The 57,671-nt window shown below is 61.4% G+C and carries 46 protein-coding genes (2 of these 46 only partly in view); 20 read left to right on the forward strand and 26 right to left on the reverse strand.

The genetic code is table 11. The features are described 5' to 3' along the window. Positions 1 to 431, reverse strand: partial view of a TAXI family TRAP transporter solute-binding subunit gene (locus R2R70_RS06725; protein WP_215824541.1) — the beginning only. The gene continues 553 nt to the left of window position 1, outside the view; 431 of the gene's 984 nt are visible here — the first part of the coding sequence; its start codon is at positions 429 to 431; its stop codon lies beyond the left edge, outside the window. 535 nt (positions 432 to 966) lie between these two features. After that, complete coding sequence (gene gorA / locus R2R70_RS06730) at positions 967 to 2,355, reverse strand: glutathione-disulfide reductase (RefSeq protein ID WP_043334248.1); 1,389 nt, start codon at positions 2,353 to 2,355, stop codon at positions 967 to 969. Positions 2,356 to 2,753: 398 nt separating this feature from the next. Between gorA and can the strand changes: the two genes are divergently transcribed. The 10 genes from can to R2R70_RS06780 all read left to right on the forward strand — a co-directional run bounded on the left by can (position 2,754) and on the right by R2R70_RS06780 (position 16,202). After that, a complete protein-coding gene (can, locus tag R2R70_RS06735) occupies positions 2,754 to 3,407 on the forward strand; it encodes a carbonate dehydratase (protein ID WP_043334249.1) in 654 nt (217 codons plus the stop codon). 1,017 nt (positions 3,408 to 4,424) lie between these two features. After that, positions 4,425 to 6,020 (forward strand): ABC transporter substrate-binding protein, encoded by a 1,596-nt coding sequence (locus R2R70_RS06740; RefSeq protein ID WP_410977653.1) that lies wholly within the window; start codon positions 4,425 to 4,427, stop codon positions 6,018 to 6,020. Between the two features lie 325 nt (positions 6,021 to 6,345). Beyond that, on the forward strand, positions 6,346 to 7,392 hold the full coding sequence (locus R2R70_RS06745) for an ABC transporter permease (protein WP_054556671.1): 1,047 nt from the start codon (positions 6,346 to 6,348) through the stop codon (positions 7,390 to 7,392). Continuing rightward, positions 7,389 to 8,372, forward strand: coding sequence for an ABC transporter permease (locus R2R70_RS06750; protein ID WP_052384673.1), 984 nt, complete (start codon positions 7,389 to 7,391; stop codon positions 8,370 to 8,372). The genes R2R70_RS06745 and R2R70_RS06750 overlap by 4 nt, the downstream gene beginning before the upstream one ends. 20 nt (positions 8,373 to 8,392) lie before the next feature. Continuing rightward, positions 8,393 to 9,445, forward strand: coding sequence for an ABC transporter ATP-binding protein (locus tag R2R70_RS06755; protein ID WP_082388765.1), 1,053 nt, complete (start codon positions 8,393 to 8,395; stop codon positions 9,443 to 9,445). 50 nt (positions 9,446 to 9,495) lie between these two features. Beyond that, entirely contained in the window at positions 9,496 to 10,521 is a 1,026-nt protein-coding gene (locus R2R70_RS06760) for an ABC transporter ATP-binding protein (RefSeq protein WP_213113848.1), read from the forward strand. A 355-nt stretch (positions 10,522 to 10,876) separates the two neighbouring features. Continuing rightward, positions 10,877 to 11,788 carry a LysR family transcriptional regulator gene (locus R2R70_RS06765; protein WP_410977654.1) on the forward strand — a complete coding sequence of 304 codons (912 nt, stop codon included), beginning with the start codon at positions 10,877 to 10,879 and terminating at the stop codon, positions 11,786 to 11,788. A gap of 133 nt (positions 11,789 to 11,921) precedes the next feature. Continuing rightward, the gene (pepQ, locus tag R2R70_RS06770) at positions 11,922 to 13,286 is read left to right on the forward strand and encodes a Xaa-Pro dipeptidase (protein WP_410977655.1); all 1,365 of its coding nucleotides are present in this window, start codon (positions 11,922 to 11,924) and stop codon (positions 13,284 to 13,286) included. Between the two features lie 348 nt (positions 13,287 to 13,634). Next, entirely contained in the window at positions 13,635 to 14,693 is a 1,059-nt protein-coding gene (locus R2R70_RS06775; RefSeq protein WP_043334253.1) for a hydrolase, read from the forward strand. A 339-nt stretch (positions 14,694 to 15,032) separates the two neighbouring features. Then, the gene (locus R2R70_RS06780) at positions 15,033 to 16,202 is read left to right on the forward strand and encodes a dicarboxylate/amino acid:cation symporter (RefSeq protein ID WP_131432039.1); all 1,170 of its coding nucleotides are present in this window, start codon (positions 15,033 to 15,035) and stop codon (positions 16,200 to 16,202) included. 179 nt (positions 16,203 to 16,381) lie between these two features. Here the strand turns inward: R2R70_RS06780 and msrA are convergent, their stop codons facing one another. After that, positions 16,382 to 17,020 (reverse strand): peptide-methionine (S)-S-oxide reductase MsrA, encoded by a 639-nt coding sequence (gene msrA, locus R2R70_RS06785; protein WP_410977656.1) that lies wholly within the window; start codon positions 17,018 to 17,020, stop codon positions 16,382 to 16,384. 58 nt (positions 17,021 to 17,078) lie between these two features. Between msrA and R2R70_RS06790 the strand changes: the two genes are divergently transcribed. After that, the gene (locus R2R70_RS06790; protein ID WP_410977657.1) at positions 17,079 to 17,546 is read left to right on the forward strand and encodes a YchJ family protein; all 468 of its coding nucleotides are present in this window, start codon (positions 17,079 to 17,081) and stop codon (positions 17,544 to 17,546) included. A gap of 176 nt (positions 17,547 to 17,722) precedes the next feature. Here the strand turns inward: R2R70_RS06790 and R2R70_RS06795 are convergent, their stop codons facing one another. The 3 genes from R2R70_RS06795 to R2R70_RS06805 form a co-directional block, all read right to left on the reverse strand. Continuing rightward, on the reverse strand, positions 17,723 to 21,910 hold the full coding sequence (locus tag R2R70_RS06795; protein WP_410977658.1) for a translocation/assembly module TamB domain-containing protein: 4,188 nt from the start codon (positions 21,908 to 21,910) through the stop codon (positions 17,723 to 17,725). Between the two features lie 92 nt (positions 21,911 to 22,002). Further along, positions 22,003 to 24,066, reverse strand: coding sequence for an autotransporter assembly complex protein TamA (locus R2R70_RS06800; RefSeq protein ID WP_410977659.1), 2,064 nt, complete (start codon positions 24,064 to 24,066; stop codon positions 22,003 to 22,005). Positions 24,067 to 24,219: 153 nt separating this feature from the next. Next, the gene (locus R2R70_RS06805; protein WP_410977660.1) at positions 24,220 to 25,428 is read right to left on the reverse strand and encodes a hypothetical protein; all 1,209 of its coding nucleotides are present in this window, start codon (positions 25,426 to 25,428) and stop codon (positions 24,220 to 24,222) included. Positions 25,429 to 26,081: 653 nt separating this feature from the next. On the opposite strand from R2R70_RS06805, the gene R2R70_RS06810 reads away from it, so the two are divergent. Both R2R70_RS06810 and R2R70_RS06815 read left to right on the forward strand, forming a co-directional pair. Then, the gene (locus tag R2R70_RS06810; RefSeq protein WP_043334256.1) at positions 26,082 to 26,666 is read left to right on the forward strand and encodes a superoxide dismutase; all 585 of its coding nucleotides are present in this window, start codon (positions 26,082 to 26,084) and stop codon (positions 26,664 to 26,666) included. 375 nt (positions 26,667 to 27,041) lie between these two features. After that, entirely contained in the window at positions 27,042 to 28,169 is a 1,128-nt protein-coding gene (locus R2R70_RS06815) for an alcohol dehydrogenase family protein (RefSeq protein ID WP_410977661.1), read from the forward strand. A 170-nt stretch (positions 28,170 to 28,339) separates the two neighbouring features. On the opposite strand, the gene R2R70_RS06820 is transcribed toward R2R70_RS06815, so the two are convergent. The 3 genes from R2R70_RS06820 to mtnA form a co-directional block, all read right to left on the reverse strand. After that, positions 28,340 to 29,626 carry a nucleotide sugar dehydrogenase gene (locus R2R70_RS06820; protein WP_107334805.1) on the reverse strand — a complete coding sequence of 429 codons (1,287 nt, stop codon included), beginning with the start codon at positions 29,624 to 29,626 and terminating at the stop codon, positions 28,340 to 28,342. A gap of 3 nt (positions 29,627 to 29,629) precedes the next feature. Next, positions 29,630 to 30,514 (reverse strand): UTP--glucose-1-phosphate uridylyltransferase GalU, encoded by an 885-nt coding sequence (galU, locus tag R2R70_RS06825; RefSeq protein WP_054556681.1) that lies wholly within the window; start codon positions 30,512 to 30,514, stop codon positions 29,630 to 29,632. Between the two features lie 185 nt (positions 30,515 to 30,699). Continuing rightward, positions 30,700 to 31,884, reverse strand: a complete 1,185-nt coding sequence (gene mtnA / locus R2R70_RS06830; protein ID WP_410977662.1) for an S-methyl-5-thioribose-1-phosphate isomerase — start codon at positions 31,882 to 31,884, stop codon at positions 30,700 to 30,702. A 270-nt stretch (positions 31,885 to 32,154) separates the two neighbouring features. Between mtnA and ubiG the strand changes: the two genes are divergently transcribed. Both ubiG and R2R70_RS06840 read left to right on the forward strand, forming a co-directional pair. Further along, positions 32,155 to 32,871 (forward strand): bifunctional 2-polyprenyl-6-hydroxyphenol methylase/3-demethylubiquinol 3-O-methyltransferase UbiG, encoded by a 717-nt coding sequence (ubiG, locus tag R2R70_RS06835; protein ID WP_054556732.1) that lies wholly within the window; start codon positions 32,155 to 32,157, stop codon positions 32,869 to 32,871. A 2-nt stretch (positions 32,872 to 32,873) separates the two neighbouring features. Further along, a complete protein-coding gene (locus R2R70_RS06840; RefSeq protein WP_410977736.1) occupies positions 32,874 to 33,554 on the forward strand; it encodes an HAD-IA family hydrolase in 681 nt (226 codons plus the stop codon). Between the two features lie 227 nt (positions 33,555 to 33,781). Here the strand turns inward: R2R70_RS06840 and R2R70_RS06845 are convergent, their stop codons facing one another. From R2R70_RS06845 to R2R70_RS06905, 13 genes are all read right to left on the reverse strand, one after another. Next, positions 33,782 to 34,546, reverse strand: coding sequence for a YciK family oxidoreductase (locus tag R2R70_RS06845; protein WP_410977663.1), 765 nt, complete (start codon positions 34,544 to 34,546; stop codon positions 33,782 to 33,784). Positions 34,547 to 34,755: 209 nt separating this feature from the next. Next, positions 34,756 to 35,541 (reverse strand): tol-pal system protein YbgF, encoded by a 786-nt coding sequence (gene ybgF, locus R2R70_RS06850; RefSeq protein WP_410977664.1) that lies wholly within the window; start codon positions 35,539 to 35,541, stop codon positions 34,756 to 34,758. A gap of 138 nt (positions 35,542 to 35,679) precedes the next feature. Further along, entirely contained in the window at positions 35,680 to 36,189 is a 510-nt protein-coding gene (gene pal / locus R2R70_RS06855) for a peptidoglycan-associated lipoprotein Pal (protein WP_054556684.1), read from the reverse strand. Between the two features lie 70 nt (positions 36,190 to 36,259). Then, a complete protein-coding gene (tolB, locus tag R2R70_RS06860; RefSeq protein ID WP_107334808.1) occupies positions 36,260 to 37,552 on the reverse strand; it encodes a Tol-Pal system beta propeller repeat protein TolB in 1,293 nt (430 codons plus the stop codon). After that, positions 37,549 to 38,748 (reverse strand): cell envelope integrity protein TolA, encoded by a 1,200-nt coding sequence (gene tolA / locus R2R70_RS06865; protein WP_410977665.1) that lies wholly within the window; start codon positions 38,746 to 38,748, stop codon positions 37,549 to 37,551. Before tolA ends, tolB begins: the two co-directional genes overlap by 4 nt. Before the next feature lie 3 nt (positions 38,749 to 38,751). Beyond that, complete coding sequence (gene tolR, locus R2R70_RS06870; RefSeq protein ID WP_054556687.1) at positions 38,752 to 39,198, reverse strand: protein TolR; 447 nt, start codon at positions 39,196 to 39,198, stop codon at positions 38,752 to 38,754. A gap of 14 nt (positions 39,199 to 39,212) precedes the next feature. Further along, on the reverse strand, positions 39,213 to 39,890 hold the full coding sequence (gene tolQ / locus R2R70_RS06875) for a protein TolQ (RefSeq protein WP_107336548.1): 678 nt from the start codon (positions 39,888 to 39,890) through the stop codon (positions 39,213 to 39,215). Between the two features lie 135 nt (positions 39,891 to 40,025). Next, on the reverse strand, positions 40,026 to 40,460 hold the full coding sequence (gene ybgC, locus R2R70_RS06880; RefSeq protein ID WP_107334810.1) for a tol-pal system-associated acyl-CoA thioesterase: 435 nt from the start codon (positions 40,458 to 40,460) through the stop codon (positions 40,026 to 40,028). Continuing rightward, on the reverse strand, positions 40,457 to 41,500 hold the full coding sequence (ruvB, locus tag R2R70_RS06885) for a Holliday junction branch migration DNA helicase RuvB (RefSeq protein WP_043333609.1): 1,044 nt from the start codon (positions 41,498 to 41,500) through the stop codon (positions 40,457 to 40,459). Before ruvB ends, ybgC begins: the two co-directional genes overlap by 4 nt. Before the next feature lie 240 nt (positions 41,501 to 41,740). After that, on the reverse strand, positions 41,741 to 42,355 hold the full coding sequence (gene ruvA, locus R2R70_RS06890) for a Holliday junction branch migration protein RuvA (RefSeq protein ID WP_410977666.1): 615 nt from the start codon (positions 42,353 to 42,355) through the stop codon (positions 41,741 to 41,743). Positions 42,356 to 42,667: 312 nt separating this feature from the next. Then, positions 42,668 to 43,246: a crossover junction endodeoxyribonuclease RuvC gene (gene ruvC / locus R2R70_RS06895; RefSeq protein WP_107334811.1), complete on the reverse strand. Its 579-nt coding sequence runs from the start codon at positions 43,244 to 43,246 to the stop codon at positions 42,668 to 42,670. A 280-nt stretch (positions 43,247 to 43,526) separates the two neighbouring features. Then, the gene (gene aspS / locus R2R70_RS06900; RefSeq protein ID WP_225348074.1) at positions 43,527 to 45,314 is read right to left on the reverse strand and encodes an aspartate--tRNA ligase; all 1,788 of its coding nucleotides are present in this window, start codon (positions 45,312 to 45,314) and stop codon (positions 43,527 to 43,529) included. Between the two features lie 147 nt (positions 45,315 to 45,461). Further along, positions 45,462 to 45,686 carry an FmdB family zinc ribbon protein gene (locus tag R2R70_RS06905; protein ID WP_043333602.1) on the reverse strand — a complete coding sequence of 75 codons (225 nt, stop codon included), beginning with the start codon at positions 45,684 to 45,686 and terminating at the stop codon, positions 45,462 to 45,464. A gap of 319 nt (positions 45,687 to 46,005) precedes the next feature. On the opposite strand from R2R70_RS06905, the gene R2R70_RS06910 reads away from it, so the two are divergent. Next, on the forward strand, positions 46,006 to 47,058 hold the full coding sequence (locus tag R2R70_RS06910) for a D-2-hydroxyacid dehydrogenase (RefSeq protein WP_107334813.1): 1,053 nt from the start codon (positions 46,006 to 46,008) through the stop codon (positions 47,056 to 47,058). 122 nt (positions 47,059 to 47,180) lie between these two features. Here the strand turns inward: R2R70_RS06910 and R2R70_RS06915 are convergent, their stop codons facing one another. After that, positions 47,181 to 49,112 (reverse strand): hypothetical protein, encoded by a 1,932-nt coding sequence (locus R2R70_RS06915; protein ID WP_410977667.1) that lies wholly within the window; start codon positions 49,110 to 49,112, stop codon positions 47,181 to 47,183. A 170-nt stretch (positions 49,113 to 49,282) separates the two neighbouring features. Here R2R70_RS06915 and R2R70_RS06920 point away from each other — a divergent pair, with 170 nt between their 5' ends. The 3 genes from R2R70_RS06920 to R2R70_RS06930 all read left to right on the forward strand — a co-directional run bounded on the left by R2R70_RS06920 (position 49,283) and on the right by R2R70_RS06930 (position 52,851). Then, complete coding sequence (locus R2R70_RS06920; protein WP_054556692.1) at positions 49,283 to 50,203, forward strand: ribokinase; 921 nt, start codon at positions 49,283 to 49,285, stop codon at positions 50,201 to 50,203. A 151-nt stretch (positions 50,204 to 50,354) separates the two neighbouring features. Next, positions 50,355 to 51,308, forward strand: a complete 954-nt coding sequence (locus R2R70_RS06925) for a nucleoside hydrolase (protein WP_131432025.1) — start codon at positions 50,355 to 50,357, stop codon at positions 51,306 to 51,308. Positions 51,309 to 51,696: 388 nt separating this feature from the next. Continuing rightward, on the forward strand, positions 51,697 to 52,851 hold the full coding sequence (locus tag R2R70_RS06930) for a bifunctional nicotinamide-nucleotide adenylyltransferase/Nudix hydroxylase (RefSeq protein ID WP_410977668.1): 1,155 nt from the start codon (positions 51,697 to 51,699) through the stop codon (positions 52,849 to 52,851). A 150-nt stretch (positions 52,852 to 53,001) separates the two neighbouring features. On the opposite strand, the gene R2R70_RS06935 is transcribed toward R2R70_RS06930, so the two are convergent. Next, positions 53,002 to 53,934, reverse strand: coding sequence for a LysR substrate-binding domain-containing protein (locus R2R70_RS06935; RefSeq protein ID WP_054556694.1), 933 nt, complete (start codon positions 53,932 to 53,934; stop codon positions 53,002 to 53,004). 321 nt (positions 53,935 to 54,255) lie between these two features. Here R2R70_RS06935 and R2R70_RS06940 point away from each other — a divergent pair, with 321 nt between their 5' ends. Continuing rightward, on the forward strand, positions 54,256 to 55,665 hold the full coding sequence (locus tag R2R70_RS06940) for an aspartate ammonia-lyase (RefSeq protein ID WP_410977737.1): 1,410 nt from the start codon (positions 54,256 to 54,258) through the stop codon (positions 55,663 to 55,665). A gap of 137 nt (positions 55,666 to 55,802) precedes the next feature. Here the strand turns inward: R2R70_RS06940 and R2R70_RS06945 are convergent, their stop codons facing one another. Continuing rightward, complete coding sequence (locus tag R2R70_RS06945; RefSeq protein ID WP_216060607.1) at positions 55,803 to 56,291, reverse strand: hypothetical protein; 489 nt, start codon at positions 56,289 to 56,291, stop codon at positions 55,803 to 55,805. Positions 56,292 to 56,449: 158 nt separating this feature from the next. Next, a protein-coding gene (locus R2R70_RS06950) for a protein kinase domain-containing protein (protein WP_410977669.1) crosses the window boundary here: on the reverse strand, positions 56,450 to 57,671 show its 3' portion. Its footprint extends 677 nt past the window's final position; the window shows 1,222 of its 1,899 coding nt (coding positions 678–1,899); its start codon lies beyond the right edge, outside the window; it ends in the stop codon at positions 56,450 to 56,452.

Below are 57,671 nucleotides of genomic sequence, written 5' to 3' on the forward strand. Positions count from 1 at the left end.
TTGCCTTCCAGCTGGTCGAACTCGGTCACGCCGCTGTCCTTGCGAGCGACGACGGTGAACGGTTCCGGGTGCAGGGAGAACAGTGAACGCAGGTCCTTGTTCGGGCCGAAGTCTTCGAAATCGCCCTTGCCTTCATAGGCATTGTAATGCGCGTCAGACTGGGCAACGCCCATGTCCAGCTCGCCGGTACGGATGCTGTTCAGGTTGTAGCCGGAACCGCCCGTGGACTCGACGCTGCAGCGAATGCCGTGTTCGGCCTTGCCACGGTTGACCAAGCGGCAGATTGCACCACCAGCCGGATAGTAAACGCCTGTTACACCGCCGGTGCCGATGGTTACGAAGGTCTGCTCGGCGGCGCTGGCGCCTCCGGAGATCCCCATCAGGCCAAGACCTGCGGTCGCGACCGCCGCTGTCAGCGACTTCTTGATCATGGTCATGTTGAAACTCCCTTTGCTGGCTTGTTATTGGTCTTGCCGTCGTGCACCTCGATACCGGCCAGACCCTTGCTTGTATCGCGTGTGAAACAGGCCGATTTTCAGGCTTATCCACTGCCACATGGCTGATATTTCAGTAATTTGAGGTGCATAACGCTGCACTGAGACTAGCATAGCTGAAGTGCGCGAGTACCAGCTTGTCATGCTTTATGCTACGAAAGGTGTAGGTGTTGGCAGTGAACTGCGCAGACAGCGACTTGTCCCTCGCCTATCGAGGAATGCCACTTCCTCATTGCGTGCAACTTTCAGCGCGGATTCAGATAGTCGCAGCTGTTGACTGTGTAACCTGCACCGTTACTCAGTAACCATGACTCCCCTTTCGCAGTTGATTTGCGCCTGGGAGCACGCAGAAGACGCATGCAAAAACGCCCCACGGCAAGGCCGTGGGGCGTTCTGTTTTCGACGCTCTGTTTCGACGTTCAGTCTTTTCGAAGCTCAGTCATTTCGACGAGCCTTCTTTGCGACTGGCTTGTCAGGTGCGCGTGACACTGCGCATGGTGACGAACTCTTCCGCTGCCGTCGGGTGAATGCCCACGGTCAGGTCGAAGTCGGCCTTGGTCAGGCCGGCACGCACGGCGATGCCGATGCCCTGCATGATCTCACCGGCTTCATCACCGACCATGTGCACGCCGACGACCTTGTCGCTGGCGTCATCGACGATCAGCTTCATCAGGCTGCGCTCATCGCTGCCGGACAGGGTGTGCTTGAGCGGACGGAAGTCAGCGGTGTAGACGCGGATGCTGTCGAACTTCTCGCGCGCCGCTTCCTCGCTGAGGCCGACGGTACCGATGTTCGGATGACAGAATACCGCTGTCGCGATGCTGTCGTAGTCCAGACCACCCACGACGCCGTCGCCGAAGTGCGCACGTACCAGGTGCATGGCTTCTTCAAGTGCCACCGGCGTCAGTTCCGGGCCACCGATGATGTCACCCAGCGCGAGGATGGACGGGGTGGTGGTCTCGAAGCGCTCGTTGACGCGCACGGTGCCATCGACATTCAGCGCCACATCGACATTCTCGAGCCCCAGGCCTTCGATGTTCGGCTTGCGACCGGTGGCGGCGAGGATGCAATCCACTTCCAGCACCTGGCCATCGCTCAGGCGCACGCTGTAGACATCGCCCTGCTTGTCGATGGACTCGACCGTGGTGTTGAAGTGCAGGTTGACGCCCTTCTTGGCCATCTCGTCACGCGTGAACTCACGCACTTCGTTGTCGAAGCCGCGCAGGAACAGGTCACCGCGATAGCTCAGGTGCGTCTCGGCACCCAGACCATTGAAGATGCTGGCGAACTCGACGGCGATATAGCCACCACCGATGACGAAGAAGCGCTTCGGGAAGCTTTCCAGATCGAAGATGCGGTTGGAATCCAGCGCATGTTCACGACCCGGGAAGTCCGGCAGGAACGGCCAGCCACCGGTGGCAACCAGGATCTTGGCCGCGGTGTGACGCTCGCCATTGACGACGACGGTGTTGGCATCGGCGATGCTGGCACGGCCTTCGATCAGCGTGGCACCGGAATTGTTGAGCAGATTGCGATAGATGCCGTTCAGACGAGAGATCTCGGCGGTCTTGCGATCGCGCAGGGTCGCCCAGTCAAAGCGCGGGGCGTCGCCCAGATCCCAACCGAAGCCAGCGCTGTCCTTGAAGGAGTCATGATAGTGGGCAGCGTAGGAGTAGAGCTTCTTGGGCACGCAACCGACATTGACACAGGTACCGCCGAGGTAGCGGTCTTCTGCCACGGCAACGCGGGCGCCGGTCGCGGCGGCGGTCCGGGCAGCGCGAACGCCGCCGGAGCCGGCACCAATGACGAACAGGTCGAAGTCAAACTGGCCTGTCGCAGGCTGATGGGTCTGATCGGTCACGGGAATCTCCTTGATGAATTGGCCACATGGTATCAGGACTCGCGCGGCCTCGGGAGTCCCGTGTCGCTGGGCACGGTTACCCACGTATCGGCCTTCAGGTTGACCCTGTGGCCTCTGACACGGTAAATATGTCCAACAAGCATGTTAGACAAAAGTTACAACGTGCTGGCACAGGGGCTAGCACCGTCATTGGCGAAGCGCTCTGCGGGCGCGTAACATTGTTGCTCGTAACACTGTTGCTCGTAGCATTAGCGCTCTGACGTCTTGCCTGACGCTGCCGTGAATGCCTGCCTGTTGGCCTGAGCCAAGAGGCTCTGCGCCCGAGAGGCATCACGGCCAACGCCCCTGTGCGACAACCGTCCCCTGCCCCCGTCATTTGAAAAAGTGGTCTCCCTGCCATGAGCAATATCGAAAAGCTGCTTGAGCAAAACAAGGTCTGGGCTGAATCCATGACCGAGCGCGACCCTGAGTTCTTCAAGCGCCTCTCGGACCAGCAGAATCCTGATTTTCTGTGGATCGGCTGCTCGGATTCCCGCGTACCGGCCAACCAGATCATCGACCTGCCGCCCGGCGAAGTCTTCGTACATCGCAATGTCGCCAACCTGATCCACTACAACGACATGAACGCGTTGTCGGTGATCCAGTACGCTGTCGATGTCCTGAAGGTCGAGCACATCATGATTGTCGGCCATTACGGATGTGGTGGCGTGCGTGCCTCGATCACCGGCGGTGACAATGGCATGGTCGACTACTGGCTGCACACCCTGCGTGAGCTCTACAACCTGCACTATGACGAGCTCAAGGACCTGCCGCTGGATGAGCAGGTCGACCGCATGTGTGAACTCAATGTCCGCTCTCAGGTGCAGAACCTGGCCAGAACCAAGATCCTGCAGCGTGCCTGGGAGCGCGGTCAGAAGCTGGAAGTGCACGGCTGGGTCTACGGCCTGTCCGATGGTCGAGTGAACAACCTCGATTGCACCATCAGCAACCTGTCACAGGTGCCGCAGCTGTATCGTGTGGACCGCATCGAGCCTTTGCCGCAGCAGGACTGATCAGGCCGACCTGATCCAGCTGCCGGTGCTGCAGGATGCCGGTAGCAACATCAGTGCCCTCCAACGCGCCTCCCTCTCGGGAGGCGCGTCGCGTTTCAGGTCTCCCGTGCGCGATCGCGCCGAACTGGGTCTGCTTTCTGCTCTTTGTCTCCCTCCCTTTTACTGTCCCTTTTTGCAATATCCTTGCTTGCCTCCTCGGCAACCCTTCGTCGCGTCTGATCACCTAGGGTTTGGCGTCTATTGAATGGAATCAGGCCTGGCTGTCACCGGCGCTGGAAAGTCTTTCACGTGTTTTCAGCGCAGCGTTCGGGAATTTTACTGCGCAGTATCGCCCTTGCAGGCCTTCGTGGAGGACCTCTGAGGCGCAACTTTGGTCGCAGAACGCCATGCGCACCAATCAGGTGCAGAGACTGCACGCAGTGGAGAATCACCGCCTATCCTGTCGGCTTTTCTACCGCTGATGGTGTCTGTTTATCGCCAGGTGGCCTGAAGCCGGATTGGCGGTATTCAGCGTACGCAATGTCTCTCAAACAGGCCCCGTCGACTGACGGAACTGATACACACCACGGCCATGCAGCGCCCGAGAACTCCCCCAGACCTCGATCATCAATATTGCTTCAAATAGTTGATTCTATTGGAATTGACTTGTCGTGAAGGCTTGCAGCGTGAACGAGGAAGACCAGTGTCACGGCGGCTTGCCCAGCATATGGCAGGGCTGAATCGCTCCGTATTGCCCTGAGAGGAAGCGCGCGCAGCTCACGGCGTTATTGAGGTGAGAGATGGCATTGTCGTGTGACATCCGGTGTGTCGCTTCGTCGATCTCGCGCCCTGCACCAGCCTGGATGACGTTGCGTGGCCAGGAAAAGGCTATTCACCACCTGCATCCGGCTACTCAACATTTCGATTGTCCCGCGACCAAGTGACTCTCTACTGTTAGAACGCATCCCGCGTGTCTGCCTCGACAGCCGCGCAGGATCGCCACAACAACAATCAAACTACACAAGCAAAGGGATGCTCATGACCCGTCAGAATGCCCTCCAGTCTTTCTTGCCCAAGAAGACCCTGTGTGCGCTGATCGGCAGCGCGACATTGGCCATGGCGGCTCCGGCAATGGCCGAAGACGTCACCCTGCGCATGGCCTACGACGCTGACCCCGTGACCCTCGATATCCACGAACAGCTCTCCGGCGGCACCCTGCAGCTGTCGCATATGGTCTACGACCCGCTGATTCGCTGGAACAAGGACCTCGGCTTCGATGGCCGCCTGGCCAAGAGCTGGGAGCGTATCGATGACAACACCATGCGCTTCCACCTGCGCGAAGGCGTCAAGTTCCACTCCGGCAATGACTTCTCCGCCAAGGATGTGGTCTGGACCATCGAGCGCCTCAAGAAGAGTGCCGACTTCAAGGCCATCTTCGCGCCGTTCACCGACGTCAAGGCCGTCGATGACTACACTGTGGATCTGGTGACTGACAAGCCCTTCCCGCTGGTGCTGAATGCCGCCACCTACATCTTCCCGATGGACAGCGCGTTCTATTCCGGCGAGACCGAAGACGGCAAGGCCAAGGATGAGATCGCCAAGGCGGCCAACACCTTCGCCTCACGCAACGAGTCCGGCACGGGCCCCTACAAGGTCGCGGACCGTCAGCAGGGCGTGAAGATCAGTTTCGAGCGCTTCGAGGATTACTGGGATACCGAATCCCCGGGTAACGTCGATGACATCGTGCTGACGCCGATCAAGGAAAACGCCACGCGTGTCGCGGCGCTGCTTTCCGGCGACATGGACTTCATCGCGCCGGTACCGCCGACCGATCTGGAGCGCATTCGCAAGCAGGACGGCGTGCACCTGGTCGAGATGGGCGGCACCCGCATCATCACTTTCCAGATGAACCAGGAGCGTGTCGAAGCCTTCAAGGACAAGCGTGTCCGTCAGGCCGTCAACTACGCCATCAATCAGGAAGGCATCGCCCAGAAGCTGATGAAAGGCTTCGCGACCCCCGCCGCCCAGATGTCACCGGATGGCTATCAGGGCCACAATCCCGAGCTGACGCCGCGCTATGACGTGGCCAAGGCCAAGGAGCTGATGAAGGAAGCCGGATACGAGGATGGCTTCGAGATCAGCATGATGGCGCCCAACAACCGCTATGTGAACGACGCCAAGATCGCCCAGGCCGTGGCCTCGATGCTGGCCAGGATCAACATCACGGTGGATCTGAAGACCCTGCCCAAGGCCCAGTACTGGCCGGAATATGATGCGCGTGCCGCCGACATGATGATGATCGGCTGGCACTCGGACACCGAAGACAGTGCCAACTTCTTCGAATTCCTGACCTTCTGCCCGGATGCCGACAGCGGTGTCGGTCAGTACAACTCCGGCAACTACTGCAATCCGGACGTCGACAAGATGGTCACCGAGGCCAACCTGGAGACCGACACCGAGAAGCGCGCCAAGATGCTGCAGGCCGCCGAGAAAGCCGTCTACGACGATGCCGGTTTCGTGCCGCTGCACTGGCAGAACCTGGCCTGGGGCGCGCGTGATGGCGTCAACATCGAGCCGGTGCTGAACGTGATGAACTTCCCGTACCTGGGGGATCTGGTCATCGACCAGGAGTGATCCCGCCGCGTGACTGAGGGACAGGCACTGAACCGCCTTGCATCGTTCAGCGCCATGTTCCTGGCCACGCACCCCTCGCGACAGGCAAGTCAGGCAACCGGAGATAGCCTAAGCGAACTCTCTGGTTGCCCTGCTGACCTGAACGCGACGACTTACCCCCGCCTGTTCTTCCCCCTTGGTCATCGCCTCTCGGTGATGGGTTGGGGAGCCTGTGCCCGATGGCAGGCCAGCGACAGGCGGGATACCTGACACCCAGCGTGATCGGCCAGCATGGATAGGGCCGACGCGCGCGAGACCGTGATGTTCACGAGGAAGGTGGCGATCCATGATTGCCTTTCTGATCAAACGCCTGATGCACGCCGTACTGGTCATGTTCGTGATCAGCATCATCAGCTTCGCCATCCAGGACAACCTGGGCGACCCGCTGCGCGAGATGACCGGCCAGGCCGTGTCGGAAGCCCAGCGTGAAGTCATGCGCGATGAAATGGGCCTCAACGACCCCTTCATCACCCAATATCTGCGTTTTGCCGGCAATGCCCTGCAGGGCGATCTCGGCAACTCGTACTTCTACAAGCAGCCAGCGACCGAGGTGATTCTCAAGCACCTGCCCGCCACGCTGGAGCTGGTGATGGCCTCGAGCCTGATCATCATCCTGCTCTCGGCGCCCATCGGGGTGTTCGCGGCGATTCGCCCGCGCAACTGGCTGTCACGCCTGTTCATGGGCACCTCGATCATCGGCATCTCGGTGCCGGTCTTCCTGACCGCCATCGTGTTGATCCAGCTGTTCGCGATCGGCGTGACGGTGGACTGGTTCCCCAGCGACACCACCTGGGGCAGTGTCCTGAACGGCATGCTGTCCACCGATGGCGGCATGCCCTCCTACGGACGTGGTGAGCTGGTGCACGTCGCGGGCACCTGGTCGAGCGGCTTCTTCACCGCCGACGGCCTCTGGCACCTGGTGCTGCCGGCCATCTCGCTGGCCTCGATCATGCTGCCACTGTTCATTCGCCTGATTCGTGCCGAGATGATGGAAGTGCTGCAGTCGGACTACATCAAGTTCGCGCGCGCCAAGGGTATCGGCCTCAAGCGTATCTACTTCCTGCACGCACTGAAGAACACCATGCTGCCGGTGATCACCGTCGGCGGCGTGCAGATCGGCACCATGGTCGCCTACACCATCCTGACCGAGACCGTCTTCCAGTGGCCGGGCATGGGCCTGATGTTCCTCGAGGCCATCACCCGCTCCGACATCCCGCTGATCGTGGCCTACCTGATGATGGTCGGCGTGATCTTCGTGATCACCAACACTCTCGTCGATCTGATCTACGGACTGGTCAACCCCACCGTCAAGCTTGCGGGGAAACCGGCATGAGCCAATCCAACACCCAATCGAGCAACGCGCCCGTCACCCCGAAGACCAGCTCCATCGTGGTCCCCGGCCGTTGGCAGCGTTTCCGCGAGTCCTACCTGGTCTACAGCTTCAAGCGCGACTGGATGGCTCAGGCCTGTCTGCTGGTGTTCATCGCCATGGTGCTCGGGGCCTTCCTCGCGCCGTGGATCGCCCCGGCTGATCCCTATGACCTGGCCAGTATCGACATCATGAACTCGGAGCTGCCGCCGGCGTGGATGGCGGGCGGTGATCCGGCCTTCCTGCTGGGCACCGATGCCCAGGGGCGTGATCTGCTCTCCACCATTCTCTACGGCACGCGCGTGTCGCTGTTGATCGGCTTCGGCGCGGTCATCCTGCAGGCACTGCTCGGCGTGACCTTCGGGCTGCTGGCGGGCTACCTGGGTGGGCGTATCGATGCCTTCCTGATGCGCATGGCCGATATCCAGCTGTCGTTCTCGACCCTGATGGTGGCCATCGTGGTGGGCGCCATCATCAAGGCGACCTTCGGTGGCGCCGCCTTCTCGGACTACGCGCTGATCCTGTTGATCCTGATCATCGGGCTGGCGGAATGGCCGCAGTATGCGCGTACCGTCCGCGCCTCGGTGCTGGCGGAGAAGAACAAGGAATACGTCGATGCCGCGCGGGTGATGGGCTTCCGCTCCCGTCGCATCATGTTCCGTCACATCCTGCCCAACACCCTGTCGCCGATCTTCGTCATCTCCACGGTGCAGATCGCCAACGCGATCATCTCGGAGGCGGCGCTGTCCTTCCTCGGTCTCGGCATGCCGGAGACCCAGCCGTCGCTGGGGTCACTGATCAAGTCCGGCTTCGACTACCTGCAGTCAGGCAGCTGGTGGATCACGCTGATCCCCGGTGGCGTGCTGATCGTGCTGGTCCTGGTCATCAACCTGCTGGGCGACTGGCTGCGTGATGTCATGAACCCGCGTCTCTACAAGGGCTGAAGCCGAGAGGAGTCAAGACAATGGCACTACTTGAAGTCAACAACCTCGACGTCCGCTTCGCCATGCGAGGCGGTGAGGTCCGCGCCCTGCGCGACGTCAGTTTCACCCTGGAACGCGGTGAGCGCCTGGGGATCGTCGGTGAATCAGGGGCCGGCAAGTCGGTCGCGGCCTTCACCATCCTGAATCTGATCGCCAAGCCCGGCTACATCGCCGGCGGCGAGATCAAGTTCGATGGCGAGGTGCTCAACACCCTCAAGCCCAAGGCGATGCAGTCGATTCGCGGCAACCGCATCTCGATGATCTTCCAGGACCCGATGATGACGCTCAATCCGGTGCTGACCATCGGCGAGCAGATGATCGAGTGCCTGAAGGCGCACCGCCGCATCTCCCGCAAGGATGCGCGCGCCATCGCCCTGCACAAGCTCAATCAGGTCTTCATTCCCTCACCGGAAAAACGCCTGGATCAGTACCCCCATGAGCTGTCCGGCGGCATGCGTCAGCGCATCATCATCGCCATCGCGCTGCTGCTGGACCCGGACATCATCGTCGCCGATGAGCCGACCACCGCGCTGGATGTGACCATCCAGGCCGAGATCATGGAACTGTTGCTGCTGCTGTGCGAGAAGCACAACGTCGGGCTGATCCTGATCACCCACGACCTGGGGGTGGTCAGCCAGGTCACTCAGCGCACCCTGGTGATGTATGCCGGGCGCGTCATCGAACAGGGACCGACCCGCGAGATCATCAATGATGCTCAGCACCCCTACACCCAGGGGCTGATCAACGCCCTGCCCCAGATGGCCACTCCGGGCAGCCGTCTGAACCAGATTCGTGGTTCGATGCCGACCCTGACCAAGATTCCGGCCGGCTGCGCCTTCAATCCACGCTGTGATTTCGCGGCGAACATCTGCCTCGAGAAGGTGCCGGCCTTTGCCCACTCCGGCAACTGCAAGGTGGCCTGTCATATGGTCGATGCCATGGTGGCCGGCGAGCGCTGGACCCCGATCATCACCGATGCCAACGGCAATGGCGCCACTCCCACTGACAGCCACCGCACGGAGGTGAACGCATGAGCGCGGCAATTCTGAAGGACGCTCAGTCCTCCTCCCAGGCCTCCCCCCCTATGGATAGCGCCGAGCTTGGCGAAACCCTGGTGGAAATCCGTGATCTCGAGAAGCGCTTTTCGTTGTCCGGCGACTTTCTCGAGCAGCTGACCTTCGAGAAGGGACGCCTGCGTCGCAAACAGGAATATGTGCACGCCATCAATGGCGTCACGCTGGACGTCAAACGCGGTGAGGCGCTGTGCGTGGTCGGGGAATCCGGCTGTGGCAAGTCGACGGTCGCGCGCACGGTGATGGGGCTTCTCAAGCCCAGTGGTGGCGAGGTCCGTTTTGACGGCACCCGCATCGACAATATGGCCCCGCGGGACCTGCTGCCCTACCGCCGTCGCATGCAGATGATCTTCCAGAATCCCTATGCGTCGCTGAATCCGCGCATGACCATCCAGCAGACGCTGGAGGAGCCGCTGCGCTTCCATCAGCCGACGCTCAAGGATGGCGAGGTGCGCGACAAGATTGAGGAGGTGATGCGCTCGGTGGGCATCGACCCGGACTGGGGCAAGCGTTTCGCCCACGAATTCTCCGGCGGCCAGCGTCAACGTATCTCGATCGCCCGTGCGCTGGCGGTGGACCCGGAATTCATCGTCGCCGATGAGCCAATCTCGGCGCTGGACGTGTCGATCCAGGCGCAGGTGCTCAACCTGATGATGGAGGCGCAGGAGCAACGCAACCTGACGTATCTGTTCATCACCCATGACCTGGCCGTGGTCGAGCACTTCGGCACCCGCGTCGCGGTGATGTATCTGGGCACGCTGTGCGAGCTGGCGGACACCCGCTCACTGTTCGCCCGCCCGCGTCACCCCTACACCCAGGCGTTGATGTCGGCGATCCCGCGCCTGCATGATGACAAACCCAATCACATTCGCCTCGAGGGCGAGGTGCCGACGCCGGTCAATCTGCCTTCGGGCTGTGTCTTCCATGGCCGTTGTCCGCATGCCAATCAGCGTTGCCGCACGGAGATTCCGCGCCTGATCGCCACGGACACCGGTCAGGTCGCCTGCCACGCCGTGGAAGAAGGCCGCATCGACTGATGTGATGGCAGTGACGAAAGTGATGACGGCGATGTGATGGGCGCTATCGATCATTGGGTTTCCGGCCCCAAGCAAGGAAAGACCGCGCAAGGTTGCCATTGTCATCGGCAACCTTGCGTCTTGCCCTCATTGACGATTGCATCTCGCGTTTTGTGTGGGCAAGATTTCGCACAACCGTCACTGACCAACAGGTCAATTGGCGCCATTGCCCACGATGCTTGAAGAAGATTCAGCGTGGCACCGGGCCCCGATGACGCATCCATCCCCAAGATACTCTGGTGTGACACGTCCGAAGAGATGTGCGCCCGACCTCCTGACATGGCCTGTTCCCAGGCCGACGAGGCACTCCGATTACATGGAAATTCGCTGGCTCGAAGATTTCATCGTTCTGGCTCAGACCCGACATTTCTCGCGGGCAGCCGATGCACAGAATGTCTCTCAGCCCACCTTTTCCCGCCGCATCAAGTTGCTGGAAGAGGAGATGGGCACCACCTTGATCAATCGTCAGACCCTGCCGCTGTCGCTGACTCCCGCCGGAGACGAGTTTCTCCAGCTGTGCGAGCAGATTACCGAGCGCGTGCGCATCACACGCGAACGCCTGCAGGACATGGCCCAGCAGCAAGCCAGCAAGATATCGCTGGGGGCTCCGCAGTCTCTGGTGTCCCACTTCCTGCCTGATTGGCTCGATCAGCTTCAGCTGCGTGAACAGGTGCTGCCCTATCTGCGTGCCACCGGCTGGCTGGCGGCCGACTATTTCCACGGGCTGGATCGCGGCGAATGTGATCTGGCGCTGTGCTATTGGCCTCAGGCACGTGTGGACCTGGGCTTTGAGCTGGACAGTTACCAATACCTGGTGGTCGGCGAAGAAACCTTCATTCCGCTGTGCGCGCCCGGCGCGGATGGCAATCCCCGCCATCAGTTGCCGGGCACGCGGCGCAATCCACTGCCGTTCATCAGCCCGCACCCGCGCGCCGTCATCGCCACCTCGCTGATGGCGCATCTCGCTCAGGTCCCGATTCAGGCGCATCTGGTCACCATGAACGAGAATATCCAGGCGGCCAATATCAAGGCGCTGGTGTTGCAGGGCTATGGCATCGGCTGGTTGCCGCAGCGGCTGGCCGCAGAGGAAATCGCCAACGGCAAGCTGGTACGTGCCGGTGACCCGCGTTGGGACCTGAGCCTGCATATCCGCCTGTATCGCCCGCGTGTGCCGCGCCACGACAGTGTCAGTGAACTCTGGCACCAGCTGGAAGCCCATTTCTCGTGAGCCATCCGGGCAGGAGGATCGACGGCGCCGGCTCAGCGACGCTCTCCCCTTCATTCCTACATTCTCCATCACCTCACGCCATTGACGTTCACTCCTCCAGGTCAGGCGTGCCGACCGTTTGCAAGGAAACATGATGTCTGACAGCCAGCTCAACGACCCGACACTCACCCACGCCGCGGCGCACCGCGCGCATCTGGCGGCGCTGCAATCCGGCTACGAGGTTGCCATGCAGCAGCATGATCTGGACGCCATCGTGCTGCACAGTGGCAAGCCGAAGCGGCATTTCGCCGATGATCAGGATGCCAGCTTCAAGTCGCATGCCCACTTCCTGCACTGGGTGCCGATGGCGGGCCTCAGCGATAGCTGGCTGGTGATTCGTCCGGGTGAGCGCCCGATGCTTTACCTCTATGCCCCCGATGACTTCTGGCATCTGTCACCCAGTCTGCCGACACCGGACACTGCGCCTTGGGCCGAGCAGTTCGAGATCGTCCACCTGCGCAAGCCGACACTGCCACAGCGTCCCGAGGGTCGCGTGGCGCTGTTGGGCGAAATCGCAGAGCTTCAGCCGCAGGTGGTCAGTGAGCTTGAGACACTGCCCAACCCGGTCGGCCTGGTGCGCCAGCTCGACGAGGGACGCGTCTGCAAGAGCGAATTCGAGATCGCCTGTCTGCAAGAAGCCAGTCTGCGCGCCGCGCGTGGCCATCTGGCTGCCCGGCGCACCTTCATGGAAGGCGGCGCGGAGCTCGATATCCAGCTGGCCTATCTTGGCGCGTCGCGCCAACGGGAATCGGATGTGCCCTACGGCAACATCGTCGGTCTCAACGCGCATGCCGCGGTTTTGCATTACCAGCATTATGCTTTGCAGGCTCCCGCCGCCCGTCACAGCCTGCTGGTGGATGCCGGCGCCAGCGTGCACGGCTGTGCCTCTGACATCACGCGCAGCTGGGCGGGCGATGATGCGCTGCCGCTCTATCGCGCGCTGATCGAGGGCGTGGAGGCGCTGCAGAAGCGTCTGATCGCAAGGCTCGCGCCCGGGGTGGACTACGTCGACCTGCACCTCGAGATGCATCGCGAGCTGGGTGAGCTGCTGCGAGAACTGGGCGTGGTGTCCCTGCCCGCCGAGGAACAGGTCGCACAAGGCATCACGGCAGCCTTCTGCCCGCATGGCCTCGGGCACCTGCTGGGACTGCAAGTCCATGATGTGGCGGGTCGCATTCCTGATCACACCACCGGCGACATCCGTCAGCCGCCGCAAGGTCACCCGATGCTGCGCCTGACGCGTGTGCTCGAGACCGGCATGGCCATCACCATCGAACCGGGCTGCTACATCATTCCCATGCTGCTGGAGCCGCTGCGCAACGATGCACGCGGTGAGCATATCGACTGGAAGCTGGTCGAGGCGCTGGCACCGCATGGTGGTGTGCGTATCGAGGACAATCTGGTCATCACTGCAGACGGCGCCCTCAATCTGACGCGCAGCCCGGCGACTGGCCTGTAATCAGGCCTGTCACAACACTGTCTGGGTCTTTTCGCTGTGACGCTTGCCGTCACACGCCTGATTCAAGCCGCCATGGGCCCTGTGCCGATGGCGGCTTTTTGTCGCGTATCCCGGGGCGGCGTATTCGAGCACCAGGCCAATAATGTGATCCAGGGCCGAGCTATCACCGTTGGCGTCGATGCGTATGCTGCACTGCGACTAGCGATTGGCGTCGCCAAGTGAAATGATGCCAACGATATCCGTGCAGAAATTCCTGTCAGATCTTGCTGTAGGCCACCGCCATCAAGGGCATGTCCCTCACCCGACCACCAACGTCATCGCCCTGGCCTGCCACTGGAGCTACCTCACATGCCGCACTCCATCTTCACGTCAGAGTTTCGCCCTGCCCTTGGCCTGCGCAATCGCCATGTCCAGACCTTGTTGCCGCGATTTCTGCCCCGCGCGCCCCTGAGTCGTCGCACCGAGATTCTCAATCTCCCCGATGGTGACTTCGTCGAGCTCGCCTGGGTCATCAGTGACGGTCATGAAAAGCGGGAGCGTACGACGGCCCTGAGCGACGATGCGCCCCTGTTCGTGCTGTTTCATGGCCTTGAGGGTGACTTGAGCTCGCCCTACGCCCGTGAGCTGCTCAATGCAGCCGCCCGGATGGGCTGGCGACCGGTGATGATGCATTTCCGTGGCTGCGGGCAATCTCCCAACCGCCTGCCACGCGCCTATCACAGCGGAGATACCGCAGACGCCTATTGGGTGCTCGGCGAGCTGGGGCGACGCTATCCGCACGCCATCAAGGTCGCCTGTGGCGTATCGCTGGGCGCCAACATGCTGCTCAAGCTGGTGGCTGAGCAAGGCGGTGATGGTCTGGACCTGGCCGGCGCGATCGCCATCAGCGCCCCGCTGGACCTAGCGGCCAGCGCGGACGTGCTCAATCAGGGCTTCTCGCGCCTCTACCAGCGCCATCTGCTCAAGGGCTTGAAGGCCAAGGTGGCGGCGAAGCTTGCCAATGGCCCGCTACCCATCTCGATCGGAGCGCATCAGCTTACGCAGCTCAACAGTTTCTGGGCCTATGACAATGAAGTTACCGCACCCCTGCATGGCTTCACCTCGGCGAGTGATTACTACACGCGCTCCTCGGCGGGCCGTCTGCTGAGCGAGATCGAACTGCCGACGCTGATACTGCAATCACTGGATGACCCCTTCATGCCACGCGATCTGTTCGCACGCTTCCACCAACCTTCCGAGGCCGTGCGTATCGAGCTCAGTGAGCGCGGTGGGCATGTCGGCTTCGTCGAATGGCGCCGTGGGCGACTGAGCTCCTGGCTGGCTCGCCGTGTCAGTCAGCAGCTGGATGCCTGGAGCGGGCTGCCCAAGCCGCAAGCGCAGGCCGAGGTGCAGAGCGAAGCGCACTGAGCTGCCTGCATCGAACTGGCTGCATTGTTCGCCACTCAGGCGCCAACACGCTTCCCCTCTTTGGCTTTCTTGTCCTTGGCTTTCTTGTCCTTGGCTTTCCTCGCCTCTTTTCGCTTTTCCCACCCTCAGGGCTCAGGGCTTCCCACCCTCAGGTCCGGTGGGAAGCCCTGAGCCCTGACTACTACCGTATGCCCTACTGGGACAGCTAAACTTAGAGCATTAAAAATGATAACGGTATACAGGATGATGGTGTGTAGGGTGACACGGATCACTGTCACGATTCAGGGAGAATGGTAGACTGCGCGCCCATCCTACGCTCAAGACTCTACTGGCCTGATAATGAACCTGATTTTTCGCCTGGTGCTCGGCATCGTGGCTGGCATACTGCTGGGACAATGGGCTCCCGAATCCCTGATACGCGCCCTGCTGACCTTCAAGGTACTGTTCGGTGAGCTGCTGGAATACGCCATTCCGCTGATCATCCTGTTCTTCATCATGAGCGGGATCGCACGTCTCGAGCGCTCCTCGGGCCGTCTGCTGACTCTGACCATCGTGCTGGCCTATGCCTCGACGACGCTGGCAGGACTGTTGGCGGGCATCGTCGGGCTGGAAGTCGTGCCGCATATCGTGCAACAGGACCAGCTGCCGGTCAGTCATGCCATCAAGCACTTGAGCCCCTACTTCACGCTGGATATTCCGCCGCTGACCGATATCAGCACCGCCCTGGTGACGGCCTTCCTGTTCGGCATCGGCATTTCCGCCACTGAGCATGACGGCATGCGTCAGCTGGCCGACGGCGGCCGCGACATCGTCGAGCGCTTCATCGCCAAGGCGTTGATTCCTGCCCTGCCGTTCTATATCGCCGGGCTGTTCTGCGAGATGACGATCGCCGGTACGGTGGCCAATACCCTCAAGAGCTTCGGCATGATCCTGCTGCTGGCGCTGACCCTGCACTGGCTGTGGCTGAGCTTGCTCTACGTCACCAGCGGCACCAGCACCGGTCGCTCGCCCATGAAGGCGCTGGCCCACATGCTGCCCGCCTACTTCACCGCTGCCGGCACCATGTCTTCCGCGGCCACGATTCCGGTCACCGTACGCCAGATGCACCTCAATCACATCTCGCCGTCCGTGGCGAGCTTTGCGGTGCCGTTGCTGGCCACCATCCACATGTGCGGCAGTGCCATCACGCTGACCGTGTGCGCCATTGGCGTGATGCTGGTCACTCCCTCACTGGCAACGCCCGAGCTCACCACCCTGTTGCCGTTCATCGCCGCGCTGGGCGTGACCATCATTGCCGCGCCCGGCTCGCCCGGCGGGGCCGCGATGACCTCGGTGGGCGTATTGCAGAGCCTGCTGGGCTTCGATGCCGCCGCCGTCGGCCTGATGATGGCGCTCTATCTGGCGCAGGACAGCTTCGGCACCGCGTGCAACGTCACCGGCGATGGTGCTCTGGTGCAGTGGATCGATCGCTTTGCAGAAGCCGAGCAGGATCGACAGCGCTACCGCTGACACTGTGCCTCGCCGCGCCTGACCGACAGCGGTTTCTGACAAAAGCTGTTTCTGAAAGAAAAAAGCCTCATGGCGGCCGTGAACTTCGCGGCGACCATGAGGCTTTCGTGTCTCTCAGCAGCAACCTGTCACCAACAGTCTCATGACGGCATGCCCTGCCTGTCATGACTGCCGAGATGTCAACCGATGGGGCAACTGATTCCCGTGCCTTTCAGGCCGCAGTAGCCGCCCGGATTCTTGGCCAGATACTGCTGGTGATATTCCTCGGCGTAGTAGAACTCGCGCAGCGGTGCGATCTCGGTGGTGATGCGGCCGAGACCGGACTGGTCCAGTGCCTGCTGGTAGTCGGCCATGCTCTTCTCGACGATGGCGCGCTGGTCTTCGCGGGTGTAATAGATCGCGCTGCGGTACTGGTTGCCGATGTCATTGCCCTGACGCATGCCCTGGGTCGGGTCATGGGCCTCGAAGTTGGCCCGCAGGATCTCCGGCAGACCGATCACCGTCGGGTCAAAGATCACACGCACGACCTCGGTGTGGCCTGTCTTGCCGGTGCAGGTCTCTTCATAGCTCGGATTCGGCGTATGGCCGCCGGCATAACCGACCGCCGTCACCTTGACGCCTGGCAGCTGCCAGAAGAGGCGCTCGGCTCCCCAGAAGCAGCCCAGTCCCAGCACGATCTCCTCACACTCACTGTCGAACGGCGGTACAATCGAGCGGCCATTGACGTGATGAACGCCGCTGATGCGAACCGCTTCACTGCGCCCTGGCAAGCTGTCCTGCGCTGAAGGAATGGTCTGCTTATCTTCCGTTATCCACATGGCGGACTCTCTCCTGTGTCGCGTCGTGCAATCGTGTATAGGTTCAATGATGTCATCTATGCCCCCCAAGATCTGCCCCTGCCAGCCCAACAACGCTGAGGCGCGACGCTACGTCGATTGCTGTCAGCCGATTCATGCTGACATCACCCGCGCCGAACGCCCCGAGCAATTGATGCGCGCCCGCTACAGTGCCTTCTGCCTGTCGCTGAGTGACTTCCTGATCGACAGCTGGGATCCGGCCCATTGCCCGGCACGCGCCGATCTCGAAGGTGCTGGCCCGCAGTGGCTGGCATTGGAGATTCTAGACAGCGGACAAGACGCCGATACCGGCATGGTACGCTTTCATGCCACCTTCTTCGAGCAGGGAAAGTTCCAACAATTGCAGGAACTTAGCCGCTTTCATCACGATGGCCATCACTGGCGTTATGTCGACGGTGATACCGAGTGGCAGACATTGACGCCGGGGCGCAACAGCCTGTGTCCCTGTGGCAGCGGCAAGAAGATCAAGCGTTGCTGCACTGCGTGACCGTCAGCGTCGGGTGCTGACGCGCGTGCGCTTGATCTCTCGAGCATAAGCGTTGCGAGCCCTTCGAAACGAGCGCTTTGAGACAAGTTCATTGAAACGCCCCCTCCAAAACGAGACAGCCCCCACCAAACCTGTCGATGGGGGCTGAACCTGTGGCACTCAATTGGCCTGACGTGTCATCTGTCCTTGCCGACTCTGGGCGCCAGCTCGCTGCGGCCCAGCGAGAAGCTGTAGAGCAGATCCACGGCCTGCGCCGTGCCGGACACCGCTTCGGCATACAGGTTGCGGAACAGCTTGTAGCGCAGCGTCAGCTCCGCGATCGGCGAGAACAGCCCGACGCCGTAACTGAGCTTCAGGTCTGGGGCGATATAGCCGCTGACCACCACCTGGCTGTCATCCCCGCTGCCGGAGCTGTCCAGACTCAGGTCACGCACACCGAAGGTTTCCCCGATCTGGCCGACCACCTGGCCACTTTGCGCCAGTGACATGCCGATCAAGGCGGACGTGACCGCACTGTCACTGCTGGTGTCGCTGTCCAGGCCCTCACCGCGCAGCAGATAACTCAGTGCCGAGGACTCATCCATCGACGGGTCCGAGAAGATCTCGACGCTGGGTGACGAGGCAAGTCCCGTCACACGCACCCCTGCGGTCACGTCGTCCTCGGTGTTGTCAGGATCACGGATCGCCTCGATATTCAGACGCGGGCTCGAGGGCGGTCCGGCCAGCAAGACCTGTCCCTTGCTGATCTGCAGGTCCTGTCCGAAGCTCTTGTAGGTTCCGTCGACCAGATTGACCTCACCGAAGACCTGCACGCCGCCCTTGGACTGGCGCACATCGAGATCGCCTCTGAGCTTAGTCTTGAGCCCCATCGCCTCCAGGCGCGCATCCGGCCCGATATGGATGCCGATACGCACATCCAGGGCCATGCCGGCCTCATTGAGCGCCTTGGCGGTATCGCTGCCATCGGCAAGCTCGGCCGGGTTGGAGGTGTCCTCATCACTGGGACGCTCGATGATGATGGTGTCACTGGAGGGTGACACGGCAGACGGCGGCACCTGGTCCACTTCGATGCGTGTCCACGGCACCTTGACGTCCCCCCGCAGCTTGAGCAGCGTGGGACTGGCATTGATCTCGAGATCCGGCGCGACGCGCATGCGGCCGATCCCGGCGATATGCAGTTCGAGCGGATTCTTCGCGCCGTCGAGGTTCAATGACGCCGTCCAGTCCTCAAGCGTCGGCCACGCCGCCTCGCCATCGATGCCCCAGCGCGCATCATTGCCCACCAGATAGCCATCGATATCAGCACTGTTGCCATCGAAGTCGACGGTGAACTGGGCATCCGACAGCGACACCGGCAGGCCTTCGCCCTGGACCTTGACGCCGGTCAGCGCGATCGGGCCGGTCAACGATGGCAGGCTGAGATTGCCGCCGACCTCGACATCACCCGCCAGCTTGCCTTCCAGCTGAGTCATGCCCGCCACCAGCGGACGATACGGCGAGAGGTCGATGTCGCGGATGGCAAGCGAGCCGTCCAGCTGACCTGCGCCCGCCGGGTCGAGGACCGACACGGTGAGACCGATGCCGCCAGCGCTGTCGAGGCGAATCTGGGTATCGAGATCGGCCTTGTCGGGTGTGGCCTCCAGCGCCAGTTGCAGGGTGGTCTCGGGCAGTGACCAGGCATTGCCGTCGGCGTCTTCGCCGGCCAGCGTCAACTTGCCCGCCAGCTCCGCGTCAGCATTCCAGCGTTGGCCACCCTGCTTCCAGCTTGCCGTGATCTTGCCGCCCGTGGCACCGCCGATGGTCCAGCTCTCCGGCATGGCGCTCTGGGCCATGTCCAGCGGAATCCCCTCAAGAGTCACCACGGCCTGACCGTCATTGCCCGCGCTCAAGGGCTCGGCGACACAGATCTGGCCGCCCTGTTCGCGACTCAGGCAGAACGGCTGCACCAGCACGCTGCCCTTGGCGAGATTGGCATCGAAGCTCGCCGGCGTGTCGAAGTTGAAGTCCCCGAAGTCGGTATTCGCCGTCAGCGGAGACAGTGCACCACGATAATGCTCACGCGCCTTGTCGAGCCCCCCCTTGAGGGTCAGTCCCAGACGAGAAAGCGGCATCTCACCGGCCATCTCGGTATCGAACTGCAGGGTGTGATCGCTCAGGAAGCCTCCCAGCGTCAGCGCGACCGTCGCGATCTGCTGTCCGCCAGCTCTGACATCATCGGCATTCAGGGCGATATCCAGTGCCGGGTCATCAATGCCCCGCTTGCGAGCATCGACCCCGGCCGAAAGCGCCATGTCGGAGATACGGTTCTCACCGATCTGCAGGCGTCGTGCGCTGAAGTTGCTGGCCAGCTGGGGCTTGTCGAGCGTGCCCGAGGCATCGATCTTGCCCTTGAGCTCACCCGCGATATCCGGCATCAGGGTCGAGAGCGCCGGGAAATCGATGTTGGCCGCCAGAGTGATGGTCTTGGCAATCTTGCCATTGGCGCTCAGACGGTTCTGGCCCTGGCGCAGCTCCAGCGCATTGACGTCCCACTGCATGTCGGCATTGCCTGAAAGCTTGCCGGTCAGCGTGAGCGGACGCTCGAGCAAGGTGCCGTGGATATCCAGCTTGCTGACATCGACGGCCCACGGTCCTTGCTGCGGCTGTTGGAAGCTGGCCACGAGATTGCCGCTCAGCTCACCACGCACGGCTTTCTGACCGCCCCCGGTCGGGGCCGGCAGCAAGTCTTCGGGATGCAGCTTGTCGAGGGCCAGCTCGGCGGCGACCTGGATACCTTCCTGCCAGTGAATCTCGCCACGGGTGGTCGCGGAGCCACGCTTGAGCGCGATCTTGAGCGGCTGCCAGCGGTAATGCGCGAGATCGCCGTCGCCTGCCAATGACAAGGTGGCGCGCGGAATGTCACGCCCCTCGATGATGGCGTCCAGCGTGGTCGTATACCCCGACAGTGAGCCCTTGGCAACCAGCGCCAGATTCTCGACGCTATAGTCAGGCGTGAAGGAGGCAGCGGCAGCGGTGCCAGACGTGTTCTTGCCATCCTTGGCTTGAGCCGCTGTCTGAGCGTCCTTCTGCGCATCAGCGGAGGTATCAACAGAGGCGTCAGTGACGGCAGCAAAGGGCCAGGTGATCCGCTCGGAGCTCAGGCGTGCCTCAAAGGGCAGATCGCTGTCCAGTACATCCGCGCTGGCCACAAGCTCAGCGGCCAGCGGACCTTCGGCCTTGAGAGAGGCCTCAAGATCCGCCAGCGAGCCTTCCAGAGATAGGCGCAGCTTTTCATGACGCACGGGATCAATCCGGGTCTCGGCATTGAGCGTGGCGCTCAGGGGATACTCATCCTTCAAGGTGACCTGCGCCACGAGATCGGCGTTCACATCACGGGAATCGACCTCGAGATGCGAGAGCGTGATGTCATGCCCTTCCGCCTTGAGCGCCAGCGACAGGCGGCTGACCTCATACGGGCTTGGCCCCTCAAGCGCAAAGTCTTCAATGGCGAGATCGGGAACCTCGATGGTCAGCGGAATATAGACTTCCGGCAAGGCGATGCGCCCGGCCTGTGCTGTCTGATCCGTGGTTTCAGCGGCAGTCTTGCCAGACACTTCTGCGGCGTCATCCGTGATGGACTTGTTCGAGATGGTCTTATTCGAGATAGCCTTGGCGGCGCTCTCGGCTTGAGACGCCACGACTTGAGCATTGACCACTGCACTTGCCGCTTGCTGAGCCTCAGGCGTGATGCTCACTCCCTCGAGACTGACGGCATCTGACGCCGTTTGAGCCGCGGCGGCATCGGCCGGAATGAAACGACTGGTGATCAGGCGTGTCTCGCCCAGCGTCAGCGTACTCACTGACAGCGCAGCCGAGGTATGGAAATGATCAAAGGTGACGCGACTGCCATCCGCCAGCGCCAGGGCGAAGTCATCAATGGCGACCTTGCGCACCTCGATGGGAATCGGCACCACGATGGGCACGTTGAGGCTCTCACCGCTCTCCGCTTCCGGCTCAGTGCTGGCACCGCTTTCGCTCAGGGTGATCGCGAGACCACTGGACTCCAGCGACTCGAGACACAGCTTGCCCTTGAGCAGACAGTCCTCGCCCCAGGCCAGCGACAGGGAATCGGCATTGACGGCCAGCCCCGGCAGATCCAGCGAGACGTCCTTGAGCGACAGTGCTTCCAGCGGTGAGCCGGAGGCCTGGGAATAATCGATGAAGCCACGCGAGCGCGCCTGATCGAGCACCAGCCCGGTGCCCCACGGGGACAGCACGCCCCCGACCAGCAGCATCGTCAGCCCGATCAGGAACACGAGCAGCCATATCAGCAACCGGATGACCAGGCCGCCCCGACGTACATAGGGATTAGACAATTCCAACATCTCCATATCTTTTTTATCAGCTCACCCGCTCAGCTGATGGTCCTTTGCTGGCGCTTGATCCGCACGACACTCGTTTTAGAGACGCGGCCCGCTCAGAATTCCGGCCCGATCGAGAAGTGAATACGGTAATCGTTGTCATCGTCATCGAAGGGATGGGCGATATCGAGACGAATCGGCCCCACCGGCGAGATCCAGCGAATCCCCATGCCGGCCGCCGTCTTGAGCTCGAGTGCGTCCCAGCCATTGAAGGCGTTACCGGCGTCGTAGAAGGTCGCGCCCCACCAGTCACCCGTCAGACGGTAATCGTATTCCAGGCTGCTGGTGAGCAACGAGCTACCGCCTTCGAGATCGCCGTCATCATCTTCCGGGGCGAGTGTCTCGTAGGAATAGCCACGCACACTGTTGTCGCCCCCGGTGAAGAAGCGCATCGAAGGTGGCATGTCATCAAAGTTGTCGGTATCGACGTGGCCGACGCCCATGCGCGCCACGAAACGATGGTTGTCGCCGATGGAGCGTATCCAGTTGGTGTTGAACTGAGAGCGCAGGAAGGTCACGTCCGAACCCCACATCTGATCGCCGTACTCGAAGGTCAGCTGTTGGCGGTCGCCCCACATCGGGAAGGTCTTGGGGCGTGTGCGTGTGCGGTTCCAGCTCACACCGGGATACAGCAGCAGCACGGCCCCGGATTCGTCCGCCTGGGTGTAGTCCTCATAGGTGGAACCGAAGAACACGCGCTGGGTCCAGCCATTGTCGAACTTCCACTCGCGGGTGAAGCGCACGGTGGTCTCGAGACTCTCGGTATCTTCATCATCGGTGTTCGACATCCCGTACTCGAGGACATAGCTATCCTTGAGCGGGTCTTCGAGCGGCATGCGGTATTCGCCCTCGAAGGTCTGCTCCGGCGAGGACAGGAACAGGCTATTGGTCAGACTATGGCCATAGCGATTGACCCACGGCATCTCCCAGCTGAACTGCAGGCGTGGCCCGACATCCGTCGCGTAGCCGATACCGGTCTCGAACTTGTGACGGTCTGCGGGTATCAGGCTGATATCCACAGGAATGATGGGACCGTTGGCCGTCTTGACCGCGGCCTCCAGCGCATCGCCAGTCAGCACCGGCGTGTCGTTGTCAGAGGCTACGGTAGAGCCAGCGCCATCACCCTCCACGGCGGCCTGCGCGGCGAGTGCCGTCGAGTCCGAGGGGGGCGAGGCGTCAGCGCGGCGATTCTCCCCCGTCTGCTCTACCTCAGAACCCTCGATTTCAGCCCTTTCGACATCGGCAAGCCATGAGCCGTCATACCCCTGGACCTCGGCGTAGGGGGTCTTGATCTCGCTGTCGGGACTTGGAGTCTTGAGTTCGGCGCCCGGATTGAGCTGTGGCTTGATCGCGGCCGAGCGGAACCAACCGGCCTCACTCAGCCGCTGGTTGAACTGGGTCAACTTGCCGGCTTCGTAATAATCACCAGTCTCGAACGGCTGCATGGCCTTGACGCGATCCAGCTCTATCTGACTGTTGAGGTAGGTGATATCGCCGAAGCGGTAGCGCTGACCGCTCTGCATGACCAGATAGATGCGTGCTGAGTGCAGCCAGGGGCGTACCTCGATGCGCTGCTGGGAGAAGGCGGTGTCGAAATAGCCGCGCTCGAGACTGAGTGACGTCAGAGTCGACTTGAGGCTGTCATAGCGAGAGTGACGCAGCACATCGCCTTCCTCGAGGTCGGCGTCGGCCAGTACCTTCTTCATGACCTTGTCGCGCGCGGCGTCGCCTTCGAGTCGCAGCTCCAGCGTCTCGATGGTGACCGGCTCACCGGCATCCACCGTCACGACTACATCATCGCCACCCAGCAGCCCCTTCTCGGGATAGCTGAGCGTGATCTGGGCATCGTAGTAACCGAAGGCCTGCAGCGCTTCCTGGGTGCGCCGGATGATCTCATCCTCATAACGCTCGGCCGGCGCATCGCCCTCAAGCGTCATCCCGGCCAGGAAGTTGACCACATTGGTGGCCGTCGCGCCCTTGACGCCCTTGACGGCGGCATCGATCGCCAGCGCCTGCGGTGCGAAGCACAGGCCGCCACACACGATCAGCGGCGTCAGATAGCGATGCGGCAAACCGCGCGTCCCGGTCGCTCGAGCAGACTCTTTGTTGTCGCCACTCATGATTCGTCCTTTGTTGAGTGCTGGTGGAAAGCACTGTCCATCGTTCCCATTCATCATGTCGTGCGGCGCTCGGTCATCACGGGGCGTGTCACATGGCCCGCCAGAGTGGCGGACCACGCCATATCTCATTGCTTATATCCCTGCGGAGCCGGCTCAGCGACGTTCCAGTCGACTGACGCGCTGCTCAAGCTCAGATACCTGGCCCAGCAGCGACGCGACACGGCCACTCAGCTGACGGCGGCTGGCATCCAGCGAGCGCAACTGCTCTCGCGTGTCCTCTGACACCCGCTGTGAGCTGGCTTCCAGGCCGGCACTGAGCGCTGTCTGCTGACGGCGCAGCTCACCCAGCTGGGAGGCCAGTGAGCGTTGCGTGGCCTCAAGCGCTGCCAGCTCGTCAAGCGGCGCGAAACGGCCCTTGAGCTTGCTGGCCAGTTCATCGCCATCGGCGGCCGCCACTGGCTCCGGCAGTGCCTTCAGCGTCTCGCTCAGTTGCTGCTGGGATTGCTGCAAGTCACGCGTCTGGGTCTGTTGCGTGGCCAGGTCCGTCTTGAGGGCCGTGAAGCGAGCCTCGAGTGAGGCCAACTGCTCGGCGCTATTGTTCTCAACCTCGCTTTCAATATTGCTCTCAACATCGCTCTGCAAGGCCTCGATGCGGGAAGCCAGCGTGTCCAGGGTGCTGGAGGTCTTGTCCACCAGCGGCTCGAGGTGCTCAAGCGTGGCCGACTGGGCGTCCAGGCGCGCGCCCAACGCTGCACGGCCATCACGGCTGAGGGATTCCAGTGCCGCCATCGAGCCTTGCAGCGCCGTGATCAGGGTCGCGTGATTGTCATCTGTCTGGGCAAGCGTCGTGACACGACCGTCCAGACGATCAAGCGCCTCGTCCATGGCGGTCAGACGCGCTTGAGCGCCATCAGCGCCCTTCGCCACCTTGTCTTCCAGCGTCTCGAGACGCGCGACGGCCTCACTCGACAGGGACGCCTTGTCCTTCTGCAGGGTGGTCAGCGCCGGCAGAACAGTGTCATTCAACTGGCTGTCCAGGGCGCTGAGTTGCTCACCCAGTGCATCACGCAGTTCGCTCAGGCGCTCATCACCCTGCTGCTCAAGCTGGGCCAAGGAACGTTCGAGCTGGCTGACTCGCGTGCCGAGCTGATCGCGTTGATCGCCCCCGAGGGTCTGCAGGTCATGCAGCTGCCATTGTTGCCAGCCCACCACGCCCCCCAGGGCGAGGAGGCAAAGCCACGCCGGCCAGCGTCTGGGCGCGGGGGGACGAGTGTGATGCACGCCAAGCGCATCGTCGGGACGCGCGACCAGCGCATCGTCCGGTGAGTCATTGAGAGACGGTTCAGCGTTGTGCGGCCGCATTCTGGCTCCAGGTCCGGCAAACGATCAGCAGCGAAAGGTTCAGCGCAGCATCTTCAGGGCGGCGCAAGACGACCGGAAGTGCGCTTTTTCGCCTTGCTGTATAAAAATACAGTAGCGCAGGTTCTGCAAAAGATAAGTCACGGTTCACGTACAGGAAATCGAGTCTAACAGCTGACCTCGGTCATCTCATCAGGTTCCCGCCACGGCCCGTCATCGAGGGCAGAGTGGCAGGAATGTGGCAAAAGCCTGGCAATGCACGCGAGCCTTGCAAGACGCTTGAGAGGATCCCGCGGTCAGTGCCCACCAGCGTTGGCCTGTCGGTGTCTGGGTGCTATAGTGCCAGACACTGCGATACGCGCAGCCTCTGTCTTCGTAGCTATCTGGATTCACAAGGTTTTTCACGCTGATTGCACATTTCATGCGCGTAGCCACGCACATGAAGGATGCACGGCGAGTCATGCACTTTCGCCCTTGCCCGCTGCCTGAGCGGGTGGCCAGTTTCAGGGCCGGGAGTGATGCTAGTCGCGGAGCTTGAGTCTGTGCTTGTCTGACCCTCCCATCACGCAATGGCAGGTCAGGCATTGAAATACTCAGCCCCAAGCCCCACGAAGGCAGAGTACGACCCAATTGGTGAGGAAAAGGAGCTGATCCCCATGGCATTTGAACTTCCAGCACTGCCGTACGAAAAGAACGCACTCGAGCCGACCATCTCTGCCGAGACCCTTGAGTACCATTACGGCAAGCATCACCAAGCCTACGTCACCAAGCTGAACAGCATGGTCGAAGGCACTGCTGACGCAGAAAAATCTCTCGAAGAGATCATCCAGAGCGCTCAGGGTGGTCTGTTCAACCAGGCAGCTCAGGTGTGGAACCACACCTTCTACTGGCACTGCCTATCCCCGAATGGTGGTGGCGAGCCGTCCGGCCCGCTGGCAGACGCCATCGTGGCCAAGTGGGGCTCCGTTGCTGACTTCAAGGAAGCCTTCAACACTTCCGCTGCTGGCAACTTCGGTTCCGGTTGGACCTGGCTGGTCAAGAACGCCCAGGGCGAGCTGGAAATCGTCAACACTGACGACGCTGACACCCCGATCGCCAAGTCTGGTCAGACTCCGCTGCTGACTGTCGACGTCTGGGAGCACGCTTACTACGTCGACTACCGCAATGCGCGTCCGAAGTACCTGGAAAGCATCTGGAACATCATCAACTGGGAATTCGCTGCACAGAACTTCGCAGCCTGAGCTTTCCCAGAATTAAGGAGGCCGAGTCGTTTACCGCTCGAGACTCCAGTTGAGCCATGGCATTCAACGTCACCCTGATATGACGCTTGGATGCCCTGCTCTGAAAACCCCGCCACTTGGCGGGGTTTTTTCGTTCAAGACAACGTCACCCAGACGCGAACCTGCTACACGCAAGGCTTGGCTACGCTGTATGCACCACCAGGAGAAGAATCTCGTCTGTCGACTTGCAAATGACGGCGTTACCCCTATCTAATGATGAAGAAGTAGAACGTATGCTCTACCTCGTTGCATACCCCTTGATTGCTCACAGGGACTCGATGACGTTCTTCTTGGCACACTGCTTGAAATACATTCTTTGAAGAAAAGGGAATACCGATGGCCACTGACACCTCGACCTCCTCACTGCCCGACTCCATGCTGGCGATCGTGACTACCGGCCATGGGGGTTATGAATGCCTCGAGACGCAGCAGCGCCCGGTGCCAAACCCCGGAGAAGGCGAGGTGCTGATCAAGGTGCTGGCGGCTGGCATGAACAACACCGAGATCAATACGCGTCTGGGCTGGTATTCCTCCACAATCACTACCGCGACCCAACAGGCCAGCAGCCTGCATGACAACGCGGATGCAGACGCGGCAACTGACAAGCCGGCACCGCCGGAAGGTGGCTGGAAGGGAGAGACGCCCTTCCCCCTGATACAGGGCACGGATTGCTGTGGCGAGGTGGTGGCATTGGGCCCGAATGCGGATGCCAGCCTGCTGGGCAAGCGCGTGCTGGTGCGCTCCTGCATGCGCAGCGAGGGCTGGGACTCACTGGAAAATGAATGGATGGGCTCGGACTTCGACGGCGCCTTCGCGCAATTCGTCAGCGTCCGCGCCAGTGAAGTGTTCGCGGTGGACTGTGACTGGAGCGATGTCGAGCTTGGCTCCCTGCCCTGCGCCTACGGCACGGCGGAGAACATGCTCGAACAGGCAGAGCTCAAGGCGGGCGAGCGTGTGCTGATTCTGGGCGCCTCGGGCGGGGTCGGTTCCGCTGCATTGCAGCTGGCCAAGCGCCGCGGTGCGACGGTGTATGCCGTGGCGGGCGTCGCCAAGCATGACGCCCTTGCAGAACTTGGCGCCGACAGGCTTCTGGACCGCAAGGCCGACCTGCTCGAGCAGCTGGGCCACGAAAGCGTCGACCTGGTGGTCGACAATGTCGCGGGTGACAACTTCCCGGTCATGATGAAGCTGCTCGCGCGTGGCGGCTGTCTGGTGACCACCGGCGCCATCGCCGGCCCGATGGTGACGCTGGATCTGCGCGACCTGTACCTCAAGAACCTGCGCCTGCTGGGCACCACTGCCTGGTGTGAAGCCACCTTCCCCAATCTGATCCGCTATGTGGAGCAAGGCGAGATTCGCCCGCTGATCGCGGCCAGCTTCCCGTTGACCGAGATCGTCACTGCCCAACAGCAGTTTCTGAGCAAGGGTCACGTGGGCAAGTTCGTGCTCGAGCCCTGGGCCTGAAGCCAGCCTGGCGGCCTAGATTTTAAACCTGAGCCCCACGACAAAAAGCCCTCATCCGGTTCCGGATGAGGGCTTTTGCGTGCCGAGCACGCAAGGGTCAGTCTGAAGGAGCGTCAGTCTGAGAGAACATCAGCTTCAGAGTGCGTCAGCCTGACCCACAAAAATGCCCGTCAGGGGCTGGCACGGCGGCCGATGCCGCGATAGACCAGTCCCTGGCTTGCCACGTAACGTGGGTCGAAGATGTTGCGACCATCGAGCACCAGGCCCGCGCCCAGCTCACGCTTCAGGCGCTGCCAGTCCGGGTTCCAGTAGCACTTCCACTCGGTGACCAGCATCAGGGCATCAGCGCCCTCCAGTGCGTCATACATGTTGCCATCGACCAGCTCCAGCAACGGATGCGCACCACAGGCCTCACCCAGCGCCGACAAGGCCGCGGGATCATGCACACGCACGCGCACGCCCTGCGCCCACAGCGCCTCAAGCAGAGTCAAAACCGGCGCATGGTCGATACGCGCGGTACCCGGCTTGAACGCCGCGCCCCAGATCGCCACGGTACGACCGCGCAATTCACCATCGAAGTGCTGCCACAGCTTGCGGAACAGCGTCTCCTTCTTGGCCTCGTTGATGTCGAGCACATGCTCGAGCAACATCGATTCACGCCCTGTCTGGTGCTGGACATCGGCCAGACGCATCAGATCACGCGAGAAGTTCGGGCCACCGAACCCACAGCCCGGATAGAGATAGCCGAAGCCGATACGTGGATCGGCGCCCATGCCCTGACGCACATATTCCACATCGACACCGAGGGAGTCGGACAGACCCGCCACTTCGTTCATGTAGCTGATACGCGTCGCGAGCATGCCGTTGATGGCCAGCTTGGTCAGTTCGGCGGCGCGGCGCGGCATGATCTGGAAGACATCTTCGCGCCGGTTGAAGGCACGCAGCAGCTCCTGCACCCGCAGAGTGGCAGGTTCCGCTTCGCTGCCCAGCAACCAGCGGGCCGGACGCTCGAAGGTAGCCAGTGAACGGCCCTCCTCCAGCATGTCCGGCAAGGCGACGGCGTACTGGTCGTCACGCGGCAGCAACGCCTCGAAACGCTCGGTCGTACCCACCGGGAAGGTCGAGTTGTTGACCAGCACCAGCGGCTCATCCAGGGTCGCCACCAGCTGCTCGACACGGCTCAGCGCGCTTTCGCGCTGGTCCGGCGAGACGGCGATCCAGTGGATATCGATGCGCCGCAGTGACTCGAGGTCCTCGATGAGAGTGAGATCGCCCCGCTCCCGATGGCGATCAAGACGTTCGCGCAGGCCTGGCTCACTGTTCAACCAGTCGACGCGTTCCAGGGCAGCCCAGTCCATGTCCTCATGTGGCCACCACCAGACACGGTGACCCACGCTCGCCAGAGCGGCGCTGGCCGTTGCCGCCGCCAGTTCGCTTCCGTGCACCAGCACCTGCATGGCTTATTTCTCCTGGTAGCGAGTCAGCAGCTCGCGGAAGCCTTCACCGAAGGTCGGGTGACGCTTGGCGAAGGAAAGAGTCGCTTCAAGATAGCCCAGCTGGTGGCCGCAATCGTAGGTATCACCGGCCATGCGGTAAGCCGCGACGGCCTTGTCGTCACGCAGGGTGTCGATGGCATCGGTCAGCTGGATCTCACCACCCGCGCCCGGCGGAGTGTTCTCCAGAAGCTCGAAGATACGGCCCGGCAACAGATAACGGCCGATGACCGCCAGGGTCGACGGCTCGGTGCCCGGGGCCGGCTTTTCGACCATGCCATTGATCAGGGCAGACTTGCCGGCTTCCGGCGTGTCACCGTCAATCGCGACGATACCGTACTTGTAGGCCATGTCCTGCGGGACATTCTCGACCATGATCTGGGCGGCGTTGGTGGCTTCGTAGGCCTCCATCATGCGCGCCAGGTCATTCTTCTCGAGCCCTTCGCCATCGACCAGCACGTCCGGCAGCATGACGATGAACGGCTCATCACCGACGATCGGCTTGGCACACAGCACGGCGTGGCCCAGGCCCAGCGGCTCCGGCTGGCGCACGCTGATGATCTTGACGTCATCCGGGATGATGTTACGCAGCTGTTCGAGCAGCTCGAGCTTGCCCTTGGCTTCCAGGGTGGTTTCCAGCTCGAAGTGCTTGTCGAAGTGGTTCTCGATTGCATTCTTGCTGGAATGGGTGACCAGCACGATTTCCTTGATACCGGCTGCGACCGCTTCTTCCACCACATATTGGATCACCGGCTTGTCGACGATGGTGATCATTTCCTTGGGGATGGCCTTGGAGGCCGGGAGGCAACGTGTGCCGAGACCGGCAACAGGCAGAACAGCCTTGCGTATCATGTAGCGTCTTCCTTGTGTCTATGTCGTGGTGAAGCCCGTCGAAGGACCTCCACCGGGTTACTGTCGTCGAAGCCAATCAACGACCATCCTCAATCTTAGGCAGAAATTATGCCAGTTTGTTCAAGGAGTGCGAAATTCCTGCACTGTGCGAGACTTGGTAAGCGCTACCACCCTGTGAAACGCCATCAGCGGCGCATGGCGCGCCCGAGCAGCGCACCGACACTGTCGCTATCGGGCGACTCTACCACGCCATGTTCGGTGACGATGGCATCAATATACTCATGCGGTGTGACATCAAAGACCGGATTGAAGACATCGATGTCCTGCGGCGCGATCTGACGACCGCCCGCCTCGCGCAGCTCGGCGGCGTCGCGTGTCTCGATGGGGATGTCCGCGCCACTGGCCAGGCTGCCATCGAACGTGGCCAACGGGGCCACCACCATGACCTTGATGCCATGGGCGCGCGCTTGAACGGCCAGCGAGAAGGTACCGATCTTGTTGGCCGTGTCGCCGTTGGCCGCAATGCGGTCCGCGCCGACGATCAACCAGCGCACCCCTTCCGGCGTCCGGGCACCCTGCTGCATGATCAGCGAGGCTGCGCCTTCCACGGCCAGACGCGCGGGAATCTTCTCCTGCACCAGCTCCCACGCCGTCAGGCGAGAGCCTTGCCACCAGGGCCGCGTCTCGTTGACATGCACACGGCCGAGAATGCCCTGGGCGTAGGCGGTACGAATCACGCCCAACGCCGTGCCATGGCCGCCGGTGGCCAGCGCGCCGGTATTGCAGTGGGTCATGACCTCGCACCGCGTCTCGCCTTGCGCGAGGGAGGCCACAATCACCTGGGCGCCAAACTCGGCCATGCGCAGATTGTCATCCAGATCCTGCTCATGAATGCGCACGGCCTCCTTCAGCAACGCCTCATACGGGGCCTGCGACCGGGTGGCGTGTGCGGCAATCACCTTGCGCATGCGATCGAGCGCCCAGAACAGATTGACCGCTGTCGGGCGCGAGGCAGCCAGCACATCACAGGCACTGGCCAGGCGTGACTGCCAGTCGCCGCCCTCGCGGTTGATGACGAAAGCCTCCAGCGCCACGCCATAGGCGGCGGCGATCCCGATGGCCGGTGCACCGCGGACCACCATGTCGGTAATGGCAGTCGCGACCCCGCGTGCATCCTCGAGCAGCACCTCGCGGGTCTCACCTGGCAGCAGGCGCTGGTCGAGCAGTGCAAGCTTCACCGCCGGCTGAGTGACATCAGAAGTGACATCATGAGTGACGTCAGCGCTGGCATCGGGCGGGGTGCCTGCCGTGTCTTCTTCCCGCGACGCACACTCTTGCTGGCTTACCCAGCGAATCGGAACCAGGCTCATGACCACTCCCCGTTGCTACATGACAATAATGACGACTGGTCATCGCGCGTGGCGCGACGTCCCGCCCCATCGTAACGCAAGTGCCCGTCATGATGAGTTTTTTGCGCTGGACGCTGACCCGCGACGGCAGTCGGATTAGAATGGTGGAATCGTGCCCGAGGGTAAGGTGCCTGTACAGGCCTGCCACTTCCCGAACAGCACTTCCGTAACGGTAAGGATGCAAAGATGAGCGATAACGACACCCAGCAAGATGCCCAGCCCCAGGACCATCTGGGCAATGTCGATGCCAGCGAGATCGCCAAGTTCTCGGCATTGGCCAGTCGCTGGTGGGACCGTGACAGTGAATTCAAGCCGCTGCATGACATCAATCCGTTGCGGGTCGACTATATCGACACCCACGCTGGCCTGGCAGGCAAGCGCGTGATCGACGTCGGCTGCGGCGGCGGCATTCTCTCCGAAGCCATGGCGCATCGTGGTGCCCAGGTGACGGGTATCGACATGGGTGAGGCGCCGCTTTCCGTTGCCCGCCTGCATCAGCTGGAGTCCGGCGTCGAGGTGGACTATCGCCAGACCACCGCCGAAGCCGCCGCAGAAGAGATGGCCGGCCAGTTCGACGTCGTCACCTGTCTGGAAATGCTCGAGCACGTGCCGGACCCATCCTCGGTGATCGCGGCCTGCGCACGGCTGGTCAAGCCCGGCGGCATGGTGTTCTTCTCGACCATCAACCGCAATCCCAAGGCGTATGCCTTCGCGATTCTCGGCGCGGAATATGTGCTCCAGATGCTGCCGCGTGGCACCCACGAGTATCGCAAGTTCATCCGTCCGGCCGAGCTGGGGCGCTGGACACGCGATGCGGGCCTCAAGATGGAAGGCTCCACCGGCATGACCTACAACCCGCTGACGCGCAAATATCGCCTGAATTCCTCGGACCTTACCGTCAACTATCTGATGCACACGCGTCGCCCGACCGAGGAAGAGCTTGCGTGAGCCTGCCGGCAGCGCTACCTCGTCCCGCCGCCTTGATCTTCGATCTCGATGGCACCCTGGTGGACACCGCGCCAGACCTGGCGCGCGCCACCAATGAGCTGCGTCAGCATCACACCCTGCCGGCGCTGGACTACGACGTGATTCGCGCCGAAGTCTCGCATGGTGGCAGCGCTCTGGTGACCCTGGCCCTGGGTCATGAGCTCGATCACCCCGAGCATGCCAGCGAGCGCACTCGCCTGCTGGAATTCTATGCCCGCGATGTCGCGGCCCACAGTGTGCTGTTCCCGGGCTATGACGCCCTGATCGAGGTCTGTCAGCGCGCAGGCCTGCCGTGGGGCATCGTGACCAACAAGCCCCGTCAGTTCGCCGAGCCGCTGATCGCCGCGCTCGAGCTCACGCCCGGCTGCCTGCTGTGTGCCGATGACCTGCCGGTCAAGAAGCCGCATCCAGAGCCTCTGTGGGAGGCGGCACGCTGCCTCGGTGTCGACGCCTCCGAATGCTGGTATCTGGGGGACCACGACCGTGACATGCAGGCGGCACGCGCGGCGGGCATGCTGGCGGTCGCGGTGCGCTACGGCTATGTCCGCGAGGGCGACGATGTGGACGCCTGGCCTGCCGATGTGTGGTTTGACACCTCGGAAGAAGTCATCAATGCCGCGCTGCGGGCAGCGGACCTGCGCTGACCGAGCGACACGCACGAAGCTCTCTCGAAGCTCGCACGAACCAGCCCCCACGAGTGAGTGATCCGCAGATGAACATCAGAAGATAGACACAAGCCGCTAGAAACAAACAGCTAGACACAAGAACGCCGACGGCATTGGCCGTCGGCGTTCTTGTTGCAGGGTATGACGAATGACCCGCCTGGCGGCGTCACTCGTCATCCAGTGAGGAGATGACAGCTGACAATGGCTTAGACTTTCGGCGGCTGAGCGTCGAACATCTTGCCGGTATGACCACGACTGTCCGGCCCCATCAACCACAGATAGGTCGGCATGATGTCGGCGGGCGTACGCAGGGTATCGGGGTCTTCGGCCGGAAACGCCGACTTGCGCATCGGGGTTCGCGTCCCACCGGGATTGAGCGTATTGACGCGCACCTGGCTGGTATTCTCCAGTTCCTGCGCCAGCATCTGCGAGAAGCCTTCCGTAGCGAACTTGGAGACACTGTAGGCGCCCCAGAAGGCACGCCCCTTGCGCCCGACACTGGAGCTTGTCAGCACGACGGAGGCGTCCTTCGAGGCCTTGAGCAACGGCAGCAATGCCTGGACCATCCAGATGGGGCCATTGATATTGACCTGCATGACCTGCTCCCACAGCGCCGGATCATACTGCTCGAACGGAGTGATCTTGCCCAGCAGGCTCGCGTTGTGCAGCAGGCCATCCAGACGTCCGAACTCGCTGTGCAGGGTATCAGCCATCTGCTGATAATCCTTGAGCGATGCCCCTTCGAAGTTGAGCGGATAGATAGCCGGTTGTGGCGCCCCCAATGCCTCGATCTCGTCGTAGACTTCTTCCAGCTTGGCAATGGTTCTGCCCAGCAATATCACCGTCGCTCCATGACGCGCATATTCGACTGCCGCTTCACGCCCAATGCCGGACCCCGCCCCGGTCACCAGAATGATCCGCCCTTTCAGTATGTCGTCCGGGGCCTGATAGTCGATCTTGCACTCTGCCATGGTGATATCCCTGTCTGAGATCTGTCGTCAACCGCCGATGAGAGTCACTGTCTCTTCATCGGCATTATTACTTGCTCGGCCACATGAAGCGCGCCCGGGTCGCCTGCCGATGGCATGACTTGCCGAGCGCCACATAACACAAAGCCCGCACCTGGTAGAATACCAAGCGCAGGCTTTGGGGAATACAGGTGGCCAATGGCCACGGGCACTCAGGCGCCGGAGGACAGGAAGTCCTTGGCCATGGTGCCAGCCTTGCTGTCCGGATACTGCTGGACCAGCTTCTCGAGCAAGGAGCGACTTTCCTGCGCCTTGCCTTGACGCGCCTTGACCAGACCCAGCTTGTACATCGCATCCGGCACCTTGCTGGATTGCGAGAATTCGCTGATCACGGTGTCGAAGGCCTGGGCAGAAGCATCCAGCTGGTTCTTGGCCGAATACAGCTCGCCCAGCCAGTAATGGGCATTGGCTGCGAGATTGGAATCCCCATGGTCCACCACGAAGGCTTCAAAGGCGACAATGGCACCGTCGAAGTCGCGAGACTGCACCTTGGCGAAGGCATTCTCGTAATCCTTCTGGGCAGTTGCACCGCTGTCGGCATTGCTGGCGCCATTGGTGCTGGCTGCACCACTGGCACTTGCGCCGCCAGTGACTGCCGTTGCTGCCTGTGAATCGACAACCTGACCGTTCTCCCCGGCGGAAGCGCCGCCAGAAACTCGCTGTTCCAGATCCAGGTAGCGTTGCTGTGACATCTCGGTCAGACGCTTGAACTGGTATTCCAGCTCATCGATCCGGCCGCGAAGTCGGGCAATTTCCTGTGCCTGTTCGTCGAGTTGATTGAGAAGGGTCAGGGTGCCGCCGCCACTCAAACGAGTATTGGCCTGCTGATAGAGCGAGTTTGATTGCCCAGTGAGGTCCTCGACCGTCGGTGCGGCCAAAACGGACAACGGGAGCAACAAGGCTCCCGCACCGAACAACCCTTTCAGGCTGTGTTTCATGCTGTCGGCTCCGCCGAATCATCATGGTATCGCGCAAGCAAGCCCGGGGTACAAGGACACGCCTCTTGCCCGGGCCAGCTCAACACAAGTTTCTAGCGTCTCCACGCCTCATTGGAGAGTCGCAGAGATGAACCGTGCTTAGTAGTCGAAGACCACACGACGGTTCTTGGCGTAGGAAGACTCGCCGTGGCCCTGGACTGCCGGACGCTCTTCACCGTAGGAGACGATCTCGATCTGTGACGGAGACACGCCCTGGACAGTCAGGAAGCGTGCGACAGACTTGGCACGACGCTCGCCCAGACCCAGGTTGTATTCACGAGTACCGCGCTCATCAGCGTGGCCTTCCAGAACGACATTGGCGCTGGTGTTGGCTTTCAGGTACTGAGCGTGACCCATCAGGACGCTTTCGAACTCAGGACGGATGGTGTCCTTGTTGAAGGCGAAGTAGATGGTACGCACGTCAGGCATGGTGGCGTTGCTCATCTGGTTGGCGTTGCTGTTGGCACCAGTGTTCATGCCGGCAGTGTTCGCACCGCTGTTGGCTGAATCCATGTCGCCGTCCTGAGCGCCGCCGCTGCTGGAACAACCTGCCATGACGCTCAGGGACAGGGCAACCAACAGACCTTTTGCATACGGGGTGAACTGCATTGTGAAACTCCTTGCTCTAATGGGTACGAATGCCAAGCCTTTCTTGGTGGCTCAGTTGCATTCTAGTGGTTTAGTTCAGGAACGGCGACCACGCAGGTTCACGCACGTCGCCTTGTGCTGACGGCAGGGAGAATTGTGCCCTTCCGTCTGCCGACACCTGGCCCAGGACCCCGCGGGTTCCTTGCTGAGTGGCATATATCACCATAGTGCCATTCGGCGCAACACTTGGTGATTCATCCCACTGAGTATCGGTCAGGGAGGTAACCCGACCGCTCTTCAGATCTTGCTTGGCAACCTGATAACCGTTGCCTGCGCGGTTGATCATGAACAGGTTCTCTCCATCGGGTGAGATGCGCCCGCGGGAGTTGTAATTGCCGGTATATGTCACACGCTCCGTGCCGCCGGACAGATCAAGACGATAGATCTGTGGGGAGCCTGCACGATCAGAGGTGAACACCATACCGCTGCCATCCGGCAACCAATCCGGCTCGGTATCGATCGCAGGATTGTTGGTCAGACGCTGGAACTGACGGCTGGCAATATCCATCACATAGATTTCCGGCTGGCCATCCTTTGACAATGCCATTGCCAGTTTACGTCCGTCCGGCGACCAGGCCGGGGCACCATTGATACCTCGGAAACCTGTCAATTTTGCACGACGACCACTGCCCAATTCCTGCACATAGATAGCGGGACGTTCAGCTTCAAAACTGACATAGGCCAGCTTCTTGCCATCCGGCGACCATGCCGGTGACATGATCGGTTCATCGGAGGCCAGAATCTCCTGACTATTGTGGCCATCTGAATCCGCCACGTACAGGGCAAAACGAATATTGTCGCCAACACCATTGGCGGTAATGTATGCGATTTTTGTCGAGAAAGCACCGCGAATTCCAGTGATTTCCTCAAATATTTCATCGCTCATATAATGGCCGCGCGCGCGCAGCTCACCATTGCTTCCGGTGATGACTTCGCCAAGCATGCGCTTGTTGCCCAGCACATCCATCAGCTCATACTGGATGCTATAACCGCCATTGCTGGCCGTCTTTACCTGACCCACCACGAGGTAACTGGCCCCCAGACGCTTCCAGTCATTGACGAAGACGTCCTGCGTCGTGCCCGGCAACGCGATCAGATTGTCGCGCTTGATCGGGTCGAACTGGCCACTGCGCGCCAGGTCATCGGAGATGATGCGTGCGAGGTCCTGCGGCAGACTTCCCCCGGTCAGATTCTCGAACGGCACGACAGCGATAGGTGTGGCGCTGTCATTGCCCTTGGTGATCTCGATGGTCAGGTCAGCTCTTGCCAGGCTGGTCACTGCCAGCAAGGCGGCTGCCATCATCCATGCGGTCAATCGTCTCATCGGCCCAGGTCCTCTGGATTGAAGTACAGGTTGAAGTTTCGGAACTGGCTCTTGGCACCAGCCGGCAGGTCCTGCATCTCGGTAAACGGCGCTGCTTTCTGGATCGCCTGAATCGCGGAGCGATCAAAGGCGGCGTTACCACTGCTCTTGCTGACCGCTGCCGTTACCAATTCGCCTGTCGGCAACAATGACACTCTCAGCGTGACCGTCATACCGGGAACGGAGCCCGAGGGCCGATTCCAATTCTGTCCGACATACTTCTTGAGCAGGTTCTCGAAGCTGTTGGCAGCCTGAGCGGCCTGTTTGGCGCCGCTGATGGCGTCGCTTTCATTGTCTATCAGGCTATCCAGCGAGCCGGCAGAGGCCTGCGCCGCTTTCTCGGCAAGTGCCTTCTGGCGTGCGGCTTCAGCGGCCGCCTTCTTGCGCGCTTCTTCCGCCGCCTTGGCCTTGGCTGCCTTCTCCTTGGCGGCCTTGTCAGCTGCCGCCTTGGCCGCCTTTTCCTTCTCGGCCTTCTCCGCTGCTGCCTTGGCCTTAGCTGCCTTTTCGGCTTCCGCTTTCTTGGCTTCAGCGTCTGCCTTGGCCTTGGCCGCCTTCTCCGCTTCGGCTTTCTTGCGCGCTTCTTCTGCGGCTTTTTCCTTGGCGGCCTTTTCGGCTTCCGCCTTGGCCTTGGCAGCCTTCTCGGCTTCCGCCTTCTTCAAGGCATCGGCCCTGGCCTGCTTTTCCGCTTCGGCTTTCTTGCGATCAAGGGCAATCGCCTTGGCTTCCTCTGCACGCCTGGCCGCTTCTGCCTTGGCCTTGTCGGCCGCCGCCTGCTCAGCCTTCAACTGCTCCGCCGCCTTGGCCTGCTCAGCCGCCTTTTGTTGTTGCGCCTTCTGGGCAGCCGCCTTTTCCTCGGCGGCGCTGCGCTGCTGTTCCGCTGCAAGCTCTGCCTCTCTGGCCGCCTCTTCCTTGGCGCTCTGGCGCTGATCGGATTCTTCGGCCGCATCACGCGCCTTGCTGGACTTCGCCTGCTGGGCCTGATTGGTCGTGGTCTCGGTGCTGACCAATGTCGCGTTGACGATGGTGGTGTTGGTCTTTTCCGGTTCGGATTCTGGCCAACTCACCAGAGTCAGAATCAGGATGCCCAGGTGCAGACCAACAGCCAGCACCACAGGCAACCCCAACCCGACCCGCTGTTCTATCTCTGGCTGACTCATCCATCAGCCCTCGGTCGGTGGTTCTGAAATCAGCCCGACATTGGGGACACCGGCACCCTGCAACGTGCTCATCAACCCCATGACATCGCCGTAGGGCGCCGTTTTGGCACCCTTTACCAGCACGGGCGTCTTGGGCTTCTCGGCCACGATGGATGCGACCTTGCTGCCCAGTTCATCCAGTGCCACCGGCGTGCGCTTGTCTTCATCCGACCCCAGATCGATGTAGTAATTGCCGCTGTCGTCCAGCGAGACGATCAATGGCGTCACATCATCGGGATTGTCGATCGGCTTGGAGGTGACCTTGGGCAATTCGACCTGAACCCCCTGCGTCATCATCGGCGCGGTGATCATGAAGATGACCAGCAACACCAACATGACGTCGATGAAGGGCACCACATTGATCTCGGAGGACAGCTTGCGCTTGTGGCCTCTGCTATACGGTCCTTTCATTGACTCGCCTCCCTTCAAGCGTCGTTGCTGCCACGACCGTGCAGATTACGATGCAGAATGGAGTGAAGCTCTTCGGCGAAGTCTTCATAGCGACCCAGCAGCTGATCAGCACGGCTGGCCAGACGGTTGTAGAAGATGACGGCCGGAATTGCCGCGAACAGGCCCATGGCAGTCGCGACCAGTGCTTCGGCAATCCAGGGGGCGACGGTGGTCAGAGTTGCCTGTTGAGCCGTACCCAGTGCCTGGAAGGAGCCCATGATGCCCCACACGGTACCGAACAGGCCGACATAGGGGCTGACGGAGCTGACCGTGGCCAGGAACGGGAGATGAACGTTGAGGCGCTCTTCTTCACGTGACAGCGTGACGCGCATGCTGCGTTGCACACCATCCATCACCGCATCGGCATTGCTGGACTTGGGCTTGAGGCGGCTGTACTCGCGGAAGCCGGCACGGAAGACGCCAGAGGCGCCCGGAGTGGATTCTTCATCCGTCGGCAATTCACGATAGAGGTGATTGAGGTCGACCCCGGACCAGAAGCGCTTCTCAAAGGCCGCGTAAGCCTGCTTGGCACGGGACAATGCCATCCCGCGCTGAAAGATCACCACCCAGGATGCAATGGAAGCTGCCAGCAACAGCAACATGACTGCCTGAACGACCAGACTGGCGTTCACGAACAGCGAAATGATCGACATCGAATCTTCCACGGAAATCCCTCTTTACTTGGTTCAGTCTGTGCCACCGTCAATCAGTGACACGATAAATAATCTGTTCATCAGCCTGGCGTCTCGGCACCTGGCTGGCAGCGGCCTCATCTGCGCCTTGTGATCTCAGACCTCAAGAGCCGCAAGCAATTCCCCGGGCCAGCGTCTGGGGCGCAAGGTCGTGGCATCGACGCAAGCGATCACGACTTCCGCTTCGCTCAATATCTGCTCACCGCGCAGCGCCTTCTGGGTGAACGTCAAGCGTGCACCGCGCAAGGCGCTTGCCGTTGCCGTCACGGTCAGCAGGTCATCCAGATGCGCAGGACGAAGATAACGATTTGTTACACTGTGTACTACCAACTGAATGCCTTTTTCAAGCAAGGCTTGCTGCGTGAAGCCCTTCGCTCGCAACCACTCACTGCGTGCGCGCTCCATGAAGCGCAGATAATTCACGTAGTAGACGATGCCACCGGCATCAGTATCCTCGATGTAGACGCGCAAAGTGTGGTGAAAACATGCAGCTTCACCCTTCAACGTATTTCCTGCGCCTTCAGATGTCATGACGCGTCATTCCCTTCCTGCCCCAGCCGCGCCTGCTCTTCACGCGGGGTGATCCCGAAGTGCAGATAGGCCGAGCGTGTGACCAGACGCCCACGCGCCGTGCGCATCATGAAGCCCTGCTGAATCAGATAGGGCTCCAGCACATCCTCGATGGTATCGCGCTCTTCCCCGATGGCCGCCGCCAATGAATCGACCCCGACCGGCCCGCCATCGAACTTCTCGATCATTGCCAGCAGCAGCCGACGGTCCATGTGATCCAGGCCGTGGCTGTCGACATTGAGCATGTTGAGCGCCTTGTCGGCCACTTCCAGCGTCAAGCGACCATCCGAGCGCACTTCGGCGAAGTCACGCACCCGGCGCAGCAGGCGATTGGCGATACGCGGCGTGCCGCGGGAACGACGCGCAATCTCCAGCGCCCCTTCCATCTCGACTTCCATGCCGGAAAGCCTGGCACTGCGCGCCACGATGTCGGTAAGTGACTCGATATCGTAGAACTCGAGGCGCTGGACGATGCCGAAGCGATCGCGCAGCGGCGCCGTCAGCAGCCCCGCGCGCGTCGTCGCGCCCACCAGGGTGAATCGTGGCAGCTCAAGCTTGATCGAGCGGGCCGCGGGCCCTTCACCGATCATGATGTCGAGCTGGTAATCTTCCATCGCCGGATAGAGCACTTCCTCGACGGCCGGTGACAGGCGGTGAATCTCGTCGATGAACAGGACATCGCCTTCCTGCAGGTTGGTCAGCATCGCTGCCAGGTCCCCTGCCCGCTCCAGCACCGGCCCCGAGGTCGACTTGATATCGACACTCATCTCGCTGGCGATGATATGCGCCAGCGTCGTCTTGCCGAGACCGGGCGGGCCGAAGACCAGGGTGTGATCCAGACTATCGCCTCGTCCTCGCGCGGCGCTGATGAAGATTTCCATCTGCTCGCGGACGATGGGCTGTCCGATGTAGTCACTCAGCGTGCGTGGCCGATTGGCGCGATCGATCCGCTCTTCCGGATCATGCGTCGCCGCGGAGATCAGTCGGTCCGACTCCATCATGATGCTTGCTCAACTCCTGATGACGCAGGTCACGCACATGACGCGGGTCATGGGCCATGAACGTGCGTCAGTGGTAGGAGGCAAGGTTTGCCAGGGCGGTGCAACGATCTAGCGCATCTGCGTTCAAGCGCGCACTTTCTACCCCAGTAACCTGCCAACCCCTAGTCAATAAATCCAATCACGATGCGCCGTTTCCTTCACGGAAACTATAGGGCGCATGTTTGCTGCCCTGGCGGGGCCTCAGCTGGCCATCTTGCGCGCCAGCGCCGCCTTGATGAGCGCTTCCGTGGAGGCGCCGGTCTCGAGCCCGGAGAGCATCTTGGCCGCCTCGACAGGCTTGTAGCCCAGAGATACCAGCGCGGCTTCGGCATCCGCCAGAGGATGGGTGACCGGCGGTTGCGGATGGGAGGCACGCGCCATTTCATCCAGCCCATCATCCGCCGGCAGCGTCCAATGCTTGAGGCGATCACGCATCTCGATGATCAGTCGATCCGCCGTCTTCTTGCCGACGCCCGGCAGACGTGTCAGCGCTCGGCTGTCTTCGTCGTGAACACAGCGAATGAAATCGGACTGCTCCATTCCCGACAGAATCGCCAGCGCCAGTCGCGGACCGACACCGGAGATCTTGATCAATTCACGGAACAGACGACGCTCGGGCTCCTTGCCGAAGCCATACAGCAACTGCGCGTCTTCGCGCACCACCAGGTGGGTGTAAAGCTGGCAATGTTCACCCACGGCCGGCAAGCCCAACAGGGTGTTCATCGAAGCTTCCAGTTCATAACCGACACCCTGTACATCAAGCACCAGCTGCGGCGGTTGTTTTTCCAGCAATGTCCCGGTCAGTCGTCCAATCATGTTGCGGCTGTCCTTGCTCGGCAGAGAACGTGTTCGGTGGGATCGTACTGCTCGCAGACCCGATTCTCTGCACGGATTGTTACAATGCGGGCAAGCCTACCAAAGATGAAGCGTAGGCGGCATGTCCCAGTGTCACGACGAATTTGTCGCATCTTTCTGACAGTCATACCTTGGGTGATGGCACGAAGCCTGATGCCACGCGGCTTGGCGCATCACGCAATCGACTGCTGCCAGGCTCGGCAGACACTCTACAAGTGACTGAAAAATCGCTATTAATTGAGCACAATACCGCATTTGTCGCTCAGCGGCATGTCAGACGTCGGGTTCGAAGTCTCGCCAACTGCTGCTACGCCGTACACGGGTTCCCTTGCGTCGACTGGTATTCCCCAACCCCAAGGCTTCCAGCTGGTCATTGCCGGGCGTCAAGCGTCGACGCGCGAAACAATGCGTCAAGGCGATGGCCAGCGCATCGGCGGCATCGGCCTGCGGCGTGGCGGAGAGCTTAAGCGTATGCGTGACCATATGCTGCACCTGAGACTTCTCGGCGGCACCGGTACCGGTCACGGCCTGCTTGATCTGCCGCGGCCCGTATTCGAATACCGGCAAGCCGTGATTGGCCGCACACACGATGGCAGCCCCGCGCGCCTGGCCCAGCTTGAGCGCCGAATCGGCGTTCTTGGACATGAAGACCTGCTCGATGGCGAATTCCGCGGGACGATGCAGGGCGATCACCTCGCTGATACCGGCATAGATCTGCGCCAGGCGCTGATCCAGACTGACCTGTGACATGCGAATGCAGCCACTGTCCACATAGCGAGGCTGAGCCGCAGAGACATCCAATACCCCATACCCGGTCAGACGTGAGCCCGGGTCGATGCCAAGAATGATCATGCTGCCGCCTCGTCTCTCACACTTTCCACCTTCGCTGTCGTCATCGCGCCATCGCTCTTACTGTGTATATAACCAGCCACCATGCCACAAAAAAGGCGGTGCGACACTGACATTGCCTGACGTGAACGCCAGCAAACAGTCTCGCACCGCCTTGTCGGGCTTGCTCGCCCCCTCGCCTACCAAGCCACAGGGGCAAACCTGCCACTGCGGGACCGCCCTTGTCTGATCGAATCAGTCCAGACGGCCCCACCAGTCACTCTCTCGGTCATGCGCCGCTGAATCAGGCCTGACCGCTTTCGTCTTCGACCTTGACCTTCTGACGCAGACGGATGTTCAGCTCCTTGAGCTGCTCACCGCTGACCACGCCCGGGGCGTCGGTCATCATGCAGCCGGCGCTCTGGGTTTTCGGGAAGGCAATCACTTCACGAATGGTCTTGGCGCCGGTCATCAGCATCACCAGACGGTCGAGACCGAAGGCCAGACCACCATGGGGCGGCGCGCCGAACTTCAGGGCGTCGAGCAGGAAGCCGAACTTCTCTTCCGCTTCTTCTTCACCGATGCCCAGCACTTCGAACACGGTACGCTGCATGGCCTGATCGTGGATACGGATGGAGCCGCCACCCAGCTCGGTGCCGTTGATGACCATGTCGTAGGCGCGAGACAGTGCCGCTTCCGGGTTGGCCTTGAGCTCTTCCGGCGTGCAGGACGGCGCGGTGAACGGGTGGTGCAGCGCGCTCAGGCGGCCGTTGGCGTCGGCTTCGAACATCGGGAAGTCGACGACCCACAGTGGCGCCCACTCGCGGGTGTAGAGGTTGAGGTCTTCACCCAGCTTGACGCGCAGCGCACCGATGGCCTCGGCCACGATGTTGGCCTTGTCAGCACCGAAGAACACGATATCGCCATCGACGGCGCCACAGCGGTCCAGCACTTCATCCACGACGTCTTCCATGAACTTGACGATCGGCGACTGCAGACCCTCGACGCCCTTGGCACGTTCGTTGACCTTGATCCACGCCAGGCCCTTGGCACCGTAGATGCCGACGAACTTGGTGTAGGCGTCGATTTCCTTGCGTGACAGGCTGGCACCGCCCGGCACACGCAGTGCGGCGACACGGCCCTTGTCGTCCTTGGCCGGACCGGAGAAGACCTTGAAGTCCACGCCGCTCATCAGGTCATCGACATCGACCAGTTCCAGCGGAATGCGCAGGTCCGGCTTGTCGGAACCGAAGCGGCTGATGGCCTCGGAATACGGCATGGTCGGGAAGTCGCCCAGCTCGACATCGAGCACTTCCTTGTAGAGGCCACGGATCATGGTCTCGGTCATGCCCATGATGTCCTGCTCGTCGACGAAGCTGGCTTCGAGGTCGATCTGGGTGAACTCCGGCTGACGGTCAGCGCGCAGGTCTTCATCACGGAAGCATTTGGCGATCTGGTAGTAACGATCGACACCGGCGACCATCAGCAGCTGCTTGAACAGCTGCGGAGACTGCGGCAGTGCGAAGAAGCTGCCGGCGTAGGTGCGGCTCGGCACCAGATAGTCACGTGCGCCTTCCGGCGTGGCACGTGTCAGGATCGGAGTTTCGATGTCGAGGAAGCCCAGGGCTTCGAGCTGGGCGCGCACGCTGTGAGTGATGCGCGAGCGCAGACGCAGCTTCTCGATCATGTCGGGACGACGCAGGTCGACATAACGATACTTGAGGCGAACTTCCTCACCGACCTTGTTGTGGTCGTCGAGCTGGAACGGCGGCGTCTGTGCGGTGTTGAGCACTTCGACGTCCTTGGCCAGCACTTCGATCATGCCTGTCGGCATGTTCGGGTTCTGGGTGCCTTCCGGGCGCAGACGGATACGGCCCTTGATACGCAGTACGAACTCGCTGCGCGCCTTGTCGGCAGTGGCGAAGGCATCGACGGTGTCCGGATCGACGACGATCTGGGCGATGCCATCACGGTCGCGCATGTCGAGGAAGATGACGCCACCGTGGTCGCGACGGCGGTGCACCCACCCGCACAGAGTGACATCCTGATCGATCAGGGTCTCGTTCAGTTTGCCGCAATAGTGGCTGCGCATGTTGATTCCTTGTTGCTCAAATTCATGATCGACGCGCTGATGCGCATCTGTCTCAGAGGGCCTGCCGTTGGCGATGAGGGTCAAGGGTACCCGCTGGGCGCCCTTGACCCTCATCACGCTGATGCCTGACGCACTATCCCAGCTGTGTCAGGCGGTGCTGTCGCTACCACCGGCCAGATTCTTCTTGCTGCCGGACTTGAAATCCGTCTCGTACCAGCCACTGCCTGCCAGACGGAACCCGGCGGCGGAGACCAGCTTCTCGAGCTGGTCCGTCTTGCATTCCGGGCACTCCGTCAGCGGCGCAGCGCTGATCTTCTGCAACTTGTCCATCCGATGGCCACAGGCCTTGCAGTGGTATTCATAGATCGGCATGGTTTTCTTTCCTGACAATACTGGTCACGGGGCTGTCTGAGCATCGTGAACCATGACAATGTTATGCCTTGCGGCGCGTCTTGCGTTCAGCGCACCTGCGGCCCCAACATGAGAGCTTTCGCAAGCACCAGCAAGAGACGCCTACAATAAGGCCAGTTGAGCGGCTTTCAAGTCAAAGCGAAAGGGGCACATTATAGCGTGCTCGGCCCCGTGCGGGGCAACACCCAAGCACAAACCGGCCCAGACGCTACGTACTCGCCATTTCCGGGCCAGCCTTTCTGTCTTTCTATCTATCTTCCTACGCCATCATGAGGCACCTATGTCCGATCACGATCGTACTGCGCAGTCTCCCTCTCATTCTTCCACGCCCGCTTCCTCTCAGTACGAGCCCGCCTCGTCCACCAGCGCCCCGCAGGCCGTCATGCTCGATGCCGGCTCCGTCGGTGACGGGCTGGACTTCTCGCGCCTCGAGGCCCGTCTGGAAGGATTGGTCTGTCATGACGCGACCGCGCCCGAGGAAGTGGTGCCACGGCTGGGCGGTGCCTCCATCGTGCTGGTCAACAAGGTACGTATCGAGGCGCACCATATGGATGAGTTGCCGACCCTCAAGCTGATTGCGGTGATGGCGACCGGCACCAATAATATCGATATGGCGGCCGCCGAAGCACGCGGCATTAGGGTCATGAACGTCAATGCCTACGGCACTCACTCGGTGGCGCAGCACACCTGGATGCTGCTGCTGGCACTGGCAGGCCGCCTGCCGGAATACCAGACCGACATCGCCGCGGGCGAGTGGCAACGCAGCGCGACCTTCTGCCTGATGGGACGCCCCGTGATGCAGCTGTCCGGCAAGCATCTGGTCATCATCGGCAAGGGAGAGCTGGGCACTGCGGTGGGCAGGCTGGCCGAGGCGTTCGGCATGCGTGTGACCTTTGCCGCCCGTCCGGGTACAGCGCCCACCGCCGAGCGCCCCGCGCTGGAAAGCCTGCTGCCCCAGGCTGACGCCATCAGCCTGCACTGCCCGCTGACCTCAGAGACGCAGCATCTGATCGATGAGCAGGCGCTCGCGGCCATGAAGCCCGGTGCATTGCTGGTTAATTGCGCCCGCGGGGGCATCATCGACGAGGACGCAGCCCTGGAGGCACTGGCCACCGGACAACTCGGCGGCCTGGCGGTGGATAGCCTGCCGGAGGAGCCGCCACGTGAAGGCCACTCGCTGCTCTCGGCCCTAGAAAGCCAGCACCATTCGGCGAGTGCGCCCTTGAACCTGATCGTCACGCCGCACAATGCCTGGATCAGCCAGGAGGCGCGCCAGAACATGCTCGATCTCAGTCTGGCCAATATCGAGACATTCCTGAGCGAACACGCCTGACACGGCCACAGCCTCGCGGTGACAGCCACTGACGCCGAGTGGCAGGTGTGATCGGCACGTCACGAAAAGCCCCCGAACCGGCATATACGCCGAGTCGGGGGCTTTTTATGAGTCGCCTGGCATCAGCGGATGCGGATATGCATGCCCGCCGCCTTGAGGGCATTGCCTTCAGCGTCCCACGACACCACACGACCGCGTGAGCTCAACAATACCCACCGCGTGCCGCCCTCTCTCTCGTCGCCCTCTTGCGCACCTCCCTCCTGCACACCGCCATCGTCAACAGCCATGCTCCGCTGTTGCAGGGACATATCGCCAGCCTTGCCTGTTCCGGCGTCCATGCCTGCCTCACTCATTCCCATCGCCTCGATTTGCAGAAGGTCCTCTTCCTGCGGCGCGCGCATCCGGTATTGGCACTCACAGCTTTCGCCGTAGGTAGTGATGATCTTGTGCCTGAGCGCATGCACCTGCTCGAGATCCTCCGGGTGGATCAAGCGATCGAAGTCCATTTCGCGCATCGCCAACGGCTCGTGACCCGAAGCACCAAGCATCTTCCATAGATTGGGATGGATCTGAACGATGCGTGCAGGAATGTCCATTTCCCACAGGCTATCGCCGCTGGCTTCTAGAGAGTCCAGCAGACGACGCTCGCTGGACTGTAATTCCCTCTGGGTCTGGCGCAGCCGCTGGTACATCTCTTCGGCGGTGGCGTTGGCATCATCCAGCTCGACGATGCCACTGTCACCCGCGGACTCGACATCCGCGCCCATACCGATGCGATGCAGGCGCTCACGCAGCTCGGCCAGCGGCAACGAAAGGCGACGGCTGATGTGGTGCGTACGCCAGCTCATGAGAATGAAGAAGCTGAAATAGAACAGGATCAGGCCACCGACCAACGCCATGCCCACCAGCTGGAAGTTGCGCCCGATCTCGGCGGTACGAAAGAAGACGGCGCTCTCCTCGACCATGCTCAACATGATCCAGCCATTGCCCGGCAAGCGCTCCCACGCCAACTTGTAGACTGCCCCCGCCACATTGACGCTCTCCAGGCCACGCCGCTGCTCGAGGATACGGGGCGCGAGTCTCTTGAAGACGTCATGACCTTTCAGCTCCAACTGGGCGGGCCGAATGACATCTTCTTCCTGCAGGTCATTGGCATCGGGAAGCTCCAGCGGCAGCAGCGACAACAACTGCTCACCGGCGCGCGGAACGGCAAGTGAGCGTCCCTCGGCATCGAACAGCATCGCGAATCCTTGCCAAGGCAGCTCCATCGCCAGCACCTGATTGACAATCACGTCCAGGGTCATGTCGACGCCAGCGACACCAAGAAATTCACCTTGCTCGGAATAGAAGGGACTAACGGCCGACGTCATCCAGCCATTGCCGGCCGGGTCTTCGTAGATATCGGTCCAGATGGTGTTTCGCGAGGGATTTGTCTCTGGCGCGGCCAGATAGAAGAAGGAAAAGTCACGACAGTCGTGGTCGGCTGGCACCAGCGAGGCCAGATCGACATAGGGGAAGAGGCGGACATAGCAGTCGGCCATCGTGACGAAGGACTGCACCACGGCCGAGTGCGAGGACACGACACTGCGCATGATCGGGTCGACCGCCGTCATGCGCAGCGCCATGGGGATATCCTGCTCGAGGCCAGGCAAGTCGGGATAGAAGCCGCTGCCCTGATTGTCCGCCGTCTGCTGACTGGCCCAGACACCGCTGGGCAAGCTTGCGTGTCGGGCAACCTCGCGCGATGCCACCCCAGTGCCGGCGTCGCCCATAGCCAGTTCGCCTGCCTGGGCACCGAGCCCGCGCGACAGGTTCTGGACTTGCTCCAGTTGCTGGCTGAGTGACTTGGCCTCCCGCAGCATCGCCAGATTGAGCTCACTGCTCGACTGGGATTGCAGATAATTGAGGTTGGCATCACGAATCTCGTCATTGGACACGAAATACACCGCCACCAGCGCGGTCTCGACCAGCAGCAACGGAATCATGGTACTGGTGAAGAGCGCTCGCCAGACCCACTTTTTGATCGTGACGGCGGGTTGCTTCGACTCCGACATGGGCGACTATCCTGAATCCAGCGAGATGACAGGAAGTATGCACTTTCTCTTGCGTTCCAAGAGGCTAATAGCTTCAACGCTTAAACATGACCTAAAGGTCAGACCTTGGTGATACGACTGGGGACAGGCGGCCAAGGCTTTGCTAGGATGCTCGACCCCAAGGAGGCTGCATGCTTTACAACTACGGTTCTATCAATATCGATCACGTCTATCGGGTACCTCACCTGGTACGACCGGGTGAAACCCTGGCGAGTCTCTCCTACCGTCAGGTACTGGGTGGCAAGGGTGCCAACCAGTCGCTCGCACTTGCGCGCGCCGGAGGCGACGTCACGCACTGGGGCCGCCTTGGCAACAGTGATCGCTGGGCACTTGAGCCGCTGGAAAGCGCCGGTGTCATCACCTCACAGGTCGAGCTGAGCGCCAGCGCCAGTGGCCACGCCATCATCCAGGTGGACGACCACGCCGAGAACAGCATCATTCTGCATCCGGGCGCCAACCACGGCTTCACCGATGAACATCTCGCGACGCTGTTCTCCGGCGTGACGCAGGGAGATTGGCTGCTGCTGCAAAATGAGTGCAACGCGCTGGGCAAGGTCATCGAGCTGGCACACGCCAAGGGCATGAAGATCGCGTTCAATCCGGCCCCGATGGGCGCTGATGTCCTGCGCCTGCCGCTGGAACACTGCCAGGTGCTGTTCCTCAATCGCGGTGAAGCGGCACAGCTGGTCGAGCTGGAAGAAAGTGCGCCTGTCGCCACCCTGCTCGCCGCGCTGCACACTCGCCTGCCTGACACCGAAGTGGTCATGACCCTGGGCAGCGAAGGCGTCTGCTACCAGCTGGGGGAACAGCGCATCCAGCTGCCGGCGCATCGCGTCAATGCCGTGGACACCACCGCGGCGGGCGACACCTTCATCGGCTATTACCTGGCAAGCCAGATCGAAGGCCAGAGTATCGAGGAAAGCCTGCGTCGTGCCAGCACCGCCTCTGCTCTGTGCGTGAGCCGCGAAGGCGCAGCGCCGAGCATTCCGCTGGCCAGTGATGTCGCAGCTGCTCTGGCCGAATGGCCGACGCTCGACGTCCTGAGCAACTGACTTTCTGGGCAACTGAGTCTTTGAGCAACTGAACAATTGAGCTACCTGCACGGGGCACTACCACGTGGCCCGTGCCGTGCCCGTGTCACCTCATGGGCGCCCTGTTGGCGTAACGCCCTCTATTGCAGGTCACTTCTTTCACGAGGTCAGCATGAAAACACCGATTATCTTTGATACCGATCCGGGCGTGGATGATGCCCAGGCGATTGCCATCTGTCTGGCGCATCCGGACATCGAATTCCTCGGCATGACCACCACCTTCGGTAACGTCACCATCGAGACGGCCACCTCCAACGCCCTGCTGCTGGGCGAACTGGCGGGTCAGGAGATTCCGGTCGCCCAGGGCGCTGCCCAGCCTCTGGTCAAGGACAAGTTCCCGGCGCCGGCGCACATCCACGGCGCCAATGGTCTAGGCAACATGGAAATCCCGGAGCCCAAGGGCAAGGCGCTGTCCATCAGCGCACCGCAGTTCATCGTCGAGCAGGTCAATGCGCGTCCGGGCGAGATCACCCTCGTCGCCGTCGGCCCGCTGGGCAATCTGGCCACCGCACTGCAGCTGGACCCGAGCATCATCAGCAAGGTCAAGCAGGTCGTCATCATGGGCGGCTCCATCCGTGAAGGCGGCAACGTCTCACCGGTCGCCGAAGCCAACATCTTCAATGACCCGCATGCCGCCGCCAAGGTGCTAACCGCCGGCTGGCCGCTGACCATGGTCGGGCTAGATGCGACACACCGCTGCGTGCTGTCTCCGGCCCACGTCGAGCGCATCCGTGTCGCGCAAGGCGCACTCGGCGAAGTGCTGTCCGGCAGCTATCAGTTCTACAAGGCCTTCTATCAGGAAGCGCGCGGCATCGATGGTTGCTGCCCGCACGACAGCTGCGCCCTCGCCTGGCTGATGAAGCCGGAGCTGTTCACTACCGAGCGCGGCCACCTGAATGTCGAAGTCGAAGGCCTGGCCGAAGGTCAGACGCTGTTCGCCCCTGAGGGTCGCGAATTCCTCGGCAACCAGTGGTCCCAGACGCCACTGGTCGACGTCTGCGTCAATGCCCAGGGCGACAAGGTCGTCGAGTGGATCACCGACGTGCTGACCGCCAAAGCGTCCTGATCCGGCGCCCGATGGCAGGCCCGCCTGGGCCTGCCATCGGACTTGCCACAAACCGAGACAACGCCCGTCAGCCTCATTGCTGGCGGGTGTTGTCTCGGTTTGTGCATTCGCGCTAGTTCACTTTCCCCTTTCCTTCCTCCCTTCCCTCTTCTCCTCTTTGGCGTCTCTCCTTTACCGCAACGGCCTCCCCATGTCCCCGAAGACCGAGAAGTTGCTAGATTATAGAGTTTTTTTCAGCAAGATAACGGGATAAATTTTTGAATAACCCTTACCAGACAGGAGTGGATGGCAAGCCGTTCGGCGCATGCACATAATCTGATACGCTAGCGGAATCTCACTGGGCAAGCGCCTCATACGCCGCCCCATCCTGCCTGCCACGGAGCTCATCATGCCTTCGACAACAACGTTGCCCTCTGCACCCGCCGCAACGCTTCGCACTCAGGATTCTCCCGCGATCGCCGACACCCAGTACGACTGTCTAGTCTTCATCGGTCGCTTCCAACCCATGCACCATGGCCATGTTGCCGTGATGGAAGAAGCCCTGCGCCTCGCGCGGCAGATCATCGTGCTGGTCGGTTCTGCCTGGCAGGCACGTTCACTGCGCAACCCGTTCACCTTCTCTGAACGCACGCGCATGATCCGCAGTTGCTTTGACGATGCCGACAATGCGCGCCTGGAAATCGTGCCGTTGCTAGACGCCCTCTACAACGACGATGTCTGGGTACGTGATGTGCAGCGCAAGGTACGCGATATCGCGCGTCCGCAGGCCAACCGGATGCCGAGAATCGCACTGATCGGTGCCAATCGGCGTGACAGCAACAGCCAGTCAAGCTACTACCTGAGCCTCTTCCCGCAGTGGGAGTCAGTGGCGGTGCCACTGCGCGAGGGGATGGAGGCCAGCCGTATTCGTGAGGTCATCTTCACCGAGCGCGCCCGCGCCGAGGATTGGCTGGACAACGAGGGACTGGAGCTGCTGCCACCGCCGGTGGCTCAGCACCTGCATGGCTTCCTGGATGAGACTGCGTGGCAAGGGCTGGTCGAGGAACGTCGCCTGCTGGAGCAATATCGCGCCGCCTGGAGCGATGCGCCCTACCCGCCACTGTTCATTACGGTCAACGCCGTGGTGGTGCAGTCTGGTCATGTGCTGCTCACCACACGTCGCGCGGCACCCGGCAAGGGGCTTTACGCCCTGCCTGGCGGCTTCGTGCAACCCCAGGAGCGCCTGCTGGATGCCTGCCTGCGTGAGCTCAAGGAGCGTGTGCGCCTCAAGGTGCCGGAACCTGTTCTACGTGGCTCTCTGCGCGGACAGCGTCTGTTTGACGCGCCGCATCGCAGCTGGCGCGGACGCACCCTGGCAGAGGCCTTCTACTTCGCCCTGCGACCGGAGCAGCAGCTCCCCAAACTCAGAAGCGGCGGCGGCGAGAACGAGGAGCAGGCACGCTGGGTCGCGCTGGCGGATCTGGATCCTGACACCCTCTTCGAGGACCACTTCTTCATCATTCAGAATTTCCTCGGCCTGCATGCAGGCCAAAGCAGTTTCTGACTTCCCGGAACGGCCTATGCAGGTGCGCACACTTCCCTGCATCAGCACAACGAAAACGGCAGCCCCGCGGGGCTGCCGTTTTCGTCAGAAGACACCTGGCTTTTCTTTTGTCTTCGCCTTTGTCTTTGTCTTCGCCTGCAACTCTCGGGCTTAGGCTTCGAGGAAATCTCGCGGCAGATTCATCAGCTGCTTCCACAGCTTGTCGATGCCGGGCTTGTGGACAAGGGAGCAACGATAGAGACGAATCTCCAGCGGGATATCCCACGCCTCGTTGCCTGCGCGCACCAGCTTGCCGCTTTCCAGCTCATCGCGAATGCAGAAATCCGGAATCCACGCCATGCCGACGCCCTGCAAGGCCATGCCTTTAAGGCCCTCGGCCATCGCCATCTCGTAGACGGTGCGCAGGCGCAGGCGCAGCGGATCATTCTTCAAAAGCATCTTCACGCTGCGACCCAGAAATGCCCCCTGGGTATAGGACAGCAGGGGAATCGCATCCTGGCTGGTCTCGCTCTGCCCGGTCAGCGGGAAGCGTGGCTCGCCATTCTCCAGCGGCACGCACACCGGCAGCATGTTGACCTTGGCGACCGAGAAGGACGGGAAGGCCTCGGCGTCCAGCTGCATGCTGGCGTAAGGGTCGTAATAGGCGAGCATCAAGTCGCAGTTGCCTTCGCGCAGCGAGTGAATGGCGTCGCCGACATTCATCGCGGACAGGCGTGTCGGCAACTCCCCCAGGCCCTGCTGGAGACGCGAGATCCACTTGGGGAAGAAGGCCAGCGCCAGCGAATGCGCGGCCGCGATATCCAGGGTCTCGTTGGCCATGCCCAGCCCGCGCAGGTGGGCGAGACACTCTGACAGCTGCTCTGTCAGGTTGCGCGCGGTGACCAGGAACAACTGGCCCTCTGGCGTCAGACTGACCGGGGTCGTCGAGCGGTCGACCAGCGTAGTGCCCACGGCCTGTTCAAGCGCACGGATGCGGCGGCTGAACGCAGGCTGGGTAACGTGTCGCAGGCGAGCCGAGGTGGAGAAGCTGCGGGTATTGGACAGCGCAACGAAATCTTCCAACCACTTAGTTTCCAGGTTCACCCGAACTCCCAAAAATGTCGAACATGCCCAAGCGAGGCTTGCCTGGCCGGTCATGCAGGGTCTTGTCATGGAGAATGGTGCGTCGCGGCGCACCACCACCTTCGTCTTATGCGTTTGACGTATACGGCAGCGTTGAATGGCATTGGCCGCCGAGGGGCTGCGCTGGTTACCCTTGTCCACCTAGCCGCCATTCAAGCGCCACAGTGTACTTCAGCCAGGAGTTCCGCCCAAGTGAACCATCTCTCGGAAACCCCCATCGCCGCCAATGCCACCCCGGCAACTTCCACGCCGGCCGACTTGAGCCATGCCGAGCGTGAGGCACTGGCCAACGGCTTCCGACTTGAAAAGGATCTCCTCGGGCGCGAGCCGGTGCCGGCTGATGCCTACTACGGTGTGCAGACCCAGCGCGCGCTGAACAACTTCCATCTCTCCGGCGTGCCGTTGTCGCACTTCCCGCGTCTCGTCGAAGGGCTCGCGCTGGTCAAGGCCGCCGCCGCCGAAGCCAACCATGCGCTGGGCTATCTCGAGACGCGCGAGCACGATGCCATCCAGCACGCCTGTGCGCGTCTGATGAATGGCGATCATCATGATCAGTTCGTGGTCGACATGATTCAGGGTGGCGCCGGCACCTCGACCAACATGAATGCCAACGAAGTGATCGCCAATCTGGGCCTGGAATTCCTCGGCTACGAGAAAGGCAATTACCAGCAGCTGCACCCCAACAATCACATCAACATGGCTCAGTCCACCAACGACGCCTACCCGACCGCCATCCGTGTCGGCCTGCTGCGCAGCCACTCGGTGCTGGTGGACGCGCTGAGCGAACTGGCCAATGCCTTCGCCAGCAAGGCGCTGGAATTCGATGACGTGGTCAAGATGGGTCGCACCCAGCTGCAGGACGCGGTCCCGATGACGCTGGGCCAGGAATTCCGCGCCTTCGCCAACACTCTGCGTGAAGACGTCGATCGCATCGCCAACCTCAATGAGTTGCTCAAGGAGGTCAATCTGGGCGGAACCGCGATCGGTACCGGCATCAATACCGACCCGCGCTACAGCGCACTGGCGATCGAGGCTCTGGCGCGTCGTTCCGGCATCGACTTCCGTCCGGCGTCGGACCTGGTCGAGGCGACCAGCGACATGGGCGCCTTCGTGCTGTTCCACGGCATGCTCAAGCGCCTGGCGGTCAAGCTGTCCAAGATCTGCAACGACCTGCGCCTGCTGTCCTCAGGCCCGCGCACCGGCTTCAACGAGATCAACCTGCCGCCTCAGCAGCCGGGCAGCTCGATCATGCCGGGCAAGGTCAACCCGGTGATTCCGGAAGCCGTCAATCAGGTCGCCTTCGATGTCATCGGCAACGACACCGCGCTGACCATGGCGGCGGAAGCCGGCCAACTGCAGCTCAACGTGATGGAACCGCTGATCGCCTACAAGCTGCTCGACTCCATCCGCCAGCTGAGCCGCGCCATGACCATGCTCAAGAATCGCTGCGTAATCGGCATCACCGCCAATCGTGATCGCTGCGCCGAGCTGGTCAACAATTCCATCGGCCTGATCACTGCGCTCAACCCGTATATCGGCTATGACAATGCCACCCGCATCGCCAAGGAAGCCCTGGTCAGCGGTCGCAGCGTTCTGGAACTGGTACGTGAGGAAGGCCTGCTGGATGAAGCACGCCTGGAGGCACTGCTGTCCCCGCAGGCCATGACGCGCCCGCGCCAGATGAAGGACTGACCCTTCAGCGAGAGTCTGCTCGCTTGCCGCATCATCCTCTTGTCACATGCGACAGCGCCGCACCAGAAAGCCTCTGGTGCGGCGCTGTCGTATCAAGGCCATGAGTCAGACGACTTTACTGACTTAGGGCATCACGCTTACTGCTGTGCGCTGGACTGTGAGATTACATCATCACGATGCGCGGCAAAGTATTTGCGTGCACGCTCAGCTTCTTCCACGGTGGGTGTATAGGTCGTCCATTCTCCGCCCTTCTCATCACGATAACGCACGACTCCCTCGTCATGGTCGATTTCATAGTAAGGGTGGACTTCACGCAGATTGAAGAATGCAGCGGGGGCAAAGAACAGGATATCTAGCGCCAGATAACCGCCATTGAACTTCAGCGGCAGAATGCCATACATGGGCATCTTGTTGTCATCCACTACTTCAAACTCGTAATTTCCGAAGCTGGTAGTGGGTAGCGTTTCTTGAACGGTAGACTGATCTCTGGAGACATCTTTCAAGTTGATTCGCGCCGTCTCTGACGGGCTGCTGATCGTCGTATGCGCGCTACATCCTGCCAGCAGCGCCAGAATAGCCAGACTACCTGAGGCTTGACGCAATTTCCGGGCGAGAGGTCGAGACATGAGTACGTTCCCTGTAGGTTATCGATTTTAATCGATCTGATTATTGAGTTCAGCAAGATCAGCAATGATCACACGATGTGACACTAACACGAATCACGATAATCACGGTTATATAAATCGGCATCACCATGCGACTGCCATCCAAGGCAAACTCCTTTTCACGTCGCGCGCGGATCCCGCGGGTCCCTTGGATAGAAGCGTTCGGGTTGCGCCTCGATATGATCGAAATGCTTGGTGTTCTTGTAGGGCATCTTCATGAAGCCGGAAATTCCCAACCCGGAGATCAGTGGCACGGCATCGAGAATGTCCGCCAGCAGACGCGCGAATTCCTGCTCGCGCGAGGGATCCAGCAGCCGGTAGTAACTGTGAATTTTGAGGTGGTGTGGCAGGGCTTCGAAAATCAGCATGCCGGTGTGATGGATGGCATTGAGTGACTCCAGTGCCTTCAATATCTTCTCGGGCAGCACCAGCAGTTCCTCAGGGTCCGGGCCGTCCTCGAAGTAGGAGTGCACGCGCGAGTCATCCTCAAGCTCCGGCACCGCACTGACCTCATAGCTCAAGCGAGGTCTAGCCTCCCCGTCTGCCGTCGGCGCGAAGACGAAGGCGGCCTCTGGGTCTTCCCGCTCCAGGTGCAGGGTATCGCGAGCATTGAACAGACACGCCTTGAACACGCCCTGGCGATAGATGGCACGTGCCAGAGCGACCATGTTGTTGATCGCGACGACAAAAGCGGCCTTCAAGGCAGGGTCATGCAGATGCAGCGCAGTATCCACGAAGATGCCCTGTGGCTCCCAGCGAATCGCCAGACCGCCGACGATCGGGTATTTGCCCAGACGACTGACCGCGGCCAGGAAGGCTTTTTCGGTGCCGCCCATGCCTTGCATGAAGTTCTTGTAGTAACGATCCAGCTGGACATCATTGACGGCGTCCAGCGCGTTGCCAGCATGTTCGCCGGTCTCGTCTGCCTCGAAGGCCTCACGCAGGAAGGATTTCCGCGAGGTATACACGACCGTGTCGATCTCGCGCGTTGCTGGCCTCACCCAGACCGGCAGCAGAGATTGTGGCGGCTCGAGAGGCAATTCCGGCATCACCAGCCGTGCGATCCTGCCCATCTCGCGCAGGAAGTAGTCGCCGGCCTGCATGCGCAGCTGCGGGTCATCCGCCACCATGCCATCGAGCAGACGCGCGAATTCCCGGGGCAACCCCAATGACACCGCCGGGATGGCGCGCACGCCGAAGCGACACGACTGACCAGAAGCCAGCGCATAGAGTGTGGCGGCCACGCCCTGCTCATCGAAGCGTGGCGAGGACAGCGCACCATTGAGCTGCTCCTCGCCGATGAAATAGACATCGCCAAGACGCGCATTGGTCTGTTGCAGG

This window comes from Cobetia sp. SIMBA_158, from assembly GCF_046566945.1.
Taxonomy (GTDB): Bacteria; Pseudomonadota; Gammaproteobacteria; order Pseudomonadales; family Halomonadaceae; genus Cobetia; species Cobetia amphilecti.

Coding starts and splice junctions, on each gene's coding strand:
- can (WP_043334249.1), top strand. CDS start 2,754: ATGAGCAATATCGAAAAGCTGCTTGAGCAAAACAAGGTCTGGGCTGAA.
- R2R70_RS06740 (WP_410977653.1), top strand. CDS start 4,425: ATGACCCGTCAGAATGCCCTCCAGTCTTTCTTGCCCAAGAAGACCCTG.
- R2R70_RS06745 (WP_054556671.1), top strand. CDS start 6,346: ATGATTGCCTTTCTGATCAAACGCCTGATGCACGCCGTACTGGTCATG.
- R2R70_RS06750 (WP_052384673.1), top strand. CDS start 7,389: ATGAGCCAATCCAACACCCAATCGAGCAACGCGCCCGTCACCCCGAAG.
- R2R70_RS06755 (WP_082388765.1), top strand. CDS start 8,393: ATGGCACTACTTGAAGTCAACAACCTCGACGTCCGCTTCGCCATGCGA.
- R2R70_RS06760 (WP_213113848.1), top strand. CDS start 9,496: ATGGATAGCGCCGAGCTTGGCGAAACCCTGGTGGAAATCCGTGATCTC.
- R2R70_RS06765 (WP_410977654.1), top strand. CDS start 10,877: ATGGAAATTCGCTGGCTCGAAGATTTCATCGTTCTGGCTCAGACCCGA.
- pepQ (WP_410977655.1), top strand. CDS start 11,922: ATGTCTGACAGCCAGCTCAACGACCCGACACTCACCCACGCCGCGGCG.
- R2R70_RS06775 (WP_043334253.1), top strand. CDS start 13,635: ATGCCGCACTCCATCTTCACGTCAGAGTTTCGCCCTGCCCTTGGCCTG.
- R2R70_RS06780 (WP_131432039.1), top strand. CDS start 15,033: ATGAACCTGATTTTTCGCCTGGTGCTCGGCATCGTGGCTGGCATACTG.
- msrA (WP_410977656.1), bottom strand. CDS start 17,020: ATGTGGATAACGGAAGATAAGCAGACCATTCCTTCAGCGCAGGACAGC.
- R2R70_RS06790 (WP_410977657.1), top strand. CDS start 17,079: ATGCCCCCCAAGATCTGCCCCTGCCAGCCCAACAACGCTGAGGCGCGA.
- R2R70_RS06795 (WP_410977658.1), bottom strand. CDS start 21,910: ATGTTGGAATTGTCTAATCCCTATGTACGTCGGGGCGGCCTGGTCATC.
- R2R70_RS06800 (WP_410977659.1), bottom strand. CDS start 24,066: ATGAGTGGCGACAACAAAGAGTCTGCTCGAGCGACCGGGACGCGCGGT.
- R2R70_RS06805 (WP_410977660.1), bottom strand. CDS start 25,428: ATGCGGCCGCACAACGCTGAACCGTCTCTCAATGACTCACCGGACGAT.
- R2R70_RS06810 (WP_043334256.1), top strand. CDS start 26,082: ATGGCATTTGAACTTCCAGCACTGCCGTACGAAAAGAACGCACTCGAG.
- R2R70_RS06815 (WP_410977661.1), top strand. CDS start 27,042: ATGGCCACTGACACCTCGACCTCCTCACTGCCCGACTCCATGCTGGCG.
- R2R70_RS06820 (WP_107334805.1), bottom strand. CDS start 29,626: ATGCAGGTGCTGGTGCACGGAAGCGAACTGGCGGCGGCAACGGCCAGC.
- galU (WP_054556681.1), bottom strand. CDS start 30,514: ATGATACGCAAGGCTGTTCTGCCTGTTGCCGGTCTCGGCACACGTTGC.
- mtnA (WP_410977662.1), bottom strand. CDS start 31,884: ATGAGCCTGGTTCCGATTCGCTGGGTAAGCCAGCAAGAGTGTGCGTCG.
- R2R70_RS06845 (WP_410977663.1), bottom strand. CDS start 34,546: ATGGCAGAGTGCAAGATCGACTATCAGGCCCCGGACGACATACTGAAA.
- ybgF (WP_410977664.1), bottom strand. CDS start 35,541: ATGAAACACAGCCTGAAAGGGTTGTTCGGTGCGGGAGCCTTGTTGCTC.
- pal (WP_054556684.1), bottom strand. CDS start 36,189: ATGCAGTTCACCCCGTATGCAAAAGGTCTGTTGGTTGCCCTGTCCCTG.
- tolB (WP_107334808.1), bottom strand. CDS start 37,552: ATGAGACGATTGACCGCATGGATGATGGCAGCCGCCTTGCTGGCAGTG.
- tolA (WP_410977665.1), bottom strand. CDS start 38,748: ATGAGTCAGCCAGAGATAGAACAGCGGGTCGGGTTGGGGTTGCCTGTG.
- tolR (WP_054556687.1), bottom strand. CDS start 39,198: ATGAAAGGACCGTATAGCAGAGGCCACAAGCGCAAGCTGTCCTCCGAG.
- tolQ (WP_107336548.1), bottom strand. CDS start 39,890: ATGTCGATCATTTCGCTGTTCGTGAACGCCAGTCTGGTCGTTCAGGCA.
- ybgC (WP_107334810.1), bottom strand. CDS start 40,460: ATGACATCTGAAGGCGCAGGAAATACGTTGAAGGGTGAAGCTGCATGT.
- ruvB (WP_043333609.1), bottom strand. CDS start 41,500: ATGATGGAGTCGGACCGACTGATCTCCGCGGCGACGCATGATCCGGAA.
- ruvA (WP_410977666.1), bottom strand. CDS start 42,355: ATGATTGGACGACTGACCGGGACATTGCTGGAAAAACAACCGCCGCAG.
- ruvC (WP_107334811.1), bottom strand. CDS start 43,246: ATGATCATTCTTGGCATCGACCCGGGCTCACGTCTGACCGGGTATGGG.
- aspS (WP_225348074.1), bottom strand. CDS start 45,314: ATGCGCAGCCACTATTGCGGCAAACTGAACGAGACCCTGATCGATCAG.
- R2R70_RS06905 (WP_043333602.1), bottom strand. CDS start 45,686: ATGCCGATCTATGAATACCACTGCAAGGCCTGTGGCCATCGGATGGAC.
- R2R70_RS06910 (WP_107334813.1), top strand. CDS start 46,006: ATGTCCGATCACGATCGTACTGCGCAGTCTCCCTCTCATTCTTCCACG.
- R2R70_RS06915 (WP_410977667.1), bottom strand. CDS start 49,112: ATGTCGGAGTCGAAGCAACCCGCCGTCACGATCAAAAAGTGGGTCTGG.
- R2R70_RS06920 (WP_054556692.1), top strand. CDS start 49,283: ATGCTTTACAACTACGGTTCTATCAATATCGATCACGTCTATCGGGTA.
- R2R70_RS06925 (WP_131432025.1), top strand. CDS start 50,355: ATGAAAACACCGATTATCTTTGATACCGATCCGGGCGTGGATGATGCC.
- R2R70_RS06930 (WP_410977668.1), top strand. CDS start 51,697: ATGCCTTCGACAACAACGTTGCCCTCTGCACCCGCCGCAACGCTTCGC.
- R2R70_RS06945 (WP_216060607.1), bottom strand. CDS start 56,291: ATGTCTCGACCTCTCGCCCGGAAATTGCGTCAAGCCTCAGGTAGTCTG.